Annotated in this window: 49 protein-coding genes, 1 tRNA gene and 1 riboswitch (1 of these 51 only partly in view); of the genes, 37 read left to right on the top strand and 13 right to left on the bottom strand. The window is 72.3% G+C overall.

Features of this window, described 5'->3' with window-relative positions; translation table 11 throughout:
• The 3 genes from ACZ4UB_RS06635 to ACZ4UB_RS06625 form a co-directional block, all read left to right on the top strand.
• Nucleotides 1–475: the 3' portion of a SurA N-terminal domain-containing protein gene (locus ACZ4UB_RS06635; protein WP_468068674.1), read on the top strand. It extends 152 nt beyond the left edge of the window; 475 of the gene's 627 nt are visible here — the last part of the coding sequence; the start codon falls outside the window, past its left edge; the stop codon is at nucleotides 473–475.
• Between the two features lie 26 nt (nucleotides 476–501).
• Nucleotides 502–1,497: a nucleoside triphosphate pyrophosphohydrolase gene (locus ACZ4UB_RS06630; protein WP_354382953.1), complete on the top strand. Its 996-nt coding sequence runs from the start codon at nucleotides 502–504 to the stop codon at nucleotides 1,495–1,497.
• Nucleotides 1,498–1,561: 64 nt separating this feature from the next.
• Nucleotides 1,562–2,332 (top strand): hypothetical protein, encoded by a 771-nt coding sequence (locus ACZ4UB_RS06625; protein ID WP_468068673.1) that lies wholly within the window; start codon nucleotides 1,562–1,564, stop codon nucleotides 2,330–2,332.
• Nucleotides 2,333–2,338: 6 nt separating this feature from the next.
• Here ACZ4UB_RS06625 and ACZ4UB_RS06620 read toward each other — a convergent pair whose 3' ends face one another.
• Complete coding sequence (locus ACZ4UB_RS06620) at nucleotides 2,339–3,547, bottom strand: globin domain-containing protein (protein ID WP_468068672.1); 1,209 nt, start codon at nucleotides 3,545–3,547, stop codon at nucleotides 2,339–2,341.
• Nucleotides 3,548–3,740: 193 nt separating this feature from the next.
• Here ACZ4UB_RS06620 and ACZ4UB_RS06615 point away from each other — a divergent pair, with 193 nt between their 5' ends.
• The 9 genes from ACZ4UB_RS06615 (at nucleotide 3,741) to ACZ4UB_RS06575 (ending at nucleotide 14,508) form a co-directional block, all read left to right on the top strand.
• Complete coding sequence (locus ACZ4UB_RS06615; protein ID WP_468068921.1) at nucleotides 3,741–5,000, top strand: cytochrome P450 family protein; 1,260 nt, start codon at nucleotides 3,741–3,743, stop codon at nucleotides 4,998–5,000.
• Between the two features lie 136 nt (nucleotides 5,001–5,136).
• Nucleotides 5,137–6,183 (top strand): transglycosylase family protein, encoded by a 1,047-nt coding sequence (locus ACZ4UB_RS06610; protein ID WP_468068671.1) that lies wholly within the window; start codon nucleotides 5,137–5,139, stop codon nucleotides 6,181–6,183.
• Nucleotides 6,184–6,456: 273 nt separating this feature from the next.
• A riboswitch (cyclic di-AMP (ydaO/yuaA leader) is annotated at nucleotides 6,457–6,629 on the top strand.
• Between the two features lie 2 nt (nucleotides 6,630–6,631).
• Entirely contained in the window at nucleotides 6,632–7,339 is a 708-nt protein-coding gene (locus tag ACZ4UB_RS06605) for a transglycosylase family protein (protein ID WP_354382949.1), read from the top strand.
• 326 nt (nucleotides 7,340–7,665) lie between these two features.
• Nucleotides 7,666–8,952: a phosphopyruvate hydratase gene (eno, locus tag ACZ4UB_RS06600; protein ID WP_354382948.1), complete on the top strand. Its 1,287-nt coding sequence runs from the start codon at nucleotides 7,666–7,668 to the stop codon at nucleotides 8,950–8,952.
• Between the two features lie 152 nt (nucleotides 8,953–9,104).
• Nucleotides 9,105–9,587 (top strand): FtsB family cell division protein, encoded by a 483-nt coding sequence (locus ACZ4UB_RS06595; protein ID WP_467956662.1) that lies wholly within the window; start codon nucleotides 9,105–9,107, stop codon nucleotides 9,585–9,587.
• A gap of 42 nt (nucleotides 9,588–9,629) precedes the next feature.
• Entirely contained in the window at nucleotides 9,630–10,163 is a 534-nt protein-coding gene (locus tag ACZ4UB_RS06590) for a DUF501 domain-containing protein (RefSeq protein WP_354382946.1), read from the top strand.
• A complete protein-coding gene (locus tag ACZ4UB_RS06585) occupies nucleotides 10,160–11,113 on the top strand; it encodes a Ppx/GppA phosphatase family protein (protein ID WP_468068670.1) in 954 nt (317 codons plus the stop codon). The genes ACZ4UB_RS06590 and ACZ4UB_RS06585 overlap by 4 nt, the downstream gene beginning before the upstream one ends.
• A gap of 465 nt (nucleotides 11,114–11,578) precedes the next feature.
• A complete protein-coding gene (locus ACZ4UB_RS06580; RefSeq protein ID WP_354382944.1) occupies nucleotides 11,579–12,967 on the top strand; it encodes an NAD(P)/FAD-dependent oxidoreductase in 1,389 nt (462 codons plus the stop codon).
• Nucleotides 12,968–13,140: 173 nt separating this feature from the next.
• Nucleotides 13,141–14,508 (top strand): class I SAM-dependent methyltransferase, encoded by a 1,368-nt coding sequence (locus ACZ4UB_RS06575; RefSeq protein WP_468068669.1) that lies wholly within the window; start codon nucleotides 13,141–13,143, stop codon nucleotides 14,506–14,508.
• 92 nt (nucleotides 14,509–14,600) lie between these two features.
• Here ACZ4UB_RS06575 and ACZ4UB_RS06570 read toward each other — a convergent pair whose 3' ends face one another.
• Both ACZ4UB_RS06570 and ACZ4UB_RS06565 read right to left on the bottom strand, forming a co-directional pair.
• A complete protein-coding gene (locus tag ACZ4UB_RS06570) occupies nucleotides 14,601–17,156 on the bottom strand; it encodes an ABC transporter permease (RefSeq protein WP_468068667.1) in 2,556 nt (851 codons plus the stop codon).
• A gap of 72 nt (nucleotides 17,157–17,228) precedes the next feature.
• Nucleotides 17,229–17,993, bottom strand: a complete 765-nt coding sequence (locus tag ACZ4UB_RS06565) for an ABC transporter ATP-binding protein (protein ID WP_354382984.1) — start codon at nucleotides 17,991–17,993, stop codon at nucleotides 17,229–17,231.
• 532 nt (nucleotides 17,994–18,525) lie between these two features.
• Between ACZ4UB_RS06565 and ACZ4UB_RS06560 the strand changes: the two genes are divergently transcribed.
• Nucleotides 18,526–18,610, top strand: a tRNA-Leu gene (locus ACZ4UB_RS06560).
• Between the two features lie 178 nt (nucleotides 18,611–18,788).
• Nucleotides 18,789–19,634, top strand: a complete 846-nt coding sequence (locus ACZ4UB_RS06555; RefSeq protein ID WP_468068666.1) for a Bax inhibitor-1/YccA family protein — start codon at nucleotides 18,789–18,791, stop codon at nucleotides 19,632–19,634.
• Between the two features lie 136 nt (nucleotides 19,635–19,770).
• Here the strand turns inward: ACZ4UB_RS06555 and ACZ4UB_RS06550 are convergent, their stop codons facing one another.
• Complete coding sequence (locus ACZ4UB_RS06550; protein ID WP_399267897.1) at nucleotides 19,771–20,001, bottom strand: DUF4287 domain-containing protein; 231 nt, start codon at nucleotides 19,999–20,001, stop codon at nucleotides 19,771–19,773.
• Between the two features lie 102 nt (nucleotides 20,002–20,103).
• Between ACZ4UB_RS06550 and ACZ4UB_RS06545 the strand changes: the two genes are divergently transcribed.
• Nucleotides 20,104–20,454 (top strand): hypothetical protein, encoded by a 351-nt coding sequence (locus tag ACZ4UB_RS06545; protein WP_354382939.1) that lies wholly within the window; start codon nucleotides 20,104–20,106, stop codon nucleotides 20,452–20,454.
• Here ACZ4UB_RS06545 and ACZ4UB_RS06540 read toward each other — a convergent pair.
• From ACZ4UB_RS06540 to ACZ4UB_RS06530, 3 genes are all read right to left on the bottom strand, one after another.
• Nucleotides 20,438–21,247 (bottom strand): hypothetical protein, encoded by an 810-nt coding sequence (locus tag ACZ4UB_RS06540; protein ID WP_354382983.1) that lies wholly within the window; start codon nucleotides 21,245–21,247, stop codon nucleotides 20,438–20,440. The genes ACZ4UB_RS06545 and ACZ4UB_RS06540 overlap by 17 nt on opposite strands.
• 314 nt (nucleotides 21,248–21,561) lie before the next feature.
• Nucleotides 21,562–22,779 carry an acetyl-CoA C-acetyltransferase gene (locus ACZ4UB_RS06535; RefSeq protein ID WP_468068663.1) on the bottom strand — a complete coding sequence of 406 codons (1,218 nt, stop codon included), beginning with the start codon at nucleotides 22,777–22,779 and terminating at the stop codon, nucleotides 21,562–21,564.
• Between the two features lie 230 nt (nucleotides 22,780–23,009).
• Entirely contained in the window at nucleotides 23,010–24,056 is a 1,047-nt protein-coding gene (locus ACZ4UB_RS06530) for an SGNH/GDSL hydrolase family protein (RefSeq protein WP_468068662.1), read from the bottom strand.
• Between the two features lie 124 nt (nucleotides 24,057–24,180).
• Between ACZ4UB_RS06530 and ACZ4UB_RS06525 the strand changes: the two genes are divergently transcribed.
• The gene (locus tag ACZ4UB_RS06525; RefSeq protein ID WP_354382982.1) at nucleotides 24,181–25,563 is read left to right on the top strand and encodes a cystathionine beta-synthase; all 1,383 of its coding nucleotides are present in this window, start codon (nucleotides 24,181–24,183) and stop codon (nucleotides 25,561–25,563) included.
• 937 nt (nucleotides 25,564–26,500) lie between these two features.
• Here ACZ4UB_RS06525 and ACZ4UB_RS06520 read toward each other — a convergent pair.
• Nucleotides 26,501–26,878: a hypothetical protein gene (locus ACZ4UB_RS06520; protein WP_468068660.1), complete on the bottom strand. Its 378-nt coding sequence runs from the start codon at nucleotides 26,876–26,878 to the stop codon at nucleotides 26,501–26,503.
• Nucleotides 26,879–27,020: 142 nt separating this feature from the next.
• Between ACZ4UB_RS06520 and ACZ4UB_RS06515 the strand changes: the two genes are divergently transcribed.
• Nucleotides 27,021–27,863 (top strand): MurR/RpiR family transcriptional regulator, encoded by an 843-nt coding sequence (locus tag ACZ4UB_RS06515; RefSeq protein WP_468068659.1) that lies wholly within the window; start codon nucleotides 27,021–27,023, stop codon nucleotides 27,861–27,863.
• Between the two features lie 15 nt (nucleotides 27,864–27,878).
• Here the strand turns inward: ACZ4UB_RS06515 and ACZ4UB_RS06510 are convergent, their stop codons facing one another.
• Nucleotides 27,879–29,291, bottom strand: coding sequence for a type III PLP-dependent enzyme domain-containing protein (locus tag ACZ4UB_RS06510; protein ID WP_468068658.1), 1,413 nt, complete (start codon nucleotides 29,289–29,291; stop codon nucleotides 27,879–27,881).
• Between the two features lie 104 nt (nucleotides 29,292–29,395).
• Here ACZ4UB_RS06510 and hutU point away from each other — a divergent pair, with 104 nt between their 5' ends.
• From hutU to ACZ4UB_RS06470, 8 genes are all read left to right on the top strand, one after another.
• Entirely contained in the window at nucleotides 29,396–31,060 is a 1,665-nt protein-coding gene (gene hutU, locus ACZ4UB_RS06505) for a urocanate hydratase (protein ID WP_468068657.1), read from the top strand.
• 35 nt (nucleotides 31,061–31,095) lie between these two features.
• A complete protein-coding gene (locus tag ACZ4UB_RS06500) occupies nucleotides 31,096–32,286 on the top strand; it encodes an allantoate amidohydrolase (protein WP_468068920.1) in 1,191 nt (396 codons plus the stop codon).
• Nucleotides 32,277–33,641 carry a formimidoylglutamate deiminase gene (locus ACZ4UB_RS06495; protein ID WP_468068656.1) on the top strand — a complete coding sequence of 455 codons (1,365 nt, stop codon included), beginning with the start codon at nucleotides 32,277–32,279 and terminating at the stop codon, nucleotides 33,639–33,641. Before ACZ4UB_RS06500 ends, ACZ4UB_RS06495 begins: the two co-directional genes overlap by 10 nt.
• A gap of 43 nt (nucleotides 33,642–33,684) precedes the next feature.
• Nucleotides 33,685–34,863, top strand: a complete 1,179-nt coding sequence (gene hutI, locus ACZ4UB_RS06490) for an imidazolonepropionase (RefSeq protein ID WP_468068655.1) — start codon at nucleotides 33,685–33,687, stop codon at nucleotides 34,861–34,863.
• 125 nt (nucleotides 34,864–34,988) lie between these two features.
• On the top strand, nucleotides 34,989–35,666 hold the full coding sequence (locus ACZ4UB_RS06485) for an LPXTG cell wall anchor domain-containing protein (protein WP_468068654.1): 678 nt from the start codon (nucleotides 34,989–34,991) through the stop codon (nucleotides 35,664–35,666).
• Nucleotides 35,667–35,683: 17 nt separating this feature from the next.
• Nucleotides 35,684–36,703: a COG1470 family protein gene (locus ACZ4UB_RS06480; protein ID WP_468068651.1), complete on the top strand. Its 1,020-nt coding sequence runs from the start codon at nucleotides 35,684–35,686 to the stop codon at nucleotides 36,701–36,703.
• A complete protein-coding gene (locus tag ACZ4UB_RS06475) occupies nucleotides 36,700–37,893 on the top strand; it encodes a neocarzinostatin apoprotein domain-containing protein (protein WP_468068650.1) in 1,194 nt (397 codons plus the stop codon). Before ACZ4UB_RS06480 ends, ACZ4UB_RS06475 begins: the two co-directional genes overlap by 4 nt.
• 14 nt (nucleotides 37,894–37,907) lie before the next feature.
• Nucleotides 37,908–39,248 carry a hypothetical protein gene (locus ACZ4UB_RS06470; protein WP_468068919.1) on the top strand — a complete coding sequence of 447 codons (1,341 nt, stop codon included), beginning with the start codon at nucleotides 37,908–37,910 and terminating at the stop codon, nucleotides 39,246–39,248.
• An 82-nt stretch (nucleotides 39,249–39,330) separates the two neighbouring features.
• Here ACZ4UB_RS06470 and ACZ4UB_RS06465 read toward each other — a convergent pair whose 3' ends face one another.
• Nucleotides 39,331–40,848: a peptide MFS transporter gene (locus ACZ4UB_RS06465; RefSeq protein WP_468068649.1), complete on the bottom strand. Its 1,518-nt coding sequence runs from the start codon at nucleotides 40,846–40,848 to the stop codon at nucleotides 39,331–39,333.
• A 491-nt stretch (nucleotides 40,849–41,339) separates the two neighbouring features.
• On the opposite strand from ACZ4UB_RS06465, the gene ACZ4UB_RS06460 reads away from it, so the two are divergent.
• On the top strand, nucleotides 41,340–42,017 hold the full coding sequence (locus ACZ4UB_RS06460) for a response regulator transcription factor (RefSeq protein WP_226734440.1): 678 nt from the start codon (nucleotides 41,340–41,342) through the stop codon (nucleotides 42,015–42,017).
• Nucleotides 42,018–42,054: 37 nt separating this feature from the next.
• The gene (locus tag ACZ4UB_RS06455; RefSeq protein WP_468068648.1) at nucleotides 42,055–43,320 is read left to right on the top strand and encodes an ATP-binding protein; all 1,266 of its coding nucleotides are present in this window, start codon (nucleotides 42,055–42,057) and stop codon (nucleotides 43,318–43,320) included.
• Nucleotides 43,321–43,343: 23 nt separating this feature from the next.
• On the opposite strand, the gene ACZ4UB_RS06450 is transcribed toward ACZ4UB_RS06455, so the two are convergent.
• Nucleotides 43,344–43,895, bottom strand: a complete 552-nt coding sequence (locus tag ACZ4UB_RS06450; RefSeq protein WP_468068647.1) for a GtrA family protein — start codon at nucleotides 43,893–43,895, stop codon at nucleotides 43,344–43,346.
• Between the two features lie 186 nt (nucleotides 43,896–44,081).
• On the opposite strand from ACZ4UB_RS06450, the gene ACZ4UB_RS06445 reads away from it, so the two are divergent.
• From ACZ4UB_RS06445 to ACZ4UB_RS06430, 4 genes are all read left to right on the top strand, one after another.
• A complete protein-coding gene (locus tag ACZ4UB_RS06445; RefSeq protein ID WP_468068646.1) occupies nucleotides 44,082–45,221 on the top strand; it encodes a 5-(carboxyamino)imidazole ribonucleotide synthase in 1,140 nt (379 codons plus the stop codon).
• Nucleotides 45,222–45,319: 98 nt separating this feature from the next.
• Nucleotides 45,320–45,817, top strand: a complete 498-nt coding sequence (purE, locus tag ACZ4UB_RS06440) for a 5-(carboxyamino)imidazole ribonucleotide mutase (RefSeq protein ID WP_354382978.1) — start codon at nucleotides 45,320–45,322, stop codon at nucleotides 45,815–45,817.
• Nucleotides 45,814–46,992 carry a dipeptidase gene (locus ACZ4UB_RS06435; RefSeq protein WP_468068645.1) on the top strand — a complete coding sequence of 393 codons (1,179 nt, stop codon included), beginning with the start codon at nucleotides 45,814–45,816 and terminating at the stop codon, nucleotides 46,990–46,992. Before purE ends, ACZ4UB_RS06435 begins: the two co-directional genes overlap by 4 nt.
• A 172-nt stretch (nucleotides 46,993–47,164) precedes the next feature.
• The gene (locus ACZ4UB_RS06430; RefSeq protein ID WP_468068644.1) at nucleotides 47,165–48,241 is read left to right on the top strand and encodes a dipeptidase; all 1,077 of its coding nucleotides are present in this window, start codon (nucleotides 47,165–47,167) and stop codon (nucleotides 48,239–48,241) included.
• Nucleotides 48,242–48,272: 31 nt separating this feature from the next.
• On the opposite strand, the gene ACZ4UB_RS06425 is transcribed toward ACZ4UB_RS06430, so the two are convergent.
• Complete coding sequence (locus tag ACZ4UB_RS06425) at nucleotides 48,273–48,638, bottom strand: VOC family protein (protein WP_468068642.1); 366 nt, start codon at nucleotides 48,636–48,638, stop codon at nucleotides 48,273–48,275.
• Between the two features lie 97 nt (nucleotides 48,639–48,735).
• Between ACZ4UB_RS06425 and ACZ4UB_RS06420 the strand changes: the two genes are divergently transcribed.
• Entirely contained in the window at nucleotides 48,736–49,233 is a 498-nt protein-coding gene (locus ACZ4UB_RS06420; protein ID WP_468068641.1) for a CGNR zinc finger domain-containing protein, read from the top strand.
• 42 nt (nucleotides 49,234–49,275) lie between these two features.
• Here ACZ4UB_RS06420 and ACZ4UB_RS06415 read toward each other — a convergent pair whose 3' ends face one another.
• A complete protein-coding gene (locus tag ACZ4UB_RS06415) occupies nucleotides 49,276–50,616 on the bottom strand; it encodes a UDP-glucose dehydrogenase family protein (RefSeq protein WP_468068640.1) in 1,341 nt (446 codons plus the stop codon).
• 216 nt (nucleotides 50,617–50,832) lie between these two features.
• Here ACZ4UB_RS06415 and ACZ4UB_RS06410 point away from each other — a divergent pair, with 216 nt between their 5' ends.
• The 5 genes from ACZ4UB_RS06410 (at nucleotide 50,833) to ACZ4UB_RS06390 (ending at nucleotide 56,743) form a co-directional block, all read left to right on the top strand.
• Nucleotides 50,833–52,005 (top strand): acyl-CoA dehydrogenase family protein, encoded by a 1,173-nt coding sequence (locus ACZ4UB_RS06410; protein WP_354382919.1) that lies wholly within the window; start codon nucleotides 50,833–50,835, stop codon nucleotides 52,003–52,005.
• Between the two features lie 278 nt (nucleotides 52,006–52,283).
• Nucleotides 52,284–52,901, top strand: a complete 618-nt coding sequence (locus ACZ4UB_RS06405; RefSeq protein ID WP_468068639.1) for a hypothetical protein — start codon at nucleotides 52,284–52,286, stop codon at nucleotides 52,899–52,901.
• A gap of 104 nt (nucleotides 52,902–53,005) precedes the next feature.
• On the top strand, nucleotides 53,006–54,535 hold the full coding sequence (locus tag ACZ4UB_RS06400) for an FG-GAP-like repeat-containing protein (protein WP_468068638.1): 1,530 nt from the start codon (nucleotides 53,006–53,008) through the stop codon (nucleotides 54,533–54,535).
• A gap of 253 nt (nucleotides 54,536–54,788) precedes the next feature.
• A complete protein-coding gene (manB, locus tag ACZ4UB_RS06395; RefSeq protein WP_354382917.1) occupies nucleotides 54,789–55,871 on the top strand; it encodes a mannose-1-phosphate guanylyltransferase in 1,083 nt (360 codons plus the stop codon).
• Between the two features lie 53 nt (nucleotides 55,872–55,924).
• On the top strand, nucleotides 55,925–56,743 hold the full coding sequence (locus ACZ4UB_RS06390) for a polyprenol monophosphomannose synthase (protein WP_468068636.1): 819 nt from the start codon (nucleotides 55,925–55,927) through the stop codon (nucleotides 56,741–56,743).
• The last annotated feature ends 111 nt before the right edge of the window (nucleotides 56,744–56,854 follow it).

Genomic DNA, 56,854 nt, shown 5'->3' with positions numbered 1-56,854 from the left:
GGACGTCCGCACGGCCCAGGGCCGCGATGAGCGGTCGGCGCAGCTGATCGAGTCCAGCGCCGGCCTGGAGCGGGTCAAGCTCGGCAAGATGATCCAGCTGCGCGTCCTGGAGAAGGCCGCGGCCGACGCCGGACTGTCGGTCAGCGTCAAGGACGTCGAGGACGTCCGCAAGGCGCAGGTCGCCCAGGCCAAGGGCACGGCCGAGCTGGAGCAGGCGGCCCTGCAGGCCCGGGTCCCGCTCGCGCCCGACCAGATCGACGGCGAGTTCCGCTTCCAGCTGCTCCTCGGCAAGCTCAGCGACCGCTTCGGCGAGGACAAGGTCCTCGTCCCGCTCGCCGCCGCCGCCAAGGAGCTGCACATCGAGGTGAACCCGCGCTACGGGGCCTGGGACGTCAAGCAGATCGCGATCGGGGACGCCGAGACCCCGTGGGTGAACCAGCGGACCCGGCCCGAGCAGGCCCCCGCAGGAGCCTGAGCCGCCACCGGAGGTAGGTTCGGAGCGTGAACGACGACCACGCTCCCGCCGCCCCCACCGGCCGCATCGTCCTGCTGACCGCCAGCCACCGGGTCGCGCCCGGCCTGCTGTCCTGGTCCGCCTGGCAGACCCTGCACGCCGCGGACCGGGTGCTGTGCGCCGACCCCGGGCACCCGCAGCTGCCGTACCTGCGCGAGGCGGGCGTCGAGGTCGAGACGGCGGTGCCCGACGCCCAGGCGCTGGTCGAGGCCTGCGCCGGGGGCCGCACCGTGGTGGTCCTGCCGAGCGGCGAGGGCGACCAGCGGCTCACCGACGGACTGGCCCGCCTCGCCGGCTCGGGCCGCGTCGCCATGCCCGACCTGGAACTGCTGCCCGGTTCCTACGACCTGCCCGGCGCCCGGCTGCTCGACCTGGTCCAGGTCATGGACCGGGTCCGGCGCGCCTGCCCCTGGACCTCCCGCCAGACGCACGAGGGCCTGGCGAAGTACGGCATCGAGGAGGCGTACGAGCTCGTCGAGGCCATCGAGGACGGCGACCGCGACGCGCTGCGGGAGGAGCTGGGCGACGTACTCCTCCAGGTCGTCTTCCACGCGCGCATCGCGGAAGAAGGGGGAGCGGGGGAGGACGAGGAGCCCTTCTCCATCGACGACGTGGCCGGCAGCCTGGTCGAGAAGCTGATCCACCGGCACCCGCACGTCTTCGGCGACGAGGTGGCGCGCACCCCCGACGAGGTCCAGGAGATCTGGCAGCGGACCAAGGCCGTCGAGAAGCGGCGGGAATCGGTGACCGACGGGGTCCCGGTGGGCCAGCCCGGGCTGGCGCTCGCGGCGAAGCTCGCCGGCCGGGTCCGCGCGGGCGGGCTGGAGGTGCCGCTGCCGGGCGGCGAGGGCATCGGCTACGAACTGCTGGCGCTGGCCGCGCGCGCCGAGGCGGCGGGCACCGACCCCGAGACCGCGCTGCGCGCGGCGGCCCGGGCCTACCGGGACGCGATCCGCGCGGCCGAGGGGGTCCGCCCCCTGTAGAACCCCTGGACAAGGGGAGGCCGTGTGCGAGGGTGAGCCACCACAGATCTGAGGGGGCGGACCGGTGCGTGCTCGTCATGCCGCGAAAGCGGTGGTCATCGCGGTGATTCTCGGTACGGCGGCGTGCTCGCCGGGGCCGTCGGCGGGTGCGGCGCCGGCTGCGGCGCCGGTGGCGTCCGCGTCGGCCGGCGCGGCGGCCGCGGGGCCCGGGAAAGGGCGGCTGCGCGACGGCCTGCTGACCCAGGGCCGGCTCCCGCAGGGCTTCCGCTTGAACACGGCGAAGATCGAGGCGACGACGACCGGCGCGCCCCACGCCCCCGCCTCCACCGTGCCGCTCGCCTCGATGCCCTGCTCCGAACTCGGGGTCGAGTCCTTCCTGACCCGGCACGCCCCGCCGCTGGAGGACGTGGCGGTCGGCGTGGAGATGGAGCTGCCCGAGATCACCGGTGACGCCGGTGAGGAGGTGTCCGAGGGCTGGTTCGGCCAGGAGTCGCTCGACCGGTACGCGCCCGGCGGGGCGGCGGCGGTCATGAGCGCGATCCGCGACGCGGTGGCGCGCTGTCCTTCTTATAAGGACACCTTCGTCAGCGGCACCTCGGGGGAGACGACCGTGTCCCTGGCCACGACGGACGCGGTGGGGGACGAGGGCCTGGTGCTGCGGACCAGGTCGACCATGGACGGCGTGGCCGACCCCTTCCTCGGCGAGACGGGCTTCGTCCGCCAGGGCGACGTGATCCTCATGGTGCAGAAGGTGGCCGCGCAGAAGCCGCCCGCCGGTGTGGACGCCGTCCTCGTCCCCGCCGCGGCGGCCTACCGCGCGGCCGCCGGGGGCTGAGCGCCGCTAACGGAGCGGGGCCCGCCCGCCGGGATCGTGCCAGTGCGGGTCGGGCCGGTTCAGGAACCACTCGCCGAAGCCGATCGGCCGCTCGTGGCCGGGGCCGGAGACGGCGGGCACCGCGTCGTGCAGGATCCGGCCCGGGGTGGCGCCGAGGTCCGCCAGCAGAGCGGCGGTCTCCGTGACGAACTGCGGCGGCCCGCTCAGGTAGACGTCCTGGTCGGGCCAGAGGCCGCGGTTGCCCAGCGCGGTCGCGAGCCGCGCGGTGGCCTCGATGCGGGGACGCCCCGGCGCGGGCGTGATGTAGGTGACGGCGAGCCAGCGGTGCCGCGCGGCCCGGGCGTCGATCAGCGGCCGGTCGTAGAGGTGCGCCCCGTCGCGCGCGACCACGAAGAGCCGTACGTCGTGCTCGGGAGGCCGGGCCCGCGCCATCAGCTCCTCCAGCATGGCCCGCACGGGGGCCCAACCGGTCCCGGCCGCGATGAAGGTGGCGGGCCGGTCCGCCGCGCGCAGGGTGACCCGGCCGCCCGCGGCGCCGAGCCGCACCACCTCGCCGGGCACGACGTCCCGGACCAGCGCGGTGCTCAGGCGGCCGCCCTCGATCCGGCTGACGTGCAGGTCGAGGGTGTGGTCGGCGCGGGGCGCGTTGGCGAGGGAGTAGGTGCGCCAGGTGGTCGGCACCCGGGGGCTGCTCACGCTGACGTACTGGCCCGGTAGATAGGGGAGCGGCAGGTGCGGCCGCAGCGTCAGCACGCCGATGTCCGCGCCGTAGCGCAGGTGCCGCACCACCTCCGCGTCCCACCACGGCGGGTCCTGGCTCGCGGCCGCGCCCGCGAGCATCACGTCGGCTATCGCCCGGTAGGCCTCGCTCCACGCCTTCTCGACGACCGGGGTCCAGGCGGAGCCGCCGGCCTCGGCGAGCGCGGCGAGCAGGCTGGTGCCGACGGCGTCGTAGTGCTCGGGGCCCGCGAGGAACTTGCGGTGGTCGCGGCCGAGGTCGCGGAGATAGGGGACGAGCTCCTCGTCGTCGATGTGCGCGATGACGTGGGTGAGCGCGGCGAAGAGCCGGTCGCGCTGGCGTTCCATGTCCCGGGGCTCGGCCGGGAAGAGGGCGCGGATGTCGGGGTTGTGCCAGAACAGGTGGGTGTAGAAGTACTTGACCGCGTGTTCGGCCCGTCGTTCCACCACGGCGAAGCTGCTCTTCAAGATCCTCACATCCACAAGAGCGACAGTAGGAGTGGCCGCGAAGGCGGGGTCAAGGGAAGGGTGATCTACGGCCAGCCGCGGAAAACCAGTCATATGGGATGACCGGCGAGGGGCGGGGTACGGTCGCCTGGTGCACCAGCAGACCCCCGCGCAGCCTCCCGCGCAGACCCCCGCCGAGCCCTCCGCCGCCCCCGCCGCCCCGGTGGCGGGCTGCCCGGTCGCCGACCCCGTCGGCGGCCCCGAACTCTTCACCTGGGAGTTCGCGACCGACCCCTACCCGGCCTACGCCTGGCTGCGCGAGCACGCGCCCGTGCACCGCACCACGCTCCCCAGCGGGGTCGAGGCCTGGTTGGTCACCCGGTACGCGGACGCCCGCCAGGCCCTCGCCGACCAGCGGCTGAGCAAGAACCCGGTGCACCACGCCGAGCCCGGCAAGACGGGCATTCCGGGAGAGCGCAGCGCGGGCCTGATGACCCACCTGCTGAACATCGACCCGCCGGACCACACCCGGCTGCGCCGCCTGGTCTCGAAGGCCTTCACCCCGCGCAGGGTCGCCGAGTTCGCCCCCAGGGTGCAGGAGTTGACCGACCACCTGATCGACGCCTTCGCGCGGAAGGGGGAGGCCGACCTCATCCACGAGTTCGCCTTCCCGCTCCCCATCTACGCCATCTGCGAGCTGCTCGGCGTACCGCGCGAGGACCAGGACGACTTCCGCGACTGGGCCGGGATGATGATCCGGCACGGCGGCGGGCCGCGCGGCGGGGTCGCCCGTTCCGTGAAGAAGATCCGCGCCTACCTCGGCGAGCTGATCCACCGCAAGCGGGACGATCTGGGCGACGACCTCATCTCGGACCTGATCCGGGCGAGCGACCACGGGGACCACCTGACGGAGGCCGAGGCCACCGCCATGTGCTTCGTGCTCCTCTTCGCGGGGTTCGAGACCACCATCAACCTGATCGGCAACGGCACCTACGCGCTGTTCCGCAACCCCGATCAGCGCGCGCTCCTCCAGGAATCCCTCGCCGCCGGCGACCGCGCCCTGCTGGAGACCGGGATCGAGGAGCTGCTGCGCTACGACGGTCCCGTGGAGCTGGCGACGTGGCGCTACGCGACCCGGCCGCTGACCCTGGGCGGCCAGGACATCCCGGCGGGCGACCCGGTGCTCGTCGTGCTCGCGGCGGCCGACCGCGACCCCGCGCGGTTCGACGATCCGGACGCCCTGAACCTCTCGCGGAGCGACAACCAGCACCTCGGATACGGACACGGCATCCATTACTGCATCGGTGCTCCGCTGGCCCGGTTGGAGGGTCAGACGGCCCTCGCGACTTTGCTGACGCGTCTGCCGGATCTGGAACTCGCCGTTCCCCCCGAGGAGCTGCGCTGGCGCGGCGGACTGATCATGCGTGGCCTGCGCACGCTTCCCGTCAGGTTCACAACCCCAAACGTTCCGGAAGCGGAATGACCCGTCCCGGGCGCCACAGCTGACGCACAGTCAACTCTGTGACCTCGACGTGATCTGCGCATCATCGACTTGTGACAAGCGTTCGAACCGGGCTAGGTTCGCGTCGCCCCCGCCGCCACGCGAAAGGTCCACCCTCATGCGTTCCGGGAACGGCCGCCACAGACGCCCCCGTCAGGTCCCCGCACTCGTCGTCACCGCCGGAGTCGCAGGCTCCGCACTCGCCCTGCCACTGTTCGCCGCCTCCGGCGCGAGCGCGGCCGAGACCACCACCTGGGACTCGGTGGCCGAGTGCGAGAGCGGCGGGACCTGGAGCGCCGACTTCGGCAGCGGGTCCTACGGCGGACTCCAGCTCACCTTGGACCAGTGGAAGAACGCGGGCGGGTTGGAGTTCGCGGCGCGCCCCGACCTGGCCAGCCGCTCGCAGCAGATCACCATCGCCGAGCGGGTGCTCGCCGCGCAGGGACCGACGGCCTGGCCGCTGTGCGGGGAGTCCTCCGGGCTCACCCGGGGCGGCCCGACGGCCACGGTGGACCCGGGTGTCCCCGGACGTTCCGGTTCCGTCGCGCCGACCCCGGTGCGACCCGAGGGATCCGCCTCCCCCGCGCCCGGCTCGCTCGCCGGCGCGCCGGCCCCGGCGGCCACGCCGACCTCGACCGGGCACATCCCCGGAGCCACCGGCGCGCCCGGCGACTTCGCGGCGATGCCGCAGTCCCCGCTGACGTCCGTGCTGCCCGTCATGCCGGACCCGGCTCCGGTTTCCGGCGGCCCCGGCGCCCCGACGGGGTCGGCGGGGTCGACGGGAACGCCCGCCCCGTCCGTGCCCGGCGGTTCGACGGCCCCCACCGGTCCGACGACGTCCCCGTCCAACACCGCTGTTCCCACGGCCCCGACGCCCTCCACGACCCCGACGACCCCGGCCGGCTCGGCGGCCGCTGCGCAGGGCGAAACGGCCGGAGCCGGTGGAAAGCACCGCGGAACGCCCGCCGCGGAGGCCCCGGTCGGCTCTGACGCGGCGTCCGACCCGTCGTACACGGTGAAGGCCGGCGACAATCTGACGGACATTGCGAAGGCCAAGGGGGTCGAGGGTGGCTGGAATGCCCTTTACGAGGCCAATCAGCAGGTCATCGGGCATGACGCCGACCTGATCACCCCGGGGCAGAATCTCGATCTAAGCCAGAAATAGGGGCACTTCGGGCGCGAAGATCGCCAGGTATGTCCCTTTCGTGCAAATGAGACATGCATCTCTTCCGTTCAACTGGCGTGTCCTGCTCGGTGACTGCCCAAAACCCCGCTCCCACCTGGGCAAACACCCGTCCCGAGAGCGCAAGTAGGGCCCGTTTCTCCCCGATGTCCCTCGTTGAACATCGGGGAGAGACCTGTCTACCTTCTGAATCGCTCGCCACCGCGGGCTCCTTCGACCGCATCGCCGAATCCTGCCGGCGGACGGAGGGAACACGTCGCGCAAGCGCCGAAGGCAGGAGCGGGGGAACCAAGGTAAGTGCCGGAACCGGCCATTGAGAGATGGTCACGGAACCGGCTTGGGGTTAAGCCGCGCACCTCGGTGCGCGACCGGGCAACTCATCCGCCCGAACCCGACAGCTCACTTCGCAGGCGTCGGTGAGGAGAAAACCATGCTGCTTTCCGGCAAGGGCAAGCACCGTCGCGCCTCCAAGGCCACCCGTGTCGTCACCCTCGTCGGTGTCGCCGGTGTCGCCGTGGCGGCTCCGCTGATGACCGCCGGCGCCGCGAGCGCCGCGACCGCCTCCCAGTGGGACGCCGTCGCCGCGTGCGAGTCCGGCGGCAACTGGTCCATCAACACCGGCAACGGCTACTACGGCGGCGTGCAGTTCTCGTCCTCCACGTGGGCCGCGTACGGCGGCAAGGCGTACGCCCCGCAGGCGAACCAGGCCACCAAGGCGCAGCAGATAGCCATCGCCGAGAAGGTCCTCAAGGGCCAGGGCAAGGGCGCGTGGCCGTCCTGTGGCGTGGGCCTGTCGAACTCCGCCTACAACGGCGGCTCGGCCGAGACCCCCAAGCAGACCAAGCCGGAGAAGAAGGTCGAGAAGAAGGCCGAGCCGAAGCAGGAGACCAAGCGCCCCGAGGCCCCGGTCACCCGCTCCGAGCGCGCCGAGACCCCGGCCCCCACCAAGAGCGCCCCGTCGACCGCGGCCCCCAAGACGGGCACCGGCTCCTACGAGGTCAAGTCCGGTGACACCCTCGGCACCATCGCCCAGGCGAACGGCGTCAAGGGCGGCTGGCAGAAGCTGCACGAGCTGAACAAGGACACCGTGCCGGACGCCGACCTGATCTTCCCGGGTCAGAAGCTGAAGCTCAGCTGAATCCCGCGGTAACACCGCGCGGTGACACCGACCGTGACGCCGCGCGGTAGGACCGCGCGGACTTCGCGGTACGCATAATTCGCCATCGCCCGGCGCGTCTCCCCCCGACGCGCCGGGCGGTGGCGTTCGTGCAGGCGGGGGCGGGATCCTTCGGCATCCCGCCAGCCCTTCCGTATGTCCCGTAAGAGGGGTATTCAGACCCTTTTTCGTCCCACGGAGCGGTTGCTCGGCTGGCCGAGTGCCCGGAGCCGGTTAGGCTCTAGGCGGCAAGGCCATCCCACGGCCTGACACGCCACCGCACACCCAGCGTCACATCCCAGAAGGAGATGCTCGTGCCGTCCATCGACGTCGTCGTAGCCCGGGAAATCCTGGACTCCCGAGGCAATCCCACGGTCGAGGTCGAGGTTGGCCTCGACGACGGCAGCACCGGCCGTGCTGCAGTTCCGTCCGGCGCCTCCACCGGTGCATTCGAGGCCATCGAGCTTCGTGACGGTGACCCCAACCGCTACCTCGGCAAGGGCGTCGAGAAGGCCGTCCTCGCCGTGATCGAGCAGATCGGCCCGGAGCTCGTCGGCTACGACGCCACCGAGCAGCGCCTGATCGACCAGGCCATGTTCGACCTGGACGGCACCGACAACAAGGGCTCGCTGGGCGCCAACGCGATCCTCGGCGTCTCCCTGGCCGTGGCCCACGCCGCGTCCGAGGCCTCGGACCTCCCGCTCTTCCGCTACCTCGGCGGCCCGAACGCGCACCTGCTGCCCGTTCCGATGATGAACATCCTCAACGGTGGGTCGCACGCCGACTCCAACGTCGACATCCAGGAGTTCATGATCGCGCCGATCGGCGCGGAGTCCTTCTCCGAGGCCCTGCGCTGGGGCGCCGAGGTCTACCACACCCTCAAGAAGGTCCTGCACACCAAGGGCCTCTCCACGGGTCTGGGCGACGAGGGCGGCTTCGCCCCGAACCTGGAGTCCAACCGCGCCGCGCTCGACCTCATCGTCGAGGCCATCAAGCAGGCCGGCTACGTCCCGGGCAAGGACATCGCGCTGGCGCTCGACGTCGCCGCGTCCGAGTTCTACAAGGACGGCAAGTACGAGTTCGAGGGCCAGTCCCGCTCGGCCGCCGAGATGACCGAGTACTACGAGGAGCTCGTCTCCGCGTACCCGATGGTCTCCATCGAGGACCCGCTGTACGAGGACGACTGGGCCGGCTGGAAGGTCCTCACGGACAAGCTGGGCGCCAAGGTCCAGATCGTCGGCGACGACCTCTTCGTCACCAACCCGGAGCGCCTCGCCCGCGGCATCGAAGAGGGCTCGGCGAACGCCCTGCTCGTGAAGGTGAACCAGATCGGTTCGCTGACCGAGACCCTGGACGCCGTCGAGATGGCCCAGCGCAACGGCTTCAAGTGCATGATGTCGCACCGCTCCGGCGAGACCGAGGACGTCACCATCGCCGACCTCGCGGTCGCCGTGAACTGCGGTCAGATCAAGACCGGCGCCCCGGCCCGCTCGGACCGCGTCGCCAAGTACAACCAGCTGCTGCGCATCGAGGAGATCCTCGACGACGCCGCCGTGTACGCGGGCCGCTCCGCCTTCCCGCGCTTCAAGGGCTGATCCCCTCCGGATCACCTTCCGGACGGGCTGCCGGACGGGCCTGCGCGGGTTCATCCCCGCGGGGCCCGACAGCCTCCGTACGTCCCCGCGCTCGGTCCCGTACCGTGTGCGGGGACGTATTGCTGTGTGCGGGTACAGGGGAGGCGGAGTCAATGGCCGGGAACCGGGATCGGTTCTCCACCTTCTCGACCGCGACCAGGCTCAAGCAGCTGGGCGAGCGGACCGCGGCCCACGTGTACCGCTCGCAGTCGCGGCGCCAGGTCCGGCGCAGCAGGCTGACCGGCCGGGCCGCGCTGCTGGTGCTCGTCCTCTGTACGCTGGTCGTCGCCCTCGCCTATCCGATGCGCCAGTACGTCTCCCAGCGCTCGGAGATCGCGGACCAGCAGCAGGCCGCCGACCGGGCGCGCAAGCGGCTGGACGAACTCCGCGACGAGAAGGCCCGCTGGCAGGACCGCGCGTACGCGGAGCAGCAGGCGCGCCGGCACCTGCACTACGTGCGCCCCGGGGAGATCGGCTTCACCATGGTCGACTCGGAGGCCGCGGAGCACCGCCGCACCGGTACGGCGACGGCCGACCGGCCCTGGTACTCGAACGTCTGGGACGGCATCGACAAGGCCGACCGGCCCGCCGACTGACGTCCACCGACCGACCTCTCAACCGAAAGACGCATCCCAGGCATGCAGACGCCCCCGCCCCAGACCGCACGGACCGAGCCGACGGACGCGGACATCGCCGCGTTCGAGCAGCAGCTCGGCCGCCCGCCGCGCGGACTGCGCGCCATCGCGCACCGCTGTCCCTGCGGGCAGCCCGACGTGGTCGAGACCGCCCCGCGCCTGCCCGACGGCACGCCGTTCCCCACGCTGTACTACTTGACCTGCCCGCGGGCCGCCGGTGCCATCGGCACGCTGGAGGCCAACGGCGTGATGAAGGAGATGCAGGCCCGGCTCGCCACCGACCCGGAGCTGGCCGCGGCCTACCGGGCCGCGCACGAGGACTACATCACCCGGCGCGACGCGATCGAGGTGCTGGAGGGCTTCCCGAGCGCGGGCGGCATGCCCGACCGGGTGAAGTGCCTGCACGTGCTGGTGGGCCACTCGCTGGCCGCGGGCCCCGGTGTGAACCCGTTCGGCGACGAGGCCCTGGCGATGCTGCCCGAGTGGTGGGCGAAGGGCGCCTGCGTCACCCCGTGCGCGCAGAAGGCGGACGCGTGACGCGCGTCGCGGGCATCGACTGCGGTACGAACTCCATCCGCCTGCTGGTCGCCGACTGCGACCCGGAGACCGGCGAGCTGATCGAGCTGGACCGGCGGATGATCGTCGTCCGGCTCGGCCAGGGCGTGGACCGGACCGGCCGGCTGGCGCCGGAGGCGCTGGAGCGCACCTTCGCGGCCTGCCGCGAGTACGCCGCCGTGATCAAGGAGCTGGGCGCCGAACGGATCCGCTTCGTGGCCACCTCGGCCTCGCGCGACGCGGAGAACCGGGACGAGTTCGTCCGGGGCGTCGTGGACATCCTGGGCGTGGAGCCCGAGGTGATCAGCGGTGACCAGGAGGCGGAGTTCTCCTTCACCGGCGCCACCAAGGAGCTGACGGGCCGCGACGACCTCGCGAAGCCGTACCTCGTCGTGGACATCGGCGGCGGCTCGACCGAGTTCGTCGTCGGCGAGGAGCACGTGCGCGCCGCGCGCTCCGTCGACGTGGGCTGCGTCCGGATGACCGAACGCCACCTGGTCGTCGACGGGGTCGTCACCGACCCGCCGACCGAGGCGCAGGTCGCCGCCATACGGGCCGACATCGAGGCCGCGCTGGACCTGGCGGCCGAGACGGTGCCGCTGGGCGAGGCGCGCACCCTGGTGGGCCTGGCCGGCTCGGTGACCACGGTCGCGGGCATCGCCCTGGGCCTGGCGGAGTACGACTCGCGGGCGATCCACCACAGCCGGATCTCCTACGAGGCGGTCCGCGAGGTCAGCGAGCGCATGCTCACCCTGACGCACGCGGAGCGCGCGTCCATCGGCGTGATGCACCCCGGCCGGGTCGACGTCATCGGCGCGGGCGCCCTCGTCCTGCGCGCGATCATGGAGCGCACCGGCGCCAAGGAGGTCGTCGTCTCCGAACACGACATCCTCGACGGCATCGCCTGGAGCGCGGCCCGCCTCCCGGCGTAACCGCCCTCCCTCACCGCCCCCTCACTGCGCACCCGCCCGGGCCCGGCCCCGGGCGGGTGTACAGCGGCGCTGGTCGGGGGGTCGTAGGGCCCTCTTCGGGGGGCGGAAGTCCCGTCGTCCACATGAAGTTCGTGAAGTTCTTCACAAGGAAAAGAAGGCCGATGGGCTCATCGGGGGGCCTTTGGATGGCATTTCGAGGCCGACGGGCCTGTTTCGTGAGGGTGTTCGTCTGAATCGTGGACGGCCCGGAGGTCGGTCCGTAGGTATCCACGAGAGGCGTGGTCTACCCCGTCGATAGGCCGGAGTGCCAGTTCAGAGCGGGTGGACAACGACTCCCGCGATGCGGTGGTTCCCCCTTCGCGGCATGACCTCCGTCACGTGGGCCGCGCAGTGTAACAGAGGGGTCCTAGCACCTTGTGAAGGGGCTCACGAGCGCCCCCCCTTCGGGTGCTGGATACTCGTTCCATGAGCACCACGGAGCGTCCCAGGATCCTCGTTGTAGGCGGTGGGTACGTAGGCCTGTATGCAGCCAAGCGCATTCTCAAGAAGATGCGCTACGGCGAGGCGACCGTCACGGTCGTCGACCCGCGCTCGTACATGACCTACCAGCCCTTCCTCCCCGAAGTGGCCGCAGGCAGTATCTCGCCTCGGCACGTCGTCGTCCCGCTGCGACGCGTGCTGCCCAAGGCTGAGGTTCTCACCGGCCGGGTCACCAGCATCGACCAGGACCGCAAGGTCGCCGTCGTCACGCCGCTCGTCGGCGAGGCGTACGAGCTGCCCTTCGACTACCTGGTGATCGCGCTCGGCGCCGTTTCGCGCACCTTCCCGATCCCCGGCCTGGCCGAACAGGGCATCGGCATGAAGGGCGTGGAAGAGGGCATCGGTCTGCGCAATCACGTCCTCGAACAGCTCGACAAGGCCGAGTCCACGACGGACGAGGACGTCCGCCGCAAGGCCCTCACCTTCGTCTTCGTCGGCGGCGGCTTCGCCGGCGCCGAGACCATAGGCGAGGTCGAGGACATGGCCCGCGACGCCGCGAAGTACTACTCCACGATCAAGCGCGAGGACATGCGCTTCATCCTGGTGGACGCGGCCGACAAGATCCTTCCCGAGGTCGGGCCCAAGCTCGGCACCTGGGGCAAGGAGCACCTCGAGTCGCGCGGCATCGAGATCTACCTGAACACGTCCATGGACTCCTGCGTGGACGGCCACGTGGTGCTGAAGAACGGCCTCGAGGTCGACTCCAACACCCTCGTGTGGACCGCGGGCGTCAAGCCCAACCCGGTGCTGGCCCGCTACGGCCTGCCCCTGGGCCCGCGCGGCCACGTCGACGCCGGCGCCGACCTCCAGGTCACCGGCACCGACTACATCTGGGCCGCGGGCGACAACGCCCAGGTCCCGGACATGGCGTCCCGCAAGGCCGGCGTCGAGAACGCCTGGTGCCCGCCGAACGCCCAGCACGCGCTGCGCCAGTCCAAGGTCCTCGCGGACAACGTCATCTCGGGCATGCGGGGCTTCCCGCAGGGCGAGTACTCGCACTCCAACAAGGGTGCGGTGGCGGGCCTCGGCCTCCACAAGGGCGTCGCGATGATCGTCATGGGCGGCATGAAGATCAAGCTCAAGGGCCGGCTCGCCTGGTACATGCACCGTGGCTACCACGGCATGGCCATGCCGACCTGGAACCGCAAGATCCGCGTCTTCGCCGACTGGACCCTCGCGATGTTCCTCAAGCGCGAGGTCGTCTCCCTCGGTGCGCTGGAGACCCCGCGCGAGGAGTTCTACGAGGCCGCCAAGCCGGCCCCGGCTCCGGCCGCCGTGACGGCTCCCGCCGCCGAGAAGGCCAAGGCTTCCTGACCCGGGCCTGACCGGAAACATCCCAGTACGACCCCGAAGGGGCCTTCCCGCCATCCGTGGTGCGGGCGGGCCCCTTCGGTGCGTCCGCCGGTCCCACGGCGTGTCGCGGCCCGCTTACCCGCTGTGCGCGGTGGGTAGAGGCAAAGGTCGGAGCCTTACTGGAGGTGTGCGCCATGACCGACGCCGCGCCGCGGCTGGCCGCTCTTGCCGAGACCCTGCTGGGTGTCCCCCTGCCCGTCCGGATCCGCGCCTGGGACGGCAGTGAGGCGGGTCCGCCCGACGACCCGGGGCACGGCCCCGGCCCCGTACTCGTCCTGCACCACCGGCGGGCCCTGCGCCGGATCCTGTGGAAACCGGGCGAAGTGGGCCTGGCCCGGGCCTGGGTCTCCGGGGACCTGACCGTCGAGGGCGATCTCTACGACCTGCTCGACCGGGTCTCGGGGCTGCTCTGGCAGCGCGACCCCGACCCGGGCGCCGCCGTGCCCGCCGGCCGCGTCCGCGGGGCGCTGGCCGCGGCCTCCGGGGCGCTGGGGACCGTACGGGACGGAGCCGCGCGGGCCGCGCTGCGGGAGTTGATCGCGCTGGCCGGGCCGCTGCCCCCGCCCGCGCCGCCCGGCGAGGAGGTCCCCCACCGGGGCGGGGCCCGGCACACCCGGATCCGCGACCGGCGGGCCGTCAGCCACCACTACGACGTCGGCAACGACTTCTACGCCCTCGTGCTCGGCCCCTCCATGGTCTACTCCTGCGCCTACTGGAGCCCCGGGGGAGACCTGGAGGGGGCCCAGCGCGACAAGCTGGACCTGGTCTGCCGCAAGCTCGCCCTGCGCCCCGGCGACCGGCTGCTCGACGTGGGCTGCGGCTGGGGCTCGATGGCCCTGCACGCGGCGCGGGAGTACGGCGTCCGGGTCACCGGCATCACGCTCTCGCGCGAGCAGGCCGCCTTCGCCCGCAAGCGGATCGCGGAGGAGGGCCTGACCGACCGGATCGAGATCCGGGTCCAGGACTACCGGGACGTCACGGACGGGCCGTACGACGCGATCTCCTCCATCGGGATGGCCGAACACGTCGGCTCCGCCCGCTACCGCGAGTACGCCGGTGACCTCTACGCCCTGCTGCGCCCCGGCGGGCGGCTGCTGAACCACCAGATCGCGCGGCGGCCCGAGCCCGAGGCGGCCCGGGAGGCGGCGTACCGGATCGACCCCTTCATCGACGCCTACGTCTTCCCCGACGGGGAGCTGTCCCCGATCGCCGTCACCGTGGGCGAGTTGGAGCGGGCGGGCTTCGAGGTCCGCGACGTCGAGGCGCTGCGCGAGCACTACGCGCTGACCCTGCGCGCCTGGGTCGGCCGGCTGGAGGAGAACTGGGAACGGGCGGTCCGGCTCACCTCGCCCGGCCGGGCACGGGTCTGGCTGCTGTACATGGCCGCCTCCGCCCTGGGCTTCGAGCAGAACCGGCTCGGGGTGAACCAGGTGCTGGCCGTGCGCACCCCCGCGGACGGGAGCTCCGGGCTGGCGCGGCGCACCCGGGAGTGGCGGGAGTAGCCGCGGGCGGCGCGCGGACCGGCACGGCGAAGGGCCCCGCGACCGGGTGGTCGCGGGGCCCTTCGGCCTGTCCCTGTCCGAGCGGAGCCGGGCTACTCGGTCTTGATGGCGGTCAGCATGTTCAGCCGGGCCGCGCTGCGCGCCGGCCACATGGCGGCCAGGACGCCGACCACACCGGCGAGCAGGAGGAAGATGCCGATCCGGTCCCAGGGCAGGACCAGGGCGTAGCCGGGGACGGTGTCGCTGAGCGTCGAGCCGACCGCCCAGGCGAGGAAGATGCCGATGCCGACGCCGAGGATCGCGCCGAAGAGCGAGATCACGACGGCCTCCAGGCGGATCATGTTCTTGACCCGGCCGCGGTCCAGGCCGATCGCCCGCAGCATGCCGATCTCCTGGACCCGCTCGAAGACGGACATCGCCAGGGTGTTGACGACGCCGAGCACCGAGATGATCAGCGCCATGCCGAGCAGGCCGTACATGATGTTCAGGGCGATGTTGATCATGCCGCCCAGTTCGTCGCGCATGTCCTGCTGGGTGGCGACGGTCATCGCCGGGTTCTTGCCGAGGGCGTCGACGACCGCCTGCTCGCCCGCCGCGGTGGCGCCGGCGGTGGTGTTGACGTACACCCAGCGGATGTACTGCTCCTCGCCGCTGGGGCTCAGGAGCTTGTAGTCGATCAGGTACGGCGAGACGAGCTCGTCCAGGTTCTTGTAGACGGCGCCGACCTTGAGCGGGGCCTTGCGGCCGTCGTCGAACTGCGCGTCCACGGTGGAGCCGACCGAGAGGTTCTCCTTCTTGGCCTCCTTCTCCGCGACCGCGACCTCGCCCTTGCCGAGGCTGCTCAGCGAGCCGGCGGTGACCTGGACGTTCAGCAGGTCGGCGATGGTCGCCGGGTTGACGCCGGAGGTGGGGCGGAAGTCGCCCTTGACCCGAATCGAGCCCTCCGCGACCGCCGAGACCTCCTTGACGCCAGGGGCCTTGGCCAGGGTCTCGGGCACCGACCTGTCCAGGCCGCCGCCGCGCACGCCCTCGGACATGGAGACCCGGTAGTCGGCCTTGATGTTGTCCGTGCTCAGCCGGTCGATGGCCTTGCCCATGGTGATGCCGAGCACCGAGAGGGTGGTGACCAGGGTCAGGCCGATGGCCAGGGAGGCGGCGGTGACGGCGGTGCGGCGCGGGTTGCGCAGGGCGTTCTGCGCGGCCAGCTTGCCGGGGACCCCGAAGACCTTCTGGAGCGGCGGGCGGAGCGCGCCGATGACCGGCCGCGACAGCAGCGGGAGCAGCACGATCAGGCCGATGAGGAGGAAGAACGCGCCCGCGGCGATGATCATCCGGCCGTCGCTGCCGCCGGTCGAGACGCCGAGGAGGGTGCCGCCGACGCCCAGGGCGCCGAGGATGCAACCGAAGACGTTGCGGAGCACCAGGGACTTGGAGCTGGCGGGCAGGTGGGCGCTGCCCATGGCGGCGACCGGGGCGATCCGGCCGGTGCGCCAGGCGGGCAGCACCGCGGCGACCACGGTGACGACGACGCCGATGACCAGGGCCCAGACGATGGTGGCGGGGGAGATGACGAGGTCGCCGCCCGGCAGCTTCGCGCCGAAGGAGTTCATCGCGGAGCGCATGCCGATCGCCAGGCCGATGCCCGTGACCAGACCGATCACGGCGGAGAGGAAGCCGACGACGAGGGCTTCGGAGAGCACCGAGCGCATGACCTGGCCGCGGTCGGCGCCGACGGCGCGCAGCAGGGCCAGTTCCTTCGTGCGCTGGCTGACCAGCATGGTGAAGGTGTTGTAGATGAGGAAGACGCCGACGAAGAGGGAGATGCCCGCGAAGGCCAGCAGCATGTTGCTCATGCCGCTCAGCTGCGTCTGGATGTCCTTGGCCTGCTCCGCGGCGAGCGCGGTGCCGGTCTTGGCGTGGGCGTTCTTGTCCAGCAGCGGCTTGATGTCCGCGAGCAGCTTGTCGGCGGAGGTACCGGCCTGCGCGGCGACGGTCAGGTCCTGGTAGAAGCCGGGCTTGAGGAACATCTCCTGCGCGACGGGGGTGGTGAACAGCACCAGGCTGCCGCCCGCCTTGACCGCGCCGTCCTCGGTGGTGAAGACACCGCTGAGGGTGTACTCCTTCACCGGGCCCTTCGTCGCGACGCGGACCTTGTCGCCCACCTTGTAGTCACCGGCGGCGGCGCTGTCCTTGTCGAGGGCGATCTGGTCGGCCTTGGTCGGTCCGGCGCCTTCGACGAAGGCGGAGCGCGGGTCCTTGCCGTCCTTGCCGGGGGCGAAGTTGGAGCCCGCGTTCGACCAGCCCTGGCCGATCAGCTTGCCCTTCTCGTCGCCGATGCCGGCGAAGCCGGTGACGCGGCCGGTGACCGAAGCGACGCCGCCCGTCTTGGCGACCTTGTCGAGGGTGGCCTGGCCGATGCCGGGGTCGCCCTCCTTCTGGCCGTCCTCGCCGCGGGTCTGGCCGTAGGAGCTGACCGAGACGGCGACGCCGTCGTAGCTCTTGGCGGACTGGCTACTCAGGGACTTCTTGAGGGTGTCGGTGAAGACGAGGGTGCCGGAGACGAACGCGACGCCGAGGGTGACGGCGAGCACCGTCATCAACAGCCTGGCCTTGTGCGCGAGGACGTTGCGCAGGGCGGTACGGAACATGGGTATGTCAGTCCTGGTGCTGGAAGTCTGGGAGGTGGCTTCGTGGGGCCCGCCGGGGGGCCCGCGACCGGGTCAGCTCGTACGGCCCTTGGCGTCGAAGGCCTTCATGCGGTCCAGCACGCCGTCGGCGGTGGGGCTGATCATCTCGTCCACGATCCGGCCGTCGGCGAGGAAGATGACGCGGTCCGCGTAGGAGGCGGCGACCGGGTCGTGGGTGACCATCACGACGGTCTGGCCGAGCTCGCGGACGGAGTTGCGCAGGAAGCCGAGGACCTCGGCGCCCGAGCGGGAGTCCAGGTTTCCGGTCGGCTCGTCACCGAAGATGATCTCGGGGCGGGAGGCCAGGGCGCGGGCCACGGCCACGCGCTGCTGCTGGCCGCCGGAGAGCTGGGTGGGGCGGTGGCCCAGTCGGTCGGAGAGGCCGACCATGGCGATGACCGTGTCGAGCCACTGCTTGTCGGGCTTGCGGCCCGCTATGTCCATGGGGAGCGTGATGTTCTCCAGGGCCGTCAGCGTCGGCAGCAGGTTGAACGCCTGGAAGATGAAGCCGATCTTGTCCCGGCGCAGCTGGGTGAGCTGCTTGTCCTTGAGGGTGCCCAGCTCGGTCTCGCCGATCCGCACGGATCCGCCGGAGAAGGTGTCCAGGCCCGCGACGCAGTGCATCAGCGTGGACTTGCCGGAACCGGAGGGGCCCATGATCGCGGTGAACTGTCCCTGGCCGAAGTCGACCGAGACGTTGTCGAGGGCGACCACCTGGGTCTCGCCCTGGCCGTACACCTTCGAGAGCTGCGTGGCGCGGGCCGCCACGGCCTGGGTGGTGTGCGGGGCGTAGTTCATGGTGGTCACGGGGGGCTCCTCCGAGCGGCGATCTGACGGACTGGCGGGACGTTCTCCATCTTCTTCGCGCCGCCCCCCGCTCCGGATCAACCGGCGAGCTTGTTCGTGGGCCCACTGGAGTCTGACCGCCGGGGCCCCTTCCTCCTCCTCTGGTATGACGGCGCCCCCGACCCGGCCCCGGCGGCGGCCCGTCGTGGTCGGCCACGGGTCGCGGGCCTTGGCAGGATGGGGCAGAGCCCTTGCGGGGCAAGGGAAGGACCCGGTCGGGGTCGGGGGAGCCGGCTCGGGGCGGGGTGGTGCGGGGTGGCGTCCGTGGTGGCGCGGGGGGTGGCGCGGGCCATCGAAATCCCGTCAATCCCGAGGCGGTGGTGATCGTCCTCCGCAGGGCGTCGACCCGGCCTTCTGATGTCTGACGGTCCCTCAAGCGCCAATAAAATCAGACAACATCGGAAAGAAGGCCATCTGGTGGTGGGTGCGTTCCGGATACGCTCGCCACGGCGCTCAGACGCTTCGTACGGGGGACCGCGTACCAGCCCGGATGGTGGAATGCAGACACGGCGAGCTTAAACCTCGCTGGCCTTAGGGCCGTGCCGGTTCAAGTCCGGCTCCGGGCACCACCGGTCCCACCCGTGCACCGACGGACCCGCTCCTCGCCGGTCGAACCTTGCCCATTTCTTATTCCATGCGTTTCGTCATGCCCTCTTCTAAGATCCTCCTTCAGCAGTAGGGTGATTTTTTTGCGAACGCATTACCCTGGTGCAAGAGGCCGCGCACCGTGGCCGATGGAGGAGTGAGATGAGGAGCAGTAACCCGGTCTTCTCGCGACGGGGGTTCAGCCGCGACAACGGCGGCTACGCGGGCTTTGACGCGCAGCAGGCCGGGACCGCGACGAACCCGTACGCGACGAACCCGTACGCGACCGACCCGCAGACCGGCATGCCGCAGGCGTCGGCCCACCGCAACGCGATGACCATCGACGACGTCGTGAGCCGTACGGCCATGACGCTCGGCACGGTCGTCCTGACGGCGGTCCTCGCCTGGATCGCCCTCCCGGTCGACCCGGCGAACATCAACAAGTCGTACGGCATCGCCGTGGGCGCCGCCCTCATCGCGTTCGTCCTCGCGATGGTGCAGTCGTTCAAGCGCAAGCCCGTTCCCGCGGTGATCCTGGCCTACGCGGCCTTCGAGGGCGTCTTCCTCGGCGTGATCAGCTCGGCCACCAGCACGTACATCAGCCCGGGCGTGGTCATCCAGGCCGTCCTCGGCACCATGTGCGTCTTCGTCGGCGTGCTGCTGGCCTACAAGATGCGCTGGATCCGCGTCACCCGCCGCTTCTACGGCTTCGTGATGGCCGCCGCGGTGGGCTTCATGCTGCTCATGGTCGTCAACCTGCTGTTCTCCGTCTTCGGTGGCGGCGACGGCCTCGGTTTCCGGTCCGGCGGCCTCGGCATCCTCTTCGGTGTCATCGGCATCATCCTGGGCGCCTGCTTCCTCGCCCTCGACTTCAAGCAGGTCGAGGACGGCGTGCAGTACGGCGCCCCCCGCGAGGAGTCCTGGCTGGCGGCCTTCGGCCTCACCATGACCCTGGTGTGGATCTACCTGGAGATGCTGCGCCTGCTGTCGATCCTCAAGGGCGACTAGTACCGCCCCGCCCGATCACGCACGTACGGAAGGCCCCGCGAGCACGGCTCGCGGGGCCTTCCCGCATGTCGGGGGCCTGCGGGAATCGGGGGCAGGGGTCGGGGACGGGAGTCGGGTACGGGGGGCGGGGTCGAGCTCAGCCGAACTTCTTGGCGGCTCTGCGCAGGTCGTACTCGTGGATGATCGCCTTGGCCTGGCCGTACGACAGGTCGTGCGCGCCGAGCAGCCAGCTGAGCTTGTCCTCGAACCGGATGAGGGAGGGGCCCTCGTCGACGGTGCGGAGCCAGTCGGAGAGATCACGACCGGTGGTCTGGGGGATTCTGGAGATCATGTTCCGGTGGGTGGGCTCGGAGAACTCTACGGACATGGGCGCCTCCGGAGGTATCGCCGTGCTTGTTCTCTTCACGTCACCGTGCCTGACCGTTCGCCCGTTGGCAATGGCGCGGGGGCGGCGCGTAAGGTCGGCCGGGTGCTTGATACGTCGCCCCTGACCGCCGTCGTGGAACGCTTCGCCGACCGACTGCGCTCCGCCCCGCAGAGCCGCCTCCAGCGCGGCGCCGCCGCCGAGGGGCTGGCCCTCGCCCGCGAGCTGTCCGTACGGGCGCAGCGCCTGGAGGGCCTCGCCGACGGGGCGCGGCCGCGCGAGATGCCGGACGCCGGGATCTTCGTCGTCGGCGACCAGCTGGCCGTGGCCGGCCTGGACCTGGCCGAGGCGCTGCGTGCCGCGCAGGGGGCCCCGGACGCGGCGACGGCCCCGTCCGAGGTGCTGGACGAGGCCGTGCGGCTGGTGGAGCGGGCGGAAGTCAGAGCGATGCGATGACCCGGTCGGCCAGGATGTAGACGTTGTCGTCGGGGTCCCCGGCGTCGCCGCAGGAGAAGGTCAGCGCGTAGGCGCCGGAGATGCCCGAACCGCCCAGCAGGACCGGCGCGGTGCCCGAGCGCAGCGCCTCGGACAGGCGCTCCGCGGTCTCCCGGTGGCCCGGGGTCATGCACAGCGTGGTGCCGTCGGTGAAGACGTACACGTCGAGCGTGCCGAGCGGGCCGGGGCGGACGTCGGCCAGCGCGGTACGGGCCTGCGCCAGCTCTTCCAGCCGGTTGACGGTGCGCTCGTGGTCGGCGCCCGGCGCGGCGGCCTGGGCCGGCACGAAGTCGGGGTGCGAGGGGTGGCGGCGGCGGGCCGCGGCCAGCTCGGCGGAGTCCTCGGGGTAGGCGTAGTCGTCGCCCTCGTCCCCCAGGACGGGCTCCAGGCCCACCAGGTCCGCCTGGCGGGGCAGGAAGACCGGAGTCTCCTCGCCGAGCCCGGGCAGGCCGCCCAGCAGCGACGGAGCGTCGGCGGCGTCGCGCGCCTCCTGCGCGGCCCAGAAGGCGCGCGCCTCGGCGAGCTCGCGCTCGCGCTCCTCGGCGAGGGCCGCGGCCACGGCGGCCCGTATCTCCGAAGCGGGGGACGCTACGGCGCTACGGGCGTGCGGCACGGTCATGGCGCGGGGGTGCGCCGGAACGGCCAGCTCGCTGCGCAGGGCCGCGACCTGCTTGCGCAGACCGTGGACTGCGTGCAGCGCGGCGGCGCCCACGGCCGTGGCAGCGGCCGTGGTCAGCAGCAGGGCAAGAGACATGGCGCTCACTGACTAACTCCTGATGTATTCGATCCCCCGACTTCCTACATCAGCTTCACCCGCCCTGGGAATGGGGTGCAGTGCATTACGTCATGAATTGGACAGGTCTTTGGTCCCGACCTCTCCCGCCACATGTGCCCTGACCTGCGGAAATGCCAAACCCCCAGGACATAGGTCACATCCTGGGGGAGATTCGGTCACAGGTAGGCCGCGACGGGATTAGAACCGGTGTCAGTACGACGTAAGGATCAACGCATCTCCCTAGGGGCGTCTGGGCCCCCAAGGAGAACGATCACCTCCGGCTCAGCTCAGGCTCAGCTCAGGCGCTCGATGACCATGGCCATGCCCTGGCCGCCGCCCACGCACATCGTCTCCAGGCCGAACTGCTTGTCGTGGAACTGGAGGCTGTTGATCAGCGTGCCGGTGATGCGCGCGCCGGTCATCCCGAACGGGTGACCGACGGCGATGGCCCCGCCGTTGACGTTCAGCTTGTCGAGGTCCACGCCGAGGTCGCGGTAGGACGGGATGACCTGGGCCGCGAAGGCCTCGTTGATCTCGACCAGGTCGATGTCGCCGATGGTCAGGCCGGCGCGCTGGAGCGCCTGCTTCGACGCCTCGACGGGGCCGAGGCCCATGATCTCGGGGGAGAGGCCGGTGACGCCGGTGGAGACGATCCGGGCCAGCGGGGTCAGGCCCAGCTCCCGCGCCTTGGTGTCGCTCATGATGACCAGCGCGGCCGCGCCGTCGTTCAGCGGGCAGCAGTTGCCGGCCGTGACGAGGCCGTCGGGGCGGAAGACGGGCTTGAGGCCCTGCACGCCCTCCAGGGTGACGCCGGCGCGCGGGCCGTCGTCGGTGGACACCACGGTGCCGTCCGGCGTCGTCACCGGGGTGATCTCGCGCTCCCAGAAGCCGTTCTTGATGGCGGCCTCGGCGAGGTTCTGCGAACGGACGCCGAACTCGTCCATCTCCTGGCGGGTCACGCCCTTGAGGCGGGCCAGGTTCTCGGCCGTCTGCCCCATCGCGATGTAGGCGTCCGGGATCAGGCCGTCCTCGCGCGGGTCGTGCCAGGAGGCGCCCTCGCTCTGCGCGACCTCGGCCGTACGGGCCTCGGCGTCGGCGAAGAGCGGGTTGTGGGTCTCGCGGATGTCCGACGAGCCGTTGACCGAGCGGGAGACCATCTCGACGCCCGCCGAGATGAAGACGTCGCCCTCGCCCGCCTTGATGGCGTGCAGGGCCATGCGCGAGGTCTGGAGGGAGGAGGAACAGTAACGGGTGAGCGTGAGGCCCGGCAGGTGGTCCATGCCCATCTGTACGGCCACGATGCGGCCCAGGTTGCTGCCCTGCTCGCCGCCCGGCAGGCCGCAGCCCAGCATCAGGTCGTCGATGTCGCGCGGGTCCAGCTCCGGGACCTTCGCCAGGGCGGCCTGGACGATCGTGGCGGTCAGGTCGTCCGGGCGGAGGTCCTTGAGGGAGCCCTTGAAGGCCCGGCCGATGGGGGAGCGGGCGGTGGAAACGATGACGGCTTCGGGCATCGGGACTCCAAGGGGTGGGTTGCGGTTGTGCCGGGACCGCATGTGAAGTTACCGGCCCGTACCGTCGATTTCACCGCCCTCGCCGTGTGACGAGCGCCGCATGTCCCGGCCCCGCCGGTGTTTGGGGCGCCCCCGCAGGGCGGTCGGGCCCGCAGGCACGCTTCGAGGCCGGGGTACGGGAGCCGGGTGCGGCTCGGTCGGGCCTCCGGCGGGTCCTCGAACTCCCCCGGCTAACGCGGGGCGGGGCCCCCTGACGGGCTTGAGGGGGCGCCCGGGGCCGCCCGGTCGACGTCCGGCTGCGAGGCGGCCTCCGGCAGCCGCCGGCGGCGCCGGTGCTTGAGCAGGGCCCAGGGCGCGCGGGCCGCCGTGACCTCGGTGCCCGCCTGGTTCGCGGCGGCCGTGGCGGCCTTGGCCACCGGGAGCATGTCCTCGTCGCGGGAGACGTCGAGGCGGTCGGACTCGGGCCAGAGCGAGAGCGTCGCGCACAGGGTCGGCAGCACGGCCATGGCGGCGGTCGCGTACCCCTCGGCGGACGGGTGGTAGGAGTCCGGGCCGAACATCTCGCGCGGGTTCGCGGCGAACTCCGGCCCCAGCAGGTCCCCCATCGAGACCGTACGGCCGCCCTGGGCGACCACCCCGATGGTCTGCGCGGCGGCCAGCTGCCGGGACACCCGGCGGGCCACCCAGCGCAGCGGCTGGTAGACCGGCTCGATCGTGCCGAGGTCCGGGCAGGTGCCCACGACGACCTCGGAACCCGCCAGCCGCAGCCGCTTCACCGCGGCCGTCAGCAGCCGCACCGACTGGGTGGGCGGCATCCTGCGGGTCACGTCATTGGCCCCGATCATCACGACGGCCACGTCGGGGGCCTTCTCGCCGTGGTCCAGCAGCAGCGCCACCTGGCGGTCGAGATCGTCGGACATGGCGCCGGACAGGGCCACGTTCCGCAGCTGGACGGGCCGCTCGGCCACCGCGGCCAGCCCCGAGGCCAGCAGCGCCGCCGGGGTCTGTCTGGCCCGCCGCACGCCGAGCCCGGCGGCCGTGGAGTCGCCCAGCATGGCGAGGCGCAGCGGGCCGGGACTCAGTTCGGGCCCGCCGAACTCGCTCCCGTACAGCCCGTCCGCGCGGGGCGGGTCGGGCAGCCCGATGCCGACGGTCCGTTTGGCCAGCTGGACCTCGGCCACGACCAGTCCCACCGCAGCGGCGCCGAGCAGACCGAGTCCGCCGCCGCCGTACGCCGCACCCGCCGCGATCCGGCGGGCCGTTCTCGCCCTCGACACTTCAGGTCACCCTCCTCGCCTCTGCTGGCTTACCTGCCCCGTAGTGCCGCTGCTCCAATCCCTTTCCGCTTAGTCTGACGGGACCTCCCGGAGAACCCGTGGAGTCCCCTCCTTGGAGAACATGGTGCAATTCCACGACTCGATGATCAGCCTCGTCGGCAACACCCCGCTGGTGAAGCTCAACCGTGTGACCGACGGCATCCAGGCCACCGTCCTGGCCAAGGTCGAGTACTTCAATCCGGGCGGGTCCGTGAAGGACCGCATCGCCGTGCGCATGATCGAGGCCGCCGAGCAGAGCGGAGCGCTCAAGCCCGGTGGCACCATCGTGGAGCCGACCAGCGGCAACACCGGTGTAGGACTCGCCATCGTGGCCCAGCAGAAGGGCTACAAGTGCATCTTCGTCTGTCCTGACAAGGTCTCGATGGACAAGATCAATGTGATGCGCGCGTACGGCGCCGAGGTCGTGGTCTGCCCGACCGCCGTCGACCCCGAGCACCCGGACTCGTACTACAACGTGTCCGACCGCCTCGCCCGCGAGCCCGGCGCCTGGAAGCCGGACCAGTACAGCAACCCGAACAACCCGCGCTCGCACTACGAGACCACCGGTCCCGAGCTGTGGGAGCAGACGGACGGGAAGATCACGCACTTCGTCGCGGGCGTCGGCACCGGCGGCACGATCTCCGGCACCGGCGGTTACCTGAAGGAGGTGTCCGGTGGCAAGGTCAAGGTCATCGGCGCCGACCCCGAGGGCTCCGTGTACTCGGGCGGCTCGGGCCGTCCGTACCTCGTCGAGGGCGTCGGCGAGGACTTCTGGCCGTCCGCCTACGACCGCAACGTGACGGACGAGATCATCGCGGTGTCCGACAAGGACTCCTTCCAGATGACCCGCCGCCTCGCCAAGGAAGAGGGCCTGCTGGTCGGCGGTTCCTGCGGCATGGCCGTCGTGGCCGCGCTGAAGGCCGCCGAGAGCCTGGGTCCGGACGACGTGGTCGTCGTCCTGCTGCCGGACAGCGGCCGCGGCTACCTCAGCAAGATCTTCAGCGACGAGTGGATGGCCGGGCACGGCTTCCTGGAGGAGGCGGGCCCCGCCGCCCGCATCGGCGCGGTCCTGGCCGACAAGGAGGGCGGGATCCCCTCGCTCGTCCACATGCACCCCGAGGAGACCGTCGGGGAGGCCATCGAGGTGCTGCGCGAGTACGGCGTCTCGCAGATGCCGATCGTGAAGCCGGGTGCCGGGCACCCGGACGTGATGGCCGCCGAGGTCATCGGGTCCGTGGTGGAGAAGGAGCTGCTGTCGGCGCTGTTCGCGCAGCGGGCCTCGCTCAGCGACCCGCTGGAGAAGCACATGAGCCCGCCGCTGCCGCAGGTCGGCTCCGGCGAGACGGTGTCCGAGCTGATGACGGTCCTCGGTACGGCGGACGCGGCGATCGTCCTCGTCGAGGGCAAGCCGACCGGTGTGGTGAGCCGCCAGGACCTCCTGGCGTTCCTGGCGCGCAGCGCGAAGTAGTCCCTCGCGGGGGCTTCGCGCGATCGGAACGGGCCCGACACGTCGCGGCAGCACCGGCTTAACACGGGTGCGGCACAGTGGTGGTCGTCGGAAGGAACCGGACGGTTCCTCCGGCGCCACCGAGCGGTGTTGCGCGGTTCCGGAGCGGCTCCCGGGGTCGTGTGGCGCCACGGACGCGGACGGCCCTGACCCGGACCGTGTCCTTCGCGGGGGCCGCCGTCGTCCCGCCCCCCGGGCAACCGGGGGTGCGGCGGCCCCCGCCGTACCTTCCCGTGGGGGCGGGGCGAGCATGCCCCCGCCGCCCACGACCGGGCACGCGCCCGCGGCACCGTGTGCGCCTCAATCGCCGGCGGGGCTGGATGGGGCTGTGCCCGCCCTTCATCCGCAGGTCTGTGGGCGCCTCAAACGCCGGCGGGGCTGGATGGGGCTGAGCCCGTCCCTCGTCCGCGGCCCGGTGGGCGCCTCAAACGCCGGCGGGGCTGGATTGGGCTGAGCCCGTCCCTCGTCCGCGGCACCGTGTGCGCCTCAATCGCCGGCGAGGCTGGATGGGGCGCCCGATGGCCCGCAGCGAGGGGGCTGGTTCGGCCCCCTTTAGCCGCGCCGGCGTTTGAGGCGCGCACCAGCCTGCGGATGAGGGCCGGGCGCTGCCCAATCCAGCCCCGCCGGCGTTTGAGGCGCAACCGGGCCGCAGGCGAGGGGCGGGCGCCACCCGATCCAGCCTCGCCGGCGTTTGAGGCGCCCACCGGGCCGCGGATGGGGGCCGGGGCTGGCCACCTTCAGCCGCGCCGGCGTTTGAGGCGCCCACCGGCCCGCGGACGAGGGGCAGGCGCTGCCCCATCCAGCCTCGCCGGCGTTTGAGGCGCTCACCGGGCCGCAGGGGAGGGGCGGGCGCTGCCCCATCCAGCCTCGCCGGCGTTTGAGGCGCTCGCCGGGGGCGTCAGGCGGGAGGGCGGTGCCAGGATTTGGCGGCGTGGGCGACGCTGACGCCCAGGATGCCGGCCCAGGTGACCACCAGGCCGCTCAGGCCCGCGTTGACGACGCCGATGGCGGACAGCGGGATCGCCAGGACCAGCGTCACGATGGCGAAGCCGAAGCGTTCGCCGAAGTTCGCCCCGCCCCCGGCGACCACGGGCCCGCCGCGCACCTCCCGCAGGCGCTGCTCGGCCAGGCGCCGCCTGACCTGGGTGTCCACCTTCTCGACGAACGAATCGACGAGCGCAGCCTCGTACTCGGGCCCCAGCTCCCCGCGGGCCCTCAAGGTGGCGTCGAATTCCTTCTTCAGCTCGTGGGCATCGGTGTGGGAATGGGGTTCCATGCCTCCAGGCTAGGAAGGCCGTTGCCGCCCGGCACTGGGGCTAGCCCCCGTATCACGCGGCGGACCAGGCTTGCCGTCCTGCATATCCGCATGCAGAGTGCTTGCTGACTGAATAGATGCACGGGACGGAGGAGGGGGCGGGATGAGCGACAGTCCGGCAGCACGGCTGCAGAAGCTGTTCGAGGGGCACCGGCTGACGCCGACCCAGCGGCGGATCGCCCACTGCATGGTGCGCGGGGCGGCCGAGGTGCCGTTCCTGTCCAGCGTCGAGCTGGCCGAACTGGCCGGGGTCAGCCAGCCCTCGGTGACCCGCTTCGCGGTGGCGCTCGGCTTCGACGGCTACCCGGCCCTGCGCCGGCACCTGCGCGAGGTGGCCCCCGGCGGCCGCCCCGGCGGCTCCGGCAGCGACGCGTACAACTCCTACCAGCAGGCCGTCCAGGCCGAGATCGACAACCTGCGCCACCTCTCGGCGATGCTCGCCGACCCCGGGCCCGTCGAGGAGGCGGGGCGGGCGCTCGCCGCTTCGGTGCCGCTGCCGGTGCTCGGGCTGCGCGCCGCGTCCTCGCAGGCGCGCGGGTTCGCGTACTTCGCCGGCAAGGTGCACCCCGACGTGCGGCTGCTGGACGAGGGCGGCTCGATGCTGGCCGACCGGATCGACGCGGCGGTCGGGTCCGGGGCCACGGCGCTGCTGTGCTTCGCGCTGCCCCGGCATCCGCGCGAGGTGCTGGCGGCCCTGGAGTACGCCCGTACGACCGGGCTGACCGTGGTCACGGTCGCCGATTCCGCCTTCGCCCCGGTGGCCCGCCACTCGGACCTGCTGATCCCGGCGCCGGTCGGCACCGGACTCGCCTTCGACACGGCGTGCGCGCCGATGCTCCTGGGGCGGGTGCTGCTGGAGTCGATGGCGGACGCGCTGCCCGACGCCCAGGCCCGGCTGGAGGCCTTCGACGCGAAGGCCACCGCCCGCTCCCTCTTCGTCGAGTAGGGGAACGGGGCCCGGCTACAGCAGCGCGTCGCCGTGTGCGGCGCCCGCTTCCTCGACCAGCGCGGGGACGGACTGCGCGGGCCGCGCGAGGGCGAAGCGCACCGCACCGCCCTCCACCGCGAAGCCGTGGACGGCCGGGCGCGGCAGGCTGTTGTAGCCGTAGTGGGCCGTGAAGAAGTACGCGCCGGTGTCCGGTACGGCGATCAGGTCGCCCGCATCGAGCGGCGGGAGCGGTCGGGCCTCGGCCAGCAGGTCGCCCGCGAAGCAGGCGGGCCCCGCGACGTCCTGGGCGAGGGGCGCGCCCTCCTTCGGGACGCCCCGCCCGTCGTAGGCGAGGATCCGCACCGGCCAGACGGCGGGCGCGTAGACCGTACGGGTGGCCAGCTGGACCCCCGCGTGGGTGAGCGCGACGGGGCGGCCGCCGCTGGTCTTCGCGTACTCGACGCGGGCGATCACCAGGCCGTGCTTGGCGGTCAGGGACCGGCCGAACTCGGTGACCAGGCCGTACGAGCCGTCGAAGAGGGCCGGGGCGGCCGTGCGCAGGGCGGCCACGTAATCGGCGTACGAGGGGGTCGCCGCGTCCGAGGCGAAGTTCACCGGGAGCCCGCCGCCGATGTCGATCGTGTCGATCCGGCGCCGGCCGACCGCCGCGTTGACCTCCTCGGCCAGCTCGTGCACGGCGCGCACCCCCCGCGCGATCAGCGGCAGCGGTACGCCCTGGGAGCCGGAGTGGGTGTGCAGCCGGGTCAGCCAGGGGCGCTCGACGCAGGCGCGCACCAGCCACTCGCGCGCCCCCTCGTCGCGCAGGGCGAAGCCGAACTTCGAGGTGGCGGTCGCGGTGGAGAGGGCGTCGATGGCGCCCGCGCCGGTCTGCGGATTGATCCGCAGACCGATCGGGGACCGGACCGGGCCCGGGTCCGCCGCGATCAGGGCGTCGATGCGCTCCAGCTCCTGGCGGTTGTCGGCGTTGACCGCGATGCCCAGGGCCAGCGCCTCGCGCAGTTCGGCGGTGGTCTTGGCGGGGGAGTCCAGGACCGTGCGGCCGGGGCCCAGCCCGGCGGCCCGGGCCAGGGCCAGCTCCCCGGCGCTGGCCACCTCGCAGCCCAGGCCGGCGGCGGCGAGCAGCCGCAGCACCGGGACCAGCGGGCACGCCTTCACCGCGAAGGCGTGCAGGACGGGGGTGCCCGGCGGCAGCGCGGCGGCGAAGGCGGCCGTCAGGGCGGCGGCCGAGTCCCGGATCCCGGCCGTGTCCAGCAGGCACACCAGGGGTTCGTCGCCCTCGTCCGGCCCCACCAGCCCCTGCCGTACGGCCTCCCGCACGGCCAGGTCCCGGCGCACGGCGGCGGGCTCCGGATCGGGCTCCGGATCGGGCTCCGGGCGCGGGCCGGTGCCTTCGGGGGACGCGCTGTCGACGGTCTCCGCAGTCATGTCCGCCAGCCAACCACCACGGCGACATGCCCGCAGCTGTTGACTGAACCTATTCAGGCAGTGAGTATGTGAATAGATTGACCAACATCGGAGGAGGCACCGCCATGTCAGGACCCCGCCCCGTACGTGCCGCGCGAGGCACCGGACTCAGCACCCTGGGATGGCAGCAGGAGGCCGCCCTGCGGATGCTGCAGAACAACCTCGACCCCGAGGTCGCCGAGCACCCCGACAAGCTGGTCGTCTACGGCGGCACCGGCAAGGCCGCGCGCGACTGGCGCTCGTACGACGCGATGGTCCGCACCCTGCAGACCCTCAAGCAGGACGAGACCATGCTGGTCCAGTCCGGCCGTCCGGTCGGCGTCATGCAGACCCACGAATGGGCCCCGCGCGTCCTGCTCGCCAACTCCAACCTGGTCGGCGACTGGGCGAACTGGGAGGAGTTCCGGCGCCTGGAGAACCTGGGCCTGACCATGTACGGGCAGATGACCGCCGGTTCGTGGATCTACATCGGCACCCAGGGCATCCTCCAGGGCACCTACGAGACCTTCGCCGCCGTCGCCGCGAAGAAGTTCGGCGGGACCCTGGCCGGCACCATCACCCTCACCGCCGGCCTCGGCGGCATGGGCGGCGCCCAGCCGCTCGCCGTCACGATGAACGACGGCGTCGCCCTCTGCATCGACGTCGACCCGCGCGCCATCGACCGCCGCATCGAGCACCGCTACCTCGACGTCAAGGCCAACGACCTGCGCCACGCGCTGCAGCTCGCCGTCGAGGCCCGCGACGCCCGCAAGCCGCTCTCCATCGGCCTGCTCGGCAACGCCGCCGAACTCCTCCCGCAGATGCTCGCCGAGGGCGCCCCGATCGACATCGTGACGGACCAGACCTCCGCCCACGACCCGCTCGCCTACCTGCCGATCGGCGTCGACTTCGACGACATGGCCGACTTCGCCGCCAAGGACCCGGCCGGCTTCACCGTCCGCGCCCGCGAGTCCATGGCCAAGCACGTCGAGGCCATGGTCGGCTTCATGGACGCCGGCTCCGAGGTCTTCGACTACGGCAACTCCATCCGCGGCGAGGCCCAGCTGGCCGGCTACGACCGCGCCTTCGCCTTCCCCGGCTTCGTCCCCGCCTACATCCGCCCGCTCTTCTGCGAGGGCAAGGGCCCCTTCCGCTGGGCGGCCCTGTCCGGCGAGGCCTCGGACATCCACAAGACCGACAAGGCGATGCTCGAACTCTTCCCGGAGAACGAGTCCCTGCACCGCTGGATCAAGATGGCCGGCGAGCGCGTCCACTTCCAGGGCCTGCCCGCGCGCATCTGCTGGCTCGGCTACGGCGAGCGCGACAAGGCCGGTGAGCGCTTCAACGAGATGGTCGCCGACGGCACCCTCGCCGCCCCGCTGGTCATCGGCCGCGACCACCTCGACTGCGGCTCGGTGGCCTCCCCGTACCGCGAGACCGAGGCCATGCTCGACGGCTCCGACGCGATCGCCGACTGGCCGCTGCTCAACGCGATGGTCAACGTCGCCTCCGGCGCCTCCTGGGTCTCCATCCACCACGGCGGCGGGGTCGGCATGGGCCGCTCCATCCACGCGGGCCAGGTCAGCGTCGCCGACGGCACCAAGCTCGCGGGCGAGAAGATCCGCCGCGTGCTCACCAACGACCCCGGCATGGGCGTCATCCGCCACGTCGACGCGGGCTACGACATCGCCGAGACCGTGGCCGAAGAGCGCGACGTGCGCATCCCGATGCGCGAAGGCGACCAGGCGTGACCCAGGAAGCCGCGGCCGGAGCCTCGTTCCACGACATGTGGGCCGAGCTCCGGCCCATCGGGCGGGACCGGGACAGCGGCGGCTACCGCCGCTACGCCTGGACCGGCGCCGACGCCGACTGCCGGACCTGGTTCCAGGCGCAGGCCGAGGCGCGCGGGCTCGCCTACGAGAGCGACCGCAACGGCAACCAGTGGGCCTGGCTCGGCGACCCCCTGGCGGGGGACGCCGTCGTCACCGGCTCCCACCTGGACTCCGTGCCCGACGGCGGGGCCTTCGACGGCCCCCTCGGCGTGGTCTCCTCCTTCGCGGCCCTGGACGAGCTCCGCCGCAGGGGCGCCACCTTCTCCCGGCCGCTGGCCATCACCAACTTCGGTGACGAGGAGGGCGCCCGCTTCGGGCTCGCCTGCGTCGGCTCCCGGCTCGCCGCCGGACAGCTGACGAAGGAGAAGGCGTACGAGCTGCGCGACGCGGACGGCGTCAGCCTGCCGCGCGCCATGGAGGAGGCCGGGTACGACCCGGACGCCATCGGCGCCGACCCCGAACGCCTCGCCCGGATCGGGGCCTTCGTCGAGCTGCACGTGGAACAGGGCCGCGCCCTGGACCTCTCCGGCGACCGGGTCGGCCTCGCCTCCGCGATCTGGCCGCACGGGCGCTGGCGCTTCGACTTCCGCGGCGAGGCCAACCACGCCGGCACCACCCGGCTGGTGGACCGCCGCGACCCGATGCTGACCTACGCCCAGACCGTGCTGGCCGCCCGCAGCGAAGCGGCTCTCGCCGGGGCCGTCGCCACCTTCGGGAAGATCTCGGTCGAGCCCAACGGCGTCAACGCGATCCCCTCGCTGGTCCGCGGCTGGCTCGACTCCCGCGCGCCCGACCAGGCCGCCCTCGACACCGTCGTCACGGCGATCGAGAAGGCCGCCCGGGAACGCGCCGAGAGCGAGGGCATCGAGCTGAGCGTGGTCCGGGAGTCCTTCACCCCGGTCATCGAGTTCGAGGACGCCCTGCGCGACGAGCTCAACCGGATCCTGGGCGGGGCCCTCCCGGTGCTCGGCACCGGCGCGGGACACGACGCCGGAATCCTCTCCGGATCGATCCCGACCGCGATGCTGTTCGTACGCAACCCCACCGGCGTCTCCCACTCCCCGGCCGAGTTCGCCGCCGAGGACGACTGCGTCGCAGGAGTCCTCGCCCTCGCCGACGTACTGGAAGGTCTCGCATGCAGTTGAGGGGGCACGCGCCGACCGCGCGGCAGCACACGTACTGGCTGGAGCACGCCTGGCTCGGCACCCACGTCGAGCCGGGCGTCGCCCTGGACGTCACGGACGGCCGGATCGCGGCGCTGCGCACCGGGGTGGACGCCCCGCCGCCCGGCGCCGAGGTGCTGCGCGGGCTCACCCTCCCGGGCCTGGCCAACGCGCACAGCCACGCCTTCCACCGGGCGCTGCGCGGCACGGTCCAGGTCGGCAGCGGAACCTTCTGGACCTGGCGCGAGCTGATGTACCAGGCCGCCCAGAACCTCACCCCCGAGAACTACTTCGCGCTCGCCCGCGCGGTGTACGCGGAGATGGCGCTGGCCGGGATCACCGCCGTCGGCGAGTTCCACTACGTCCACCACGCCCCCGGCGGCGCGGCCTACGCCGACCCCAACGCCATGGGCGAGGCCCTGATCGAGGCGGCGGCCGCGGCCGGCATCCGCATCACCCTCCTCGACACGGCGTACCTCTCCTCCGGCTTCGGCGAGGCCCCGCAGCCGCACCAGCTGCGCTTCTCCGACGGCACCGCGGACGCCTGGGCCGAGCGGGTCGGCGCGCTGAAGCCGCGCGAGCACGCCCTGATCGGCGCCGCCGTGCACTCCGTGCGCGCCGTGCCCGCCGACCAGCTGGCCACGGTGGCGGCCTGGGCCGCCGAACGGCGGGCGCCGCTGCACGTGCACCTGTCCGAGCAGACCGCCGAGAACGACGCCTGCCAGGCCGCGCACGGGCGCACCCCCACCCAGCTGCTCGCCGACCACGGGGTGCTGGGCCCGCGCACCACCGGCGTGCACAACACGCACCTCACGGACGCGGACATCGCCCTCCTGGGCGGCACGTCCACCGGCACCTGCATGTGCCCCACCACCGAACGCGACCTCGCCGACGGCATCGGCCCGGCCACCCGGCTCCAGCGCGCGGGCAGCCCGCTGTCCCTGGGCAGCGACAGCCACGCCGTCATCGACCTGCTCGAAGAGGCGCGCGCGATGGAGCTGAACGAGCGCCTGCGCAGTCGCACGCGCGGGCACTGGACGGCGAACGCGCTGCTGTCCGCGGCGACGGAGGACGGGCACGCGGCCCTCGGCTGGGGCGATGCCGGTCGCCTGGAGGCGGGGGCGCTCGCGGACTTCACCACCGTCGCGCTGGACTCCGTACGGACGGCGGGGCCGGTGCCGCGGCTCGGTGCCGAGACCGCGGTCTTCGCGGCCTCCGCGGCCGATGTCCGGCACACGGTGGTCGGCGGCCGGCACGTCGTCCGCGACGGAGCCCACACCCTGGTCGGGGACGTCCCCTCGGCCCTGTCCGAAGCGATCGCAGCCATCCGCGGCTGACCCCTTCCTGGGGCGGAGCCCCGGTTAGCGAGAGGACAACCCCGTGACCACCACCGTCATCCACAACATCGGCAGCCTCGTCACCAACGACCCCGCTCTGGGGGACGGCTCTCCGCTGGGGCTGCTCCAGGACGCCGCGGTCGTCCTGGACGGCGAGACCGTGGCCTGGGTCGGCCCCGCCGACCAGGCCCCGGCCGCCGACCACGCGTTCGACGCGAACGGCCGCGCCGTGATCCCCGGCTTCGTCGACTCCCACTCCCACCTCGTCTTCGCCGGCGACCGCACCGCCGAGTTCAACGCCCGGATGTCGGGCCGCAGCTACTCCGCCGGCGGGATCCGCACCACGGTCGCCGCCACCCGCGCCGCCACCGACGCCGAGCTGGAGGCCAACCTGGTCCGCCACCTCGACGAGGCCCGCCGCCAGGGCACCACCACCTTCGAGACCAAGTCCGGCTACGGCCTGACCGTCGAGGACGAGGCCCGCGCCCTGCGCATCGCCGCGGCCCACACCGAGGAGGTCACCTACCTCGGCGCGCACATCGTCTCGCCCGACTTCGCCGCGGACCCGGCGGCCTACGTCGACCTGGTCACCGGCGAGATGCTGGCGGCCTGCGCCCCGTACGCCCGCTGGGTGGACGTCTTCTGCGAGAAGGGGGCCTTCGACGGGGACCAGGCCCGCGCCATCCTCACCGCGGGCGCGGCCGCGGGCCTGATCCCGCGCATCCACGCCAACCAGCTCTCCCACGGCCCCGGCGTCCAGCTCGCCGTGGAGCTGGAGGCGGCCTCGGCCGACCACTGCACGCACCTGACCGACGCCGACGTCGACGCGCTCGGCCAGGCCGCCGCGACCACGGTGGCGACCCTGCTGCCCGGTGCGGAGTTCTCCACCCGCGCCCAGTGGCCCGACGCCCGCCGGCTGCTCGCCGCCGGCGCCACCGTCGCGCTGTCGACCGACTGCAACCCCGGCTCCTCCTACACGAGTTCGATGCCCTTCTGCATCGCCCTCGCCGTCCGGGACATGGGCATGACCCCCGACGAGGCCCTGTGGTCCGCCACCGCGGGCGGCGCGCGCGCCCTGCGCCGCACCGACATCGGCGCGCTCACGCCCGGTGCGCGGGCGGACCTGGCCCTGCTGGACGCCCCGAGCCACGTCCACCTGGCCTACCGGCCGGGTGTCCCGCTCGTTTCGGCCGTGTGGCAGCGGGGTGTCCGGGCCTCCTGATACCGGGGTGTCCTGTCTCTTCCTTCCGTAGGCCCCTCGGCGTACTTTGAGCCACCAAATCTGATGTGCCGTCAGTAACTTGCCATCAGTGACACGTGGTTCCGAGGCCCGAGGGGAAGACGAAGGTGTCCAACCGGAAACGCTCCACCGCGCTCGCGCTCGCCACCGCGCTGGCCGGATCGGCGGTCCTGCTGGCCGCCCCGGCCGCGCAGGCCGATGTGGTCGACGTCAAGTACGACTGCGAAACCCCGATCGGCCCGAAGTCGGCCGTGTCGCCCATCGACATCAAGGCCGTCAAGGAGGGCGACGGCTACAAGCTCACGATGTCCTTCCAGAAGGGCGTCTCCTCCAGCCCCATCGAGCTCGGCCCCGGCGCGATGTCGCCCAGCGCCGTCATCACGGTGGCCGGCGACGAGACGGCCAGCGTCCCGGTCGCGGGCCCGCCCAACGCGGCCGCCGCGCCCGCCAACGCGCCCATCAAGATCTCCGACCTCTCGGGCACCTACACCCCGAAGAAGAGCGGCAAGGTCACCTTCACCGCGGCCGTGCTCACCATCAAGGCGATGGGCACCACGACCACCTGCAAGCCGGGCAACAGCCCCAAGCCGTCCCTGGAGATGGAGGTGACGGCGGCCGCCGGCGCGGCGAAGCCCCCCGCCTCCGGCGCCACCGAGAACACCCTCCCGCAGACCGGCCCCGCCGACTCCGCCCTCGCCCTGGGCACCCTGGGCGCGACCGTGCTGCTCTCCGGCGCCGCCGGGGTGCTCTGGCTGACCCGGCGCGGCCAACGGGCCCGGCCCTGAACGGAGCGGACCCGGCCATGCCCGTGCTCCGCCGCCACCTCACCCGCCTCGTGCTGTCCGGGCTGCTCGGGCCGCTCTGCGCGGTCGTCCTGTGCTTCGCCGCCCCGGCGCGGGCGGCCGACCCCGGCTGGAGCGCCGAGCCGGCCGCCGGGTCGAGCGCCCGCCCCGGCGGCGCCCGCCCGTACTTCTACCTGGAGGGAACCCCCGGCACGGTGCTGGAGGACCGCCTCGCGCTGGCCAACCCCACGGACCGGGAACACACCGTGACCCTGCGCGGAGCGGACGCCTACAACACCGGGACGGGGGCCCTCGCGGTGCGCCCGGCCGCGCGGTCCACCGACGCCGGGTCCTGGATCGGCTTCGGCGCGGCCCGCACCGTCACGATCCCGCCGCGCACCCGCGCCGTGGTCCCCTTCACCGTCACCGTGCCCCCCGCCGCGGTGCCGGGCGACCACCCCGTCGCCGTCGTCGCGACCGAAGCCGGTCACGAGGCGGCCGTACGGGTCCACCTGCGCGTCAGCGGCCCGGTGCTGGCCGCCCTCACCGTCGAGCACGCCTCGGTCAGCGGCGAGGGCGCGGCCGCCGTCATCCACTACACCCTGGTCAACCGCGGGAACGTGGCCCTCGCGCCCGAGCTGTCGGTGCGCGCCGAGGGGCTGTTCGGCGAGGTGCCGGGCCGCACCGTGCGCACCCTGCCCGTGGAACTGCTGCCCGGCCAGCGGGTCGAGCTGAGCGAACCCTGGCCCGGGGCGCCGGTCCTCGACGACGTCCGGCTCACCCTCACGGTCACCGCCCCGGGCGCCGCGCGGGCCACGACCACCACCTCCGCGTGGTTCGTGCCCTGGGGCCTCGTCGGCCTGACCGGCGCGGGACTGCTCGCCCTCGGCGCCGTCGCCCTGCTCGCGCACCTGCTCGCCCGTACCCGTCGGGCGTCCCGTGCGGCGTCGCCCGCCGGCGCGGGCGGGCGCCCTGACGGGCCCGACGCGCACGGCGAAACCCACCTGCCAGAACACGAGTTGACGGGAGCTCCCAGGTGAGCACGCGCTACGTTGCCCCGCTCCCGGCGGCCGGCCGCGCCCGCCCGGCCGCGCGCCGGCGCGGACCGGTCCGCAGGCCGGCGACGGCACTGGTGGCCGCGCTGGCGGGCGCCCTCCTCGCGCTGGCGGCCGCCACCGGGGCCGCGTCGGCCGCCGACGGCAAACCCGCCGCGACGCTCTCCCTCCAGGAGGTCGCCAAGGGCACCGAGGTCACCGTCACCGGAACCGGCTGGCGGCCCAGGACCATGGTGATGCTGCTGGTCTGCGGGCAGAACATGATCGGCGGCACCAACAGCTGCGCCAACGCGGACGGCGCCGCCGTCGCCGTCGACGAGGCCGGGCACTTCGCGGCCCAACTGCCGGTGGTGGGACCGCCCAAGCCCTGTCCCTGCGTGGTCGACGTGGCCTCCGTCAACGGGGACCAGTCCACCGTCGCCGTCCCGGTGAAGATCACGGACCATCCGGTGGCCGAGCTGCCGGCGGAGTCCGGCACGGCCCGCCTCGCCCTGCTGACCGGCGTCCAACTGGAGGGTGACGACGGTGTGTTGACCTGGTTCGGCGCCCCGCCGAGCCGTCGGTTCGTGGTCACGGTCGGCAACCTCGGCTCGGCCCCGGTCACCGACCCCGTCTTCCAGATCGGCACCGCCCACGGGGTGTTCGCGCCGACCTGGGAGGAGCACCGGTGGAAGGGCACGATCCCGCCCGGCCAGAAGGCCCGGGTCGCGATCGACGTCGAGCTGGGCGCGGGCGCGTACGGCGACTACACGCTCTCGCTCAAATACGGCGAGAAGGTCCTGGCCACCCAGCCCTGGGGGGTGGACCGGCCCTACGGCGTCCTCCTCTTCTGGGGCCTGCTGTGCCTGGTGATCCCCGCCGCGCTCTTCCGGCTCGGCATGGCCGTCGTCGACAAGGTCCGCCCGCGCGTCCCCGGCTCCGGCCGCCACCGCGGCAGCCCGCCCGCCGACGCCCCGCGCGATCCGGCGAACGCCGTCACCGCGCGGCTGCCGCGCGTCCCCGGCTCCGTACGGCGCCCCGGCGGCCCCCCGCGGCGCCCGCCGGCGCCGTCCCCCCAGACCGCCACGGCCGTACTGCCGTGGTTCACCCCGGACGGCGCCGACGCTCCGGGAGCACCACCCGTACAGACATCCGCACCGTCAGAAGACCATCCGACAACGAAGGGACAGTCGTGAAGACCCAACGGAGGATGAGCGCGGCCGGGGTCGCGCTGATGCTCGGCGGGGCGGGGATCCTGCTGGCGGCGACCCCCGCCCAGGCCGCCGAGATCACCTTCAAGACCGAGTGCATCCCGCCCGCCATCAGCAATCTCCCCCCGATCCAGGGCGAGACGACGGTGGCGATCACCGCGCCGGCGACCGCGAAGGTCGGTGACACCGTCGACATCAGCTGGAAGACGGTCAAGGCGGCGTCGAAGAACCCGGACGTGCTGGATCTGAACAAGGACGTCGTCCAGCCCAGCGGCAACGTCACCGTCGGCGGGGCCCAGAGCGGCACCGTGGCGGTCCAGGGCCCGCGCCAGAACCCGCCGATCCCCAAGAACAGCCAGATGGTGCTGTCGGAGATGAAGGGCAAGCTCAAGATCGAGAAGGCGGGCGACATCACGCTCACGCCCGACAAGTACACGATCAACGTCAACCAGATCATGACCACCGAGACCAAGTGCTCGCCGAAGGAGACGGTGAAGGCCGCGGCGACCATCAAGGTCGAGGGCGGCGGGTCGACGACCGGCGGCGCCACCACGGGCGGGGCGACCACGGGCGGCGCCACCACCGGCGGGGCCACGACCACGGGCGGGGCGACCACCACGGGCGGGGCCACCACCACCGGCGGGGCGACCACCACGGGCGGGGCCACGACCACCGGCGGGGCCACCACCGGCGGCAGTGGCGGGCAGACCGACTTCCCGGGCAAGGCCGTGGACGTCACCTACGACTGCGGGGCGGTCGTCCCCGGGGGCATCAAGACCCCGGTCACGATCAGCGCCAAGAAGAACGGCGGCGCCTACGCCCTTACCGTCAAGACCGCCAAGGGAGCCATGGCCAGCCCGATGGCCCTGCCGGCGGGCGCCCTCAAGCCCTCGATGAACATCAAGCTCGGCGGCGCCGACAGCGGCACGGTCAAGGTCACGGGCCCGGCCAACGCGGAGCCCATCCCGGACAAGGCGCCGGTCAGCCTGAGCGACATGAGCGGCACCTACACGCCCGGCAAGACGGGCAAGGTGACGCTCAGCCCCGACCAGCTGACCATCGACGTCACGATGTCGGCGGGTGCCCCGCCGATCAACGTGCCCTGCAAGGCCACCACCAGCGGGGTCTCCCTGGAACTCGACACGGCGGCCCAGCCGGGCGGCTCCGGCACGTCGGGCACGAGCGGGTCCGCCGCCGCGGCCGCGGGCGGCCTGGCCGAGACCGGCGCCTCCGACGACGGCGGCATCAAGGCCCTGGCGCTGGTCGCCGGGACCGTGGTGCTGCTCGGCGGCGCGGTCTTCACCTTCACCCCGTGGCGCCGGCTGCGCGGCACGAGGTAGGCACCGCACGCACGACGGCCCCGCACACCGTGCGGTGTGCGGGGCCGTCGCGTAGGTGCTCAGCGCGCGAGCGGGTCGTGCGTCAGTGCACGGTGCCCATGAGCGACTGGACCTTCTTGCGGTACGAGTAGATCGCGAAGCCCGCGAGGACCGCGGCCGCCGCCTCGAAGGCGATCACCGAGGTGCCGTTGAGGTCGACGCCCGCGATGGAGAGCAGACCGGTCGTGCAGTCGCCCGCGGTGACCGCGAGGAACCAGACGCCCATCATCTGGGAGGCGTACTTCTGCGGGGCCATCTTCGTGGTGACCGAGAGGCCGACCGGGGAGAGGCACAGCTCACCGATGGTCTGGATCATGTAGATCGAGACCAGCCACATCGGCGAGACCTTGGTGCCGTCGCCGGCCATGTTCATCGGGACGATGAAGACGAAGAAGGACGCGCCGACCAGCACCAGACCCATCGAGAACTTCACGATGGTGTTCGGTTCCTGGTTCTTGCGGGCCAGCCACAGCCACAGCCAGGCGAAGACCGGCGCCAGACCCATGACGAAGAGCGGGTTCAGCGACTGGTACCAGGTGGCCGGGAAGCCGAGCCCGAAGACCTTGTCGGCGGTCTTGCCGTCGGCGAACAGCGACAGGGTCGAACCACCCTGGTCGTAGATCATCCAGAAGACGGCGGCGGCCACGAAGAACCAGATGTAAGCGGTCATCTTCGACTGCTCGGTGCCCGACAGGTCCTTGTCGCGCTTGATGCGGACCAGGACGGCCACCGGGATGACCAGACCGGCCAGGGTGATCGGGACCAGCGCCCAGTTCAGGGTGTACATGCCCAGGGCGGCGACGACGCCGTAGAACACGGCGGCCGCGACGAGGACGCCGACGACCTTGACGATCACGTTCTTGCGCTCGTCCGCGGACAGCGGGTTCGGGACGAGGCTGCTGCGGGCGTCCAGGTGCTTGGTGCCCAGGAGGAACTGGACCAGGCCCAGGCCCATGCCGACGGCGGCGAGCAGGAAGCCGAAGTGCCAGTTGACCTTCTCGCCGACGGTGCCGACGACGAAGGGGGCGACGAAGGCACCGAGGTTGATCCCGATGTAGAAGATCGTGAAGCCACCGTCACGGCGCGGGTCGTCCGGACCGTCGTAGAGGTGGCCGACCATCGTCGAGATGTTGGCCTTCAGCAGACCGGAACCGGCCGCGACCAGGACCAGGCCGAGGAAGAACATCGCCTGGCCGGGGATGGCCAGCGAGATGTGGCCGGCCATGATCACGCCACCGGCGATGGCGACGGTCTTGCGGGCGCCCCAGACGCGGTCACCGAACCAGCCGCCCGGCATGGCCATCAGGTAGACCATCGCCACGTAGACGGAGTAGATGGCCGTGGCCGTGGCCATCGTGAAGGCGAGGCCGCCACCCTGGCTGCCGGTCGCGGCCTCGGTCCCTCCCGAGACCAAGTACAGGACGAGGAGTGCGCGCATGCCGTAGTAGGAGAAGCGCTCCCACATCTCGGTCATGAACAGAGTGGCCAGGCCACGGGGGTGGCCGAAGAAGGTCTTTTCGGTGGACGAGTCCGCCGAACCCTCCGTCAGGCTGGAAGCCATGGTCGATCCTTGCTTGATCGGGACGCCTCGCTTCGTGAGCGGAACGGCGCCCGGTGGGGGGTGGCCGGCACCGGCGTCGAGTGCCCCGCCCCACGCCCAGGGGTCTCGCGGCCGTCTCGGCCGCGAAGGGACATCCGTCACCGGGATCCACGCCCCGTCGCGCATCTTCGCGCGCAGGGCCCGGCCCACAGGTCATTCACTGTCATCAAGCCCGGCTAAGGGCAGTCCCAAGAGACTGGCTCGCCGGTCAGGACAGAAGTAGAGACCTTTGGCTCGCTTTTCGGCGCAAAGGTCCCCGGGGTAGTGCATCAGGCGTCTCGACACCATACGACACGACACTGCGGCATATGAAAGGACTTGAGATATGGATCACAGGATTCCGGGGAACCGTTTGATCACATTCGAAGGTCCTGAGCCGCCCACAAGCCTAGATCGGCAGGGGTGTCCAGGTGCAGCCCTGCGGCCGCCCGCCGCGGACTACCATCACCCACATGACGCGTGTACTGCTCGCCGAGGACGACGCATCCATCTCGGAACCCCTGGCCCGCGCCCTGCGCCGGGAGGGGTACGAGGTCGAGGTCCGTGAGGACGGCCCGACCGCTCTGGACGCGGGACTGCAGGGCGGCGTCGATCTTGTCGTCCTGGACCTGGGCCTGCCCGGGATGGACGGCCTGGAGGTCGCCCGCCGGCTGCGTGCCGAGGGCCACGGCTTCCCGATCCTGGTCCTGACCGCCCGGGCCGACGAGGTCGACACCGTGGTCGGACTGGACGCGGGGGCCGACGACTACGTGACCAAGCCCTTCCGCCTCGCCGAGCTGCTGGCCCGGGTCCGGGCCCTGCTCCGGCGCGGCGCCACCGAGCCCGCCCAGCCGCCCGCCACCCACGGGGTGCGGATCGACGTCGAGTCGCACCGCGCCTGGATGGGGGAGGAGGAGCTCCAGCTCACCGCCAAGGAGTTCGACCTGCTGCGGGTCCTGGTGCGCGACGCGGGCCGGGTCGTCACCCGCGACCAGCTCATGCGCGAGGTCTGGGACACCACCTGGTGGTCCTCGACCAAGACCCTGGACATGCACATCTCCTGGCTGCGCAAGAAGCTGGGCGACGACGCCGCGAACCCGCGCTACATCGCGACCGTCCGGGGCGTGGGCTTCCGCTTCGAGAAGAGCTGACCGCCCCGGGGGCACCCGTTAGGGCATCCTCTAAGGCATGCGCCGCCGCCTGATCAACTCCACGCTCGCCGTGGTGCTCGTCGTGATCGCCGTGTTCGGGATCTCCCTCGTGATCGTGGAGACCCGGACGATCACCAACAGCGCCCAGGACAGTGTCGAATCCGAGGCCCTGCGCCTCGTCGGCATCGTCGAGTCGAACGTGCTGGAGAAGAAGCCGATCGACGCCCGCTCGCTCGGCGAGCAGCTGGACGCCGGGCGCTCCGCGCGCATCCAGGTCCCCGGCCACACCACGGTCGAGATCGGCGTGCCCGTCGACGGCAGCGCCCTGCGCGGCACCGCCAAGGGCGAGAACGGCGAGGTGGTGGTCGTCGAGGAGTCCCGCTCCACGGTCACCAAGGAGGTCGGCCGCACCCTCGCGGTGGTCGGCGCCGTCGCCCTGCTGGCCGTCGTGGCGGCCGTCCTGCTCGCGGTGCGCCAGGCCAACCGGCTGGCCTCCCCGCTCACCGACCTCGCCGAGACGGCCGAGCGCCTCGGCTCGGGGGACCCGCGGCCGCGCCACAAGCGGTACGGGGTGCCCGAGCTGGACCGGGTGGCGGACGTCCTGGACGCCAGCGCGGAGCGGATCGGGCGGATGCTGACCGCGGAGCGGCGCCTGGCCGCCGATGCCTCGCACCAGCTGCGCACCCCGCTGACCGCGCTGTCGATGCGGCTGGAGGAGATCACCGTCACGGACGACCTGGAGACCGTACGGGAGGAGGCGAGCATCGCCCTGACCCAGGTGGAGCGGCTCACGGACGTGGTGGAACGGCTGCTGACGAACTCCCGCGACCCGCGCACGGGCTCGGCGGTCCCCTTCGACCTGGACGAGGTCGTCAAACAACAGGTGGAGGAGTGGCGGCCGGCCTACCGCAGCGCCGGGCGGGCCATCGTGCGCTCGGGGAAGCAGGGGATGCGGGCCGTGGGCACGCCGGGAGCGGTGTCCCAGGTGCTGGCGACGCTGGTCGAGAACGCGCTCATGCACGGTGGCGGAACGGTCGCCCTGCGCACCCGGGTGACCGGGAACCAGGCGGTCATCGAGGTGACGGACGACGGTCCGGGCGTGCCTTCGGACCTCGGCAACCGGATCTTCGAGCGGGCGATCAGCGGGCGGAACTCCACGGGCATCGGCCTCGCGGTGGCCCGGGACCTGGCCGAGGCGGACGGTGGCCGGCTCGAACTGCTCCAGGCGCAGCCGCCGGTCTTCGCCCTCTTCCTGAGCCGGACGGCGCCGGAGCGCGTCGAGCACGAACAGCCGGTCCGCTAGCGCGTCCCTTCGGCTGCGGCCGGCTAGCGGGCGGCGGGCTCCGGGGCGGGCTCGGGGGAGACGGCGTCGGCGGCCTGGGCGGCGTCGGCCTCGCGCTGCGCGGCGACCACGGTGGTCGCGGCGGCGGGGGTGGACTCGGGCAGGGCGCGGAAGACCCAGGTCCGGTAGGACCAGAAGCGGAACACGGTCGCGATGCCCATGCCGAGGAACTTGAATATGTTGCTCTGCAGGTTGCTGTCCCAGCCGAAGCCGTAGGTGGCCGCGTAGAGCACACCGCTCTCGATGACCATGCCGATCAGGCTGAAGGCGACGAAGAGCGTCATCTCGCGGCGCCGGTTGCCGCGGTCGCGGTCGCGGTAGGTGAAGTACCGGAACCCGATGTAATTGCTGATGATCGCCACGACGATGGCTATGACGCTCGCGCGCACGACGGCCAGGTCGGTGGTGTGCCGGAGCAGGTTGAAGACGCCGAAGTTGACGAGCACGCCCATACCGCCGACCGCGCCGAACTTGATGACCTCCCGGCCGATGCCGCGGAAGCGTTCGGTCAAGGTGACGTGTTTCGGGGTGCTCATGTGATGGTTCAGTCCCTGCCGGTCGATGGTTCCAACCTGTCCATGTTAAGTCTCGGCCCAACCAAACGCGTGTGCCTTCCGACACCCGCGCGGAGCAGCGGGCGGGACGCGCGTAGACCTCCCGGTCGGACGTGAACCGGCCCGGCCGGCGTCCGAATGGCGGAATCCGGCCGATACCCTGGAGGAGTGACGTTCCCGGTAGTCGGCATGGTCGGCGGCGGACAGCTCGCCCGCATGACCCACGAGGCGGGTATCCCCCTCGGCATCAAATTCAAGATCCTCAGCGACAGCCCACAGGACTCGGCGGCCCAGGTCGTCAGCGACGTCGTCATCGGCGACTATCGCGACCTGGAGACGCTGCGCGCCTTCGCGCGCGGCTGCGACGTGATCACCTTCGATCACGAGCACGTCCCCACCGAGCACCTGCGGGCCCTGGAAGCGGACGGCATCCCCGTCCGCCCGGGGCCCGACGCGCTCGTGCACGCCCAGGACAAGGGGGTGATGCGCGCCCGGCTCGACGCGATCGGCGCGCCCAGCCCCCGCCACCGGATCGTGAGCGATCCGGCGGACGCGGTGGCCTTCGCGGCCGAGGTCGGCGGTTTCCCCGTCATCCTCAAGACCGTGCGCGGCGGGTACGACGGCAAGGGCGTGTGGTTCGTGCGGACCGAGGAGGACGCGCAGGCGCCCTTCAAGGCCGGCGTCCCCGTGCTGGCCGAGGAGAAGGTCGAGTACGTACGGGAGCTGGCGGCCAACATCGTCCGCTCCCCGCACGGCCAGGCCGTGGCGTACCCGGTCGTCGAGTCCGTCCAGGTGGACGGGGTCTGCGACACGGTGATCGCCCCCGCCCCGAACCTCTCCGAGGCCCTCGCGGGCGAGGCCCAGGCCCTCGCCCTGCGGATCGCCCAGGAGCTCGACGTGACCGGCCACCTGGCCGTCGAGCTGTTCGAGACCCGCGACGGTCGGATCCTGGTCAACGAACTGGCCATGCGCCCGCACAACTCCGGGCACTGGACCCAGGACGGCGCGATGACCTCGCAGTTCGCCAACCACGTGCGCGCGGTCCTGGACCTCCCGCTGGGCGACCCGCGCCCCCGCGCCCGCTGGACGGTCATGGCGAACGTGCTGGGCGGGGACTACCCCGACATGTACGCGGCCTACCTGCACTGCATGGCGCACGACCCCCAGCTGAAGATCCACATGTACGGCAAGGACGTGAAACCGGGCCGCAAGGTCGGCCACGTCAACACCTACGGCGACGACCTGGACGATGTGCTGGAGCGCGCACGTCACGCAGCCGGCTACCTCCGAGGGACGATCACCGAATGAGCACTCCTGGTACCTCCTCCGCACCGTCGGCGTCCTCGGCGTCCTCGGTGTCCGCGGCGTCTTCGGCGTCCTCCGCCGGGCCGGTCGTCGGCATCGTCATGGGCTCGGACTCCGACTGGCCCGTGATGGAGGCCGCCGCCCAGGCGCTCGACGAGTTCGAGGTCCGCTACGAGGTGGACGTCGTCTCCGCGCACCGGATGCCGCGCGAGATGATCGCGTACGGGGAGCAGGCCGCCGGGCGCGGGCTGAAGGCGGTCATCGCGGGCGCCGGCGGCGCCGCGCACCTGCCCGGGATGCTGGCGTCGGTGACCCCGCTGCCCGTGATCGGCGTACCGGTGCCGCTCAAGTACCTCGACGGCATGGACTCGCTGCTCTCGATCGTCCAGATGCCCGCCGGGGTTCCCGTCGCCACCGTCTCCGTCGGCGGCGCGCGCAACGCCGGGCTGCTGGCCGTACGGATCCTCGCCACCCAGGACCCGGAGCTGATGGCCCGGATGCGCGAGTTCCAGCAGGAGCTGAACGACCAGGCCACCGAGAAGGGCAAGCGCCTGCGGGCCAAGGTCGCCGGCGCGGACTCCTTCGGGTTCGGCAAGTGAGCGCGGCGCAGCGCCTGGACGAGGCGCTGGAACTGCTCGCCGAGCATCCGGTGGTCGACGGCCACAACGACCTGCCCTGGGCGCTGCGCCACCAGGTGCGCTACGACCTGGACCGGCGGGACATCGCCGCCGACCAGTCCGCGCACCTGCACACCGACATCCCCCGGCTGCGCGCCGGCGGGGTCGGGGCGCAGTTCTGGTCCGTCTACGTCCGCTCCGACTTCGCGGGCGACGAGGCGGTCAGCGCCACCCTGGAACAGATGGACGCGGTCGGCCAGCTGATCGAGCGCTACCCGGACCACCTGGTCCGGGCGCTCACGGCGGACGACATGGAGGCGGCGCGGGCGGACGGCAAGATCGCCTCGCTGATGGGCGCCGAGGGCGGCCACTCCATCAACAACTCGCTGGCCACCCTGCGCTCCCTGCATCTGCTCGGCGTCCGCTACATGACGCTCACCCACAACGACACCATCGACTGGGCGGACTCGGCGACCGACGAGCCGCGCCACGGCGGGCTCACGGACTTCGGCCGCGAGGTCGTGCGCGAGATGAACCGCATCGGCATGCTGGTGGACCTCTCGCACGTGGCGGCCACCACCATGCGCGACGCGCTCGCCGTCTCGGTGGCGCCGGTGATCTTCTCGCACTCCTCCGCGCTGGCGATCTGCGACCACCCGCGCAACGTCCCGGACGACGTGCTCGCGCTGCTCCCGGCCAACGGGGGCGTGGCCATGGCCACCTTCGTGCCCAAGTTCATCCTCCCGGCGGCGGTGGCCTGGACCGCCTCCGCCGACGAGAACCTGCGCGCGCACGGTCTGCACCACCTGGACACCGGGCCCGAGGCGATGGCCCTGCACCGGGCCTTCGAGGCGGCCAACCCGCGCCCGGTCGCCACGGCGGCCACGGTCGCCGACCACCTGGACCACATGCGCGAGGTCGCGGGCGTGGACCACATCGGCATCGGCGGCGACTTCGACGGCACGGCCTTCACCCCGGCCGGGCTGGACGACGTGTCCGGTTACCCGAACCTGATCGCGGAGCTGCTGACCCGCGGCTGGTCGCGGGCCGACCTGGCCAAGCTCACCTGGTCGAACGCGGTACGGGCGCTGCGGGACGCCGAGTCGGTCGCGGCCGAGCTGTCGGCGAGCCGCGGCCCGTCGAACGCGGTGCTGTAGCCGCCGGCGGCAGCGCGGCGCTGTCGCCGCGGGCGGCGGACGTGCAGGTCGGCGCGGGGTCCACGGGCTCCGCGCCACCCGAACGCCACATCCGCCGCGAACCCACGCGTCCCCCATGTCACGGTGGCAACACTTCTCCCTCCCCGCTGCCGCCGAGACCGGAGCGAACGCCATGGCCGACCTGCAGGACGACCCCGCGCACGGGGGCTCCGCCCCCGCCTCCCCAGGCTCCGTCGGAGCTGCCCCCGCCCCCGCGCCCGCCCCCGGCCTGCCCGGAGCCCTTGAGCGGGCCGCCGCGCTGCTGGCCGTCCACCCCGTCGCGGACGGGTGCAACACCTTCTTGTGGACGCTGCGCCAGAGCCCGTACCACGACAACATCGGCACCCCCGAGGGCGGCGTGGACACCGACATCCCCCGGCTGCGGGCCGGCGCGGTCGGCGCCCAGTTCTGGTCGCTGCTCACCCCCGGGCAGGACCGGGTGGTGGCGGAGACCCTCGAACAGATCGACGTCGCGCAGGCGATGCTGCGGCGCTACCCCGACAGCCTGAGCCCGGCCCTGTGCGCGGACGACATGGCCGACGCGCGCAACCGCGGGCGGATCGCCTCCTTCCTGGGCCCGGCGCCCGGCCGCACGCTCACCGACTCGCTCGGCACCCTGCGGGCCCTGCACGCCCTGGGCGTGCGCAGCATGACGCCGGCCGGTGCCGCGTGGGCGGACCAGGGGCTGACGGCCTTCGGTCACGAGGTGGTGCGGGAGCTGAACCGGCTCGCCGTGCTGATCGACCTGACCGGCTGCGACGACGCCGTGGCCGTGCAGATCGCGGGTGCCTCGAAGGCCCCCGTACTGATCTCCCACACGGCCTCCGCCGCGCTCACCCCGCACCCCGGGAACGTCTCCGACGAGGTGCTGCTCGCCCTGCGGGCCGCGCGCGGCCTGTGCATGGTCACCTTCGCCTCCGCGCAGACCGGCGACTCGCTGCACGTGGTGGCGGACCACCTCGACCACGTGCGGGCGGTGGCGGGCCCGGACTGCGTCGGCCTCGGCGCCGCCTTCGGCAGCGAACCGGCCACCCCGCGCCCGGCCGGTCTGACCGACGCGTCCGGCTATCCCCGACTGATCGCCGAACTCCTCGACCGGGGCTGGTCGGAAGCCGACCTGGCCCTTCTGACCTGGGACAACGCCCAGCGCGTGCTGCGCGACGCGGAATTCACCGCCCGCGCGGCCCAGCACCGGCGCGGGACCCCGTAACCGCGCGCCGGCCGGGATCGGCGAGTCGGGATCAGCTGGCGCAGAGGCAGACCGGGTGCCCGGCCGGGTCGGCGTACACGCGGTAGGTGCGGTCGGGTCCGCCCAGGTCCAGGGGCGTCGCGCCCAGCTCCAGGATCCGGGCCTGCGCCGCGTCCAGGTCGTCGACGCTCAGGTCGAGGTGGAACTGCTGCGCGCCCCCGTCCGAGGGCCACTTCGGCGCCACGTGCCCGGGGGCCCGTTGGAAGGCGAGCGCGGTGCCCGGGTGGCCGGTGAGGTCGACCCAGGAGCCGTCCTCGTCCGGGCTGGGAGTACCGCCGAGCAGGCCGGCGTAGAAGGTGGCGAGGGCGAGCGGGTCGGGACAGTCGACGACGACGGTGCCGAGCGTGGCGATGGCCATGGTCTCTCCTCCGTAGGGTTACCAGTACAAGGGCTTTACCGGTAACCCTCACTGTAGGCGTTACCGGCTGGCCTGGCCAAGAGGTAACGTCGAGGACATGAGCGGGGAACGAGCACCGGCACCCGGGGACCTCGCGTTGGTGGAGGCCCTCGTCAACACGCTGAGCGTGGACACCGGGCAGGACCGGCTGGCGGCGGAGTTCGGGCTGTCCGGACCGGCGCTCGCGGAGGCGACCGCGCTGCGCGAGGGCCTGCGCGCCGCCTGTCGGGCCCACGCCGGACACCCGGTGGCGCCCGGCTCGCTGGAGGATCTGAACGCCCTGTTGGCCGCGGCCCCGCTCACGGTCCGGATCGGTCCGGACGGCGCGGCGACGGTCACCGCGCCGGGGGAGCCGACGCTGCTCGCACGGGTGGCCTCGGCCGTCGCCGGGGCGGCCGCGGACGGCACCTGGTCGCGGCTGAAGGCCTGCGCGGCGGCGGACTGCCAGTGGGCGTACTACGACCGCAGCCCGGCGGGCCGGGGCCGCTGGTGCGTGATGTCGGTCTGCGGTGCGCGCGCCAAGATGCGCACCTACCGCGCCGCCCGCACCACCTGAGCCCTGCGGGGGCGGTACGGCGGTGCGGGCGGCGTACGGGCACTACGCGCGCGGGCGGCCCATCGCCCGGAAGGTCCAGCCCGCCGCGCGCCAGCGCGCGGAGTCCAGCGCGTTGCGGCCGTCCAGGACGAGGCGCTCCGAGACGAGCGGGGCCAGCGCCGCCGGGTCCAGCTCGCGGAACTCGCGCCATTCGGTGAGGTGCAGGACGACGTCCGCGCCCGTCACCGCCGCCACCGCGGAGTCGGCGTACGCCAGGGTCGGGAAGACGCGGCGGGCGTTGTCCATGCCCTTGGGGTCGTAGACGGTGACCTGGCCGCCCTGGAGGTGGATCTGGCCGGCCACGTTCAGCGCGGGGGAGTCCCGCACGTCGTCCGAGTCCGGCTTGAAGGTGGCGCCGAGCACGGCGACGCGCTTGCCGAGGAAGGACCCGCCGACCGCGTCCCGGGCGAGCTCGACCATGTGCCCGCGGCGGCGCATGTTGATCGAATCGACCTCGCGCAGGAAGGTCAGCGCCTGGTCGGCGCCCAGCTCGCCGGCGCGGGCCATGAAGGCCCGGATGTCCTTCGGCAGGCAGCCGCCGCCGAAGCCGATCCCGGCGCGCAGGAACTTCGCGCCGATCCGGTCGTCGTGCCCGATCGCCTCGGCCAGCTTGACCACGTCGCCGCCCGCGGCCTCGCAGACCTCGGCCATCGCGTTGATGAAGGAGATCTTCGTGGCGAGGAAGGAGTTCGCGGCGGTCTTGACCAGTTCCGCCGTCGGGAAGTCGGTGACCACGAGCGGCGAGCCCTCGCCGAGCGGGGTCGCGTACACCTCGCGCAGCAGCTTCTCCGCCGTCTCGCCGCGGACGCCGATCACGATCCGGTCCGGGTGCAGGGTGTCCTGGACCGCGAAGCCCTCCCGCAGGAACTCGGGGTTCCAGGCCAGCTCGACGTCCGCGCCCGCCGGGGCGAGCTCGGCCAGCCGCTCCGCCAGCCGCGCCGCCGAACCCACCGGGACGGTGGACTTGCCGACGACCAGGGCGGGCCGGGTCAGGTGCGGGGCCAGGGACTCGATCGCGGAGTCGACGTAGGACATGTCGCAGGCGTACTCGCCGTGCTTCTGCGGGGTGTTCACGCAGACGAAGTGGACGTCGCCGAAGGCGCCGACCTCCTCCCAGGAGGTGGTGAAGCGCAAGCGTCCGCTCGCGCCCGGCAGTCCGGCGACGTGCCGGGCGAGCAGTTCCTCCAGCCCCGGTTCGTACATCGGGACCCGGCCGGAGGCCAGCATCTCGATCTTCTCCGGGACGATGTCCAGCCCCAGCACCTCGAAGCCCAGTTCGGCCATGGCTGCGGCGTGGGTGGCGCCGAGGTAGCCGGTACCGATCACAGTGATCTTGGGGGCCATGCGTGCTCCAAGGGTGTGGTGCCGTTCGCGGCCACCGAGCATAGTCGGGCGCGCGTGGGGGGACGTTCCCCCCTGTCCCCTCCGTCACGGGGTGCGGCCGCACCCGCTGTCACGCAACTCACGTGCGTCTCACGTATCCGTGATCGGGCCGGGACACTAAGCTCTGGGTTACTTAACGGTAGTTAGCATCACGCATCACCTTGGGGAGTGAGAGTCTTGGCGGGTTCTGCCGACTTCGACCTGTACCGCCCGGCCGAGGAGCACGACATGCTCCGCGAGTCGGTCCGCTCGCTCGCCGAGGCCAAGATCCTTCCGTTCGCGGCGGCCGTCGACGAGGAGTCCCGCTTCCCGCAGGAGGCCCTCGACGCGCTCGTCGCCAGCGACCTGCACGCCGTCCACGTGCCCGAGAGCTACGGCGGCGCGGGCGCGGACGCCCTGGCCACCGTGATCGTGATCGAGGAAGTGGCCCGCGTCTGCGCCTCCTCCTCCCTGATCCCGGCCGTCAACAAGCTCGGCTCGCTCCCGGTGATCCTCTCCGGCTCCGAGGAGCTGAAGGCGAAGTACCTGGGCCCGCTGGCCAAGGGCGACGCGATGTTCTCGTACGCGCTCTCCGAGCCGGACGCGGGCTCGGACGCGGCCGGCATGAAGACCCGCGCCGTGCGCGACGGCGACTTCTGGGTGCTCAACGGCGTCAAGCGCTGGATCACCAACGCGGGCGTCTCCGAGTACTACACGGTGATGGCCGTGACCGACCCCGAGAAGCGCTCCAAGGGCATCTCCGCCTTCGTGGTCGAGAAGTCGGACGAGGGCGTCTCCTTCGGCGCCCCGGAGAAGAAGCTCGGCATCAAGGGCTCGCCGACCCGCGAGGTCTACCTCGACAACGTGCGCATCCCGGCCGACCGCATGATCGGCGCCGAGGGCACCGGTTTCGCCACCGCCATGAAGACCCTGGACCACACCCGCATCACCATCGCGGCCCAGGCGATCGGCATCGCCCAGGGCGCCCTGGACTACGCCAAGGGCTACGTCCAGGAGCGCAAGCAGTTCGGCAAGCCGATCGGCGACTTCCAGGGCGTGCAGTTCATGCTCGCGGACATGGCGATGAAGCTGGAGGCGGCCCGTCAGCTGACCTACGCGGCGGCGGCCAAGTCCGAGCGCGTCTCCGCCGGCGGCGCCGCCGAGGACCTGACCTTCTTCGGCGCCGCGGCCAAGTGCTTCGCCTCCGACGTGGCCATGGAGGTCACCACGGACGCCGTCCAACTCCTCGGCGGCTACGGCTACACCCGTGACTACCCGCTGGAGCGCATGATGCGCGACGCGAAGATCACGCAGATCTACGAGGGCACCAACCAGGTCCAGCGCATCGTGATGGCGCGCAACCTGCCGTAGCGTCCCCTGGCCTCAGGCCACCGAACCTCTGGGCCCCCGGCGTTCCGCCGGGGGCCCAGAGGTCCCCTGGCCTCAGGCCACCGAACCTCTGGGCCCCCGGCGTTCCGCCGTGGGCCCAGAGGCCGTACGCCCCCTCGCGCACTCCCGGAGCGGGTCCGTCATAAATCCCCGGGCGGCTCGGCGGTGTTGGGATATCTTCGGATGATCGCCAAGATCCACATCTTGGTGATCAGCTGATCCTGCCGCCTTCGAAAGGGCCCCGCCCGGTGTTCTCGCGCGTGAGTCAACCCGTCATAGCCGCCGTAGCGGTCACCTCGCTCTGCGCCTTCGGGGCCTACGCGGCGACCGCCGAGGGGAGCGCGGACTCCTCCGCCGCCGCGCCCGCGGCGCCCTCTGGCCCGGCCACCACGTCGGCCTCGGCCTCGACGTCCCCCTCGGCGGCCCCGACGCTCTCCGCGTCGCCCTCCGCCGCCGCGTCCGCCCCGGCGTCGCCGACCGCGTCCGCGTCGCCCGCGGCCCAGGTGTCCCCGTACCCGAACGCCGCCGCGATCCTCGCGAAGGACGGGATCAAGCTGGTCCGCGGGGACGGTGGGATCACCCTCGCCGAATGCGGTACCAGCACGTCCCAGGTGCGCCTGTACACCTACGAGGACCCCGCGGCCAAGCGCAAGCCCATCTACTGCTTCACCGTCCACTCGCAGACGGGCCGCATCACCCTCGAATCGGACCGCGTCTTCGCGCTCGACGCCGGTGCGCACCCCGTGAACGCCACGTTCACCTCGGGCGCCGCGACCACCGCGAACGTGGACGTCGCCAAGAACAGCTACGCCAGGATCGTCGACAAGCCGCTGGGTGCCACGGGCCCCGTCGTCGTCGAGCTCCGCGTGACCGGCTGACCCGCTCCGCGGCCCCGTACGCCCTCTCCCGGGCCGCGCCCCGTCCAGTCATGCGAAGACGCCCCGCGTCGCAGTCCCTCTGTACCGAAGGTCCCAGACCCGTGATGAAGCGCACCGCGCACCTCAGCCTCGCCCTGCTCGCAGGCGCCGCCCTCCTCGGCCTCGGCGCCACCCCGGCCACCGCGGCGGCCCAGCCCTCCCCGCCGCTCCTCCACATCATGCCGCTGGGCGACTCCATAACCGAGGGCGTGGGTTCGCCCTCGCCCTTCGCCGGATACCGGCAGCCCCTGTGGAACCTCATGGCGGGTCAGACCCGCTACCTGCCCGACCTCGTGGGGAGCCGCGCCCTCGGCAACTTCCCCGACCCCGACCACAACGGGAACAGCGGATGGGTGGTCGAGGACGTCCGGGCGAAGATCAACGAGTGGCAGACCGCCGCCAACCCGGATGTGGTCCTGCTCCACCTCGGCATCAACGACATCCGCCAGTCGGGCTCCGACCCGGTCGCCGCCGCGAACCGGCTCTCCACGCTCGTCGACGGGATCCAGGCGCGCAAGCCCGGGGTCACGGTCCTCGTGCAGGGGCTCCTGACCGACACGGTGGGCCAGGAGCAGCGCGCGGCCACCTTCAACACCGTGCTCCGCGGCCAGGAAGCCTCCCGCCGGTCCGCGGGTCAGCACTTCCGCTTCGTCGAGCCGCCCAAGCTCGACGCCGCGACGGAACTGGCCGACGGCCTGCACCCCAACACCCTCGGCTACGACAAGATGGCCCGCGCCTTCAACGACGCCATCGAGCAGGCGGTCAGCGACGGTTGGACGCAGCACGCGCCCGCGCCCCGGGCCGGCAACGAGGTCGGCGGCGCCGCCCGCGTCCGCTGGGCCGACTGGGACGGCGACGGCAAGACCGACCAGCTCGTCGTCGCCGACAACGGCGCCGTCACCGTCAAGTTGAACCGCGGCGGCAACTCCGGCGGCGGCTGGCAGAACTACGGCCAGGTCGCGACCGGCCTCACGGCCGACCGCACCCGCGCCCGGTTCGCCGACTGGGACGGCGACGGCAAGGCGGACTACATCCTCGTCAACGCCAACGGCTCCGTCGTCGTCTACCTCAACCGGGGCGGTGACGGACACGGCGGCTGGCAGAGCGTGGGGCAGATCGGTACGGGCACCACGACCAAGCAGGACCAGGTCCGCTTCGCCGACTTCGACGGCGACGGCCGCACCGACTACACGACCATCGGCGACAACGGCGCCGTCGTCGTCTACGTCAACCGCGGCGGCGACACCGGCTCCGGCTGGCAGGTCCTGAACCAGGTGGCCTCCGGCACCACGACCGACCGCTCCCGGGTCCGCCTCGCCGACATCGACGGCGACGGCCGGGCCGACTACCTCACGATCGGCGGCAACGGAGCCGTCAGCGGGTACGCCAACCGCGGCGGCGACGGCCACGGCAGTTGGGCCAACCTGGGGCAGATCGTCGGCGGCGTGACCACCGTCCAGGGCAACGTGCAGTTCGCGGACTTCAACGGCGACACGCACGTCGACTACATCCTCACCGGCTCCGGCGACAGCGCGTCGGTCTACCTCTTCGACGGCTTCGGCGCCGGCTGGCTCTACCAGGGCACCGTCGTCTGACGCCCACGGGGCGGGTCTGCGTACCAAATCCGCAACAACGTCCCGGGCCGGTCTCCCCTCCTTCCGTGGGGGAGACCGGCCCGGGTGTGTGCGCCGGGGCCCCGACCCGCCGCGTGGGCACCGGTGTTCCGGGCGCCGTGTCCGGCCGGACGGGCCCGTCGGGCCCGGTGGGGCCCGTCACCTCCGGCCTCGGTACGTCCCCGAGTGGGCTAAATTTGAACCTTCGTGCGCCCGAACCTGTTGGGGAGAAGAAATGACGGAAGCGATCCTGCTGGTCGGTGGGCAGGGGACGCGACTGCGCCCCGTCACGGTGAACACCCCCAAGCCGATGGTTCCGGCTGCGGGCGTACCGTTCCTCGCCCACCAGATAGCCAGGGCCGCCGACGCCGGTGTGACGCACATCGTGATGGCCACCTGCTACCTGGCGGAGGTCTTCGAGCCCTACTTCGGTGACGGCTCCGACTTCGGTGTCCACCTGGAGTACGTCGTCGAGGACGAGCCCCTCGGTACCGGCGGCGCCATCCGCAACGCCGCCGAACTGCTGACCGGCGGCGCCGACGAGCCCGTCCTGGTCTTCAACGGCGACATCCTGACCGGCCTGGACATCCGCGGGCTGGTCGATTCCCACCGGGCCGCCGACGCGGACGTCTCCCTGCACCTGGTGCGGGTCGAGGACCCGCGCGCCTTCGGTCTGGTCCCCACCGACGCCGAGGGGCGGGTGCTGGCCTTCACGGAGAAGCCGCAGACCCCCGAGGAGATCGTCACCGACCAGATCAACGCCGGCTGCTACGTCTTCCGCCGCTCGGTGATCGACTCCATTCCGGTCGGTCGACCGGTCTCCGTCGAGCGCGAGACCTTCCCCGGCCTGCTCGCCTCCGGCGCCAAGCTGCACGGCAAGACCGAGGACACCTACTGGCTGGACCTCGGCAAGCCCGAGTCCTTCGTCCAGGCCTCCGCCGATCTGGTCCGCGGGGTCGTCGACTCCCCGGCCGTTCCCGGCCCGCGCGGTGAGGTCCTGGTCCTGCCCGGCGCACAGGTGGCGGACGGAGCGAAGGTTTCGGGAGGTACCGTTGTGGGTGCCGGTGCCCGGATCGAATCGGGCGCCGTCGTACTGGGCTCCATCGTGCTGGACGGCGCCACCATCGGTCCGGACACGCATGTGACCGCGTCCCTGATCGGTGCCGGTGCCGCCGTGGGCGCGCGCACGGTGCTGGACGGCGCGGTCATCGGGGACGGAGCACTGGTGGGCGCCGACAACGAACTTCGCGCCGGGGTGCGGGTGTGGTGTGAGGCAGAGCTGCCTCCCGCCGCCGTGCGCTTCTCGTCGGACCGGTGACCCCGGGCCGGATGCGTGCGCGTACCGACCGACTTCAGTGAGGCAGTAACCCTGTGATAGGCGAGCAGAAGACCCCCCGCGAGACCTCGGCCGCGGCCGCGACCGCGTCCCCCGCGCTTCCCGATGCGTGGGCACACACCCCGCTGACCGTGGTCATGCCCACGTACAACGAGGCGGGCAACCTGCCGGGCATGGTCGAGCTGCTGATGGGCCTGGAGCTGCCCGGCCTGCGCCTCCTCGTCGTCGACGACTCGTCGCCCGACGGCACCGGCCAGATCGCCGAGGACCTCGCCGAGGGCCACCTCGCCGAGGACGGCACCCCCCGCATGTCGGTCCTGCACCGCACCACGAAGGACGGCCTCGGCCGCGCCTACGCCGCGGGCATGGCCAAGGCCGTCGAGGACGGCGCCGCCTACGTCCTGCAGATGGACGCCGACGGTTCGCACCCCTCCGCCAAGATCGCCGAGATGCTGGGCGTGGCCCTGTCCACCGGCGCGGGCCTCGTCGTCGGTAGCCGCTACGTCCCCGGCGGCACCCTCTCCGACGCCTGGGGCGCCCACCGCAAGCTGCTCTCGCGCTGGGCCAACGCCTACGCCAGCACCATCCTGGGCACCCGCGTCCGCGACATCACGGGCGGCTTCAACATGTGGAGCGCCGAGGCGCTGCGCGCCATCGACCTCGCGTCGGTCGGCAGCGCGGGCTACAGCTTCCAGGTGGAGATGAAGTTCAAGGCGCTGCGCCGTGACTTCCAGGTCATGGAGGTCCCGATCCACTTCGAGGACCGCACCGTCGGCGAGTCCAAGATGAACCTCGCGGTCCAGCTGGAGTCGATCGCCATGCCGTGGAAGCTGCGCGCCCGCGCCCGCCGCTGATCCGAGCACGCGCACACGCGGGAGGGGGGGGGGGGGGGGGGGGCGGTCGGGGGGGGGGGGGGGGGGGGGGGGGGGGGGGCGGACCATCGACCCCGAAGAACGCGAACCCAA

Source organism: Streptomyces sp. NPDC028419 (genome assembly GCF_055565515.1).
This window is presented reverse-complemented; position numbering and strand designations above follow the sequence as displayed.

What these genes read in the sequence shown, in the direction of transcription:
- ACZ4UB_RS06610 (WP_468068671.1), top strand. Translation starts at nt 5,137, where the DNA reads ATGCGTTCCGGGAACGGCCGCCACAGACGCCCCCGTCAGGTCCCCGCA.
- ACZ4UB_RS06605 (WP_354382949.1), top strand. Translation starts at nt 6,632, where the DNA reads ATGCTGCTTTCCGGCAAGGGCAAGCACCGTCGCGCCTCCAAGGCCACC.
- eno (WP_354382948.1), top strand. Translation starts at nt 7,666, where the DNA reads ATGCTCGTGCCGTCCATCGACGTCGTCGTAGCCCGGGAAATCCTGGAC.
- ACZ4UB_RS06595 (WP_467956662.1), top strand. Translation starts at nt 9,105, where the DNA reads ATGGCCGGGAACCGGGATCGGTTCTCCACCTTCTCGACCGCGACCAGG.
- ACZ4UB_RS06590 (WP_354382946.1), top strand. Translation starts at nt 9,630, where the DNA reads ATGCAGACGCCCCCGCCCCAGACCGCACGGACCGAGCCGACGGACGCG.
- ACZ4UB_RS06580 (WP_354382944.1), top strand. Translation starts at nt 11,579, where the DNA reads ATGAGCACCACGGAGCGTCCCAGGATCCTCGTTGTAGGCGGTGGGTAC.
- ACZ4UB_RS06575 (WP_468068669.1), top strand. Translation starts at nt 13,141, where the DNA reads ATGACCGACGCCGCGCCGCGGCTGGCCGCTCTTGCCGAGACCCTGCTG.
- ACZ4UB_RS06570 (WP_468068667.1), bottom strand. Translation starts at nt 17,156, where the DNA reads ATGTTCCGTACCGCCCTGCGCAACGTCCTCGCGCACAAGGCCAGGCTG.
- ACZ4UB_RS06565 (WP_354382984.1), bottom strand. Translation starts at nt 17,993, where the DNA reads ATGAACTACGCCCCGCACACCACCCAGGCCGTGGCGGCCCGCGCCACG.
- ACZ4UB_RS06555 (WP_468068666.1), top strand. Translation starts at nt 18,789, where the DNA reads ATGAGGAGCAGTAACCCGGTCTTCTCGCGACGGGGGTTCAGCCGCGAC.
- ACZ4UB_RS06550 (WP_399267897.1), bottom strand. Translation starts at nt 20,001, where the DNA reads ATGTCCGTAGAGTTCTCCGAGCCCACCCACCGGAACATGATCTCCAGA.
- ACZ4UB_RS06540 (WP_354382983.1), bottom strand. Translation starts at nt 21,247, where the DNA reads ATGTCTCTTGCCCTGCTGCTGACCACGGCCGCTGCCACGGCCGTGGGC.
- ACZ4UB_RS06535 (WP_468068663.1), bottom strand. Translation starts at nt 22,779, where the DNA reads ATGCCCGAAGCCGTCATCGTTTCCACCGCCCGCTCCCCCATCGGCCGG.
- ACZ4UB_RS06520 (WP_468068660.1), bottom strand. Translation starts at nt 26,878, where the DNA reads ATGGAACCCCATTCCCACACCGATGCCCACGAGCTGAAGAAGGAATTC.
- ACZ4UB_RS06515 (WP_468068659.1), top strand. Translation starts at nt 27,021, where the DNA reads ATGAGCGACAGTCCGGCAGCACGGCTGCAGAAGCTGTTCGAGGGGCAC.
- ACZ4UB_RS06510 (WP_468068658.1), bottom strand. Translation starts at nt 29,291, where the DNA reads ATGACTGCGGAGACCGTCGACAGCGCGTCCCCCGAAGGCACCGGCCCG.
- hutU (WP_468068657.1), top strand. Translation starts at nt 29,396, where the DNA reads ATGTCAGGACCCCGCCCCGTACGTGCCGCGCGAGGCACCGGACTCAGC.
- ACZ4UB_RS06500 (WP_468068920.1), top strand. Translation starts at nt 31,096, where the DNA reads ATGTGGGCCGAGCTCCGGCCCATCGGGCGGGACCGGGACAGCGGCGGC.
- ACZ4UB_RS06495 (WP_468068656.1), top strand. Translation starts at nt 32,277, where the DNA reads ATGCAGTTGAGGGGGCACGCGCCGACCGCGCGGCAGCACACGTACTGG.
- ACZ4UB_RS06480 (WP_468068651.1), top strand. Translation starts at nt 35,684, where the DNA reads ATGCCCGTGCTCCGCCGCCACCTCACCCGCCTCGTGCTGTCCGGGCTG.
- ACZ4UB_RS06470 (WP_468068919.1), top strand. Translation starts at nt 37,908, where the DNA reads ATGAGCGCGGCCGGGGTCGCGCTGATGCTCGGCGGGGCGGGGATCCTG.
- ACZ4UB_RS06465 (WP_468068649.1), bottom strand. Translation starts at nt 40,848, where the DNA reads ATGGCTTCCAGCCTGACGGAGGGTTCGGCGGACTCGTCCACCGAAAAG.
- ACZ4UB_RS06460 (WP_226734440.1), top strand. Translation starts at nt 41,340, where the DNA reads ATGACGCGTGTACTGCTCGCCGAGGACGACGCATCCATCTCGGAACCC.
- ACZ4UB_RS06455 (WP_468068648.1), top strand. Translation starts at nt 42,055, where the DNA reads ATGCGCCGCCGCCTGATCAACTCCACGCTCGCCGTGGTGCTCGTCGTG.
- ACZ4UB_RS06450 (WP_468068647.1), bottom strand. Translation starts at nt 43,895, where the DNA reads ATGAGCACCCCGAAACACGTCACCTTGACCGAACGCTTCCGCGGCATC.
- purE (WP_354382978.1), top strand. Translation starts at nt 45,320, where the DNA reads ATGGGCTCGGACTCCGACTGGCCCGTGATGGAGGCCGCCGCCCAGGCG.
- ACZ4UB_RS06430 (WP_468068644.1), top strand. Translation starts at nt 47,165, where the DNA reads ATGGCCGACCTGCAGGACGACCCCGCGCACGGGGGCTCCGCCCCCGCC.
- ACZ4UB_RS06425 (WP_468068642.1), bottom strand. Translation starts at nt 48,638, where the DNA reads ATGGCCATCGCCACGCTCGGCACCGTCGTCGTCGACTGTCCCGACCCG.
- ACZ4UB_RS06420 (WP_468068641.1), top strand. Translation starts at nt 48,736, where the DNA reads ATGAGCGGGGAACGAGCACCGGCACCCGGGGACCTCGCGTTGGTGGAG.
- ACZ4UB_RS06415 (WP_468068640.1), bottom strand. Translation starts at nt 50,616, where the DNA reads ATGGCCCCCAAGATCACTGTGATCGGTACCGGCTACCTCGGCGCCACC.
- ACZ4UB_RS06400 (WP_468068638.1), top strand. Translation starts at nt 53,006, where the DNA reads ATGAAGCGCACCGCGCACCTCAGCCTCGCCCTGCTCGCAGGCGCCGCC.
- manB (WP_354382917.1), top strand. Translation starts at nt 54,789, where the DNA reads ATGACGGAAGCGATCCTGCTGGTCGGTGGGCAGGGGACGCGACTGCGC.